Consider the following 57,671-nt stretch of genomic DNA (forward strand, 5'->3'; position numbering starts at 1 on the left):
TCCAGCAGTGACGTAGTCCCAGGCGCAGGCATGAAATGGGTAGCCTGCAAACGAAAGATTGTAGTCGCCTCTGACGGGCAGAAGTTGAAGGAAATAAGGATATCTGTCAGGGCGGGGTAATTATGCCTGTTCCTGCATTAATCGCAGCACAATCGTCATAAAGGCGTGAAATGACTTTGCTATGCTAAAAAACAGACCGTTTGTCAGGCAAATCAGGAGCAGATAATGAGTCAGAATCAAACCCGGCAGTTGGGTGACAGTGGTATTACGGTGCCGTTACTGACGTTTGGCGGCAACGTGTTTGGCTGGACAGTGGATCAAACCTCCTCCTTTTCTCTGCTGGATGCGCTGGTGGATCGAGGGCTGTGGTTTATTGATACTGCCGACGTCTATTCCCGCTGGGCACCGGGTAACAAGGGCGGTGAATCGGAAACGATTATTGGTGAGTGGCTGAAAAAAAGCGGCAAGCGCGATCGGATCGTGCTGGCAACTAAAGTCGGTATGGAACTGTCGCCGGAAAAAACCGGGCTGAAGCCGCAATATATCCGTCAGGCGGTCGAAGATTCACTGCGCAGGTTACAGACCGACTACATCGACCTCTATCAGGCGCACCGTGACGATCAGGACACGCCGCTGGCGGACACGCTGAGCACCTTTGACAGTCTGATTCGCGAGGGGAAAGTCCGGGCTATTGGCGCCTCGAACTACAGCGCGGCGCGGCTTGAGGAGGCATTGCAGATCAGTGAAACGGAGGGGCTGGCGCGTTATGAAACCCTGCAACCGGAATACAACCTTTATGACCGACAGCCCTATGAGTCGGAACTGGAGCCGGTGGTCAGGGCGCACGGTTTAGGCGTAATCAACTACTACTCCCTCGCCAGCGGTTTTCTCAGTGGCAAATATCGTGATGCAGCGGATGCCAGTAAAAGCGCACGGGGTCAGGGCGTGGTAGACAAATACCTCAACCCGCGCGGTTTGCGAATCCTTGACGCGCTGGATGCGATTAGCGATGCGCATCAGGTGACACCGACGCAGGTGGCGCTGGCCTGGCAGATTGCCCGGCCCGGTATCACCGCACCGATTGTCAGTGCTACCTCACTTAAACAGCTCGACGATCTGACTGGCGCAACGCAGCTCACGCTGACCCCGGAACAGATTGATCAACTGGACCAGGCCAGCCGCTAATTTCAGGGGCGCTAGCGCCCCTTTTTACTTTATGCCTGTTAAAAAGTGCGCACCCTGCCCGAAGAATAACCAATCAGCGATCCCGATCACAAATGCGTTAATAAACTGATGTTTCAGGAAATTATGCGCACGTATTTACAATAAATGAAGATTAGTCAGCATTATCCTCTGCCCGTCACTTTCCGTAACTTACATAAGAATAAGCAAGATGAAAAACAGACTCGCAGAACAGCGTTTTCCGCTGCGCCGTGTGGCAACCGGCACCCTGATCATGGCCATGTTTTCCGCACAGGCCATCGCCGCTGATGCTTTCAGCCCGGACTCTGAATGGATGTTTGGGGACTGGGGTGGTTACCGAACGCAGTTGCAGGACGACGGCATCAAGTTTGACGTCAACTACACCATGGAGAGTGCCGCTAATCTGGGCGGCGGCGCAAATACCAACACCACCATGCGCTACAGCGATCAGTGGACGTTCGGCACCAATTTCGATTTGCAGAAGCTGCTGGACTGGCAGGATGCCGAGTTTCAGATGACCGTCACCAGCCGTAACGGGCAGAATCTTTCCGATCAGGTCGCCGATCAACGCACCGGTATGCTCTCCTCGGTGCAGGAAGTTTATGGTCGCGGTCAGACCTGGCGTCTGACGCAGTTCTGGTTGCGCAAAGGCCTGTTTAACGATGTGGTCGATATCAAAGCCGGACGGGTAACGGTGGGTGAAGATTTCGACAACTTCGATGGCAATCTGTTCCAGAACCTGGCGCTGGGCAGCGGACAGGCGGGTAACTGGCGTGGCGATCGCTGGTTCAACTGGCCGGTGTCGCAGTGGGGCGGCCGGGTTAAGTTTAATATCACGCCGGATGTCTTCTTCCAGGTCGGTTTCTATAATCAGAACCGCGCTAACTACGATCGCGGCGATGGCTTCCGTCTGGATACCAGCAACTCCGAGGGGAATCTGGTGCCGGTGGAACTGGGCTGGAAACCGACGTTCGGGCCGGAGAAATTACCGGGTAACTATCGCATCGGTTATTACTATTCGTCAGTGGATGGCGATGTCTATGGCAGCTGGCGCAACGGCGGCTATCAGGATCAGGCGCATTCTTACGGCGGCTATCTGTTATTGCAGCAACAGCTGACCGCGCAGGATGGCGATGTGAACCGTGGTCTGGGCGTGCGTGTTCAGACGGTGATGAACGATCATAAGACCTCGAAGACCGATAACTATCAGTCTATCGCCTTTACCTGGACAGGGCCGTTCGATGCCCGTCCGCAGGATGAGATTGGTGTGGGCGCGTCGCGTATCCACGTGAACAGCGACTATACCCGCTCACTGCGTCAGCAGAATCAGGCCAATGGCGAGAGCCGCTTTGACAGCCCGACTTATCTGCCGATTCAGGAAGGTTCAGAGTACAACTATGAGGTTTACTACAACGCCAAAGTGACGAACTGGATGTCACTGCGACCTAACCTGCAGTATGTGGTGGCGCCGGGCGCGGTGAGCGAAGTGAAGGATGCGTTTATCGGCGGTATCAGCGCCAATATTGCCTTCTGATAGCGGGCTAAAAACGGCATCCTTAAAACCATTGCGGGGAGATCGTGCACAGGCTCAGGGAGCATACGCCTTCCGCAAAGACGCAAAAGACGCCATCCCTGGCAGGCTCAGCGCGGGCCATCCGTGGCCCGCGATGCTTTGCTACAGGCGTATGCTCCCATCGCTTTAAGATTCTGAGCTGTCTTTACGGAAAAGCGAGGAGCCTTTTTTACATCGATGCGCCGCATTAGCGGAACATCACTTCCGCCCAGCGGGCCAGGCCTGCGGTGACGGAGGCGAAATCATCGCCGCCCGCAATCGGCGTATCCGGCAGCGTCTGCTGCAGCGCTGCGCGCAGCAGTGGCGAACGCGCACTGCCGCCGGTCAGATAGATCACATCAGGCTTGATCTGGCTGGTGGCCAGCGCGAGCTGCACCTGTTCCTGGATTTTCTCCAGCGGCTGACTGATGGCGTCCTGCAGCTGACCCACCCCAATCTCTGTCTCTAATGCCGCGGCAATGAAGTCGAGGGAGGCGGTATGCGCCGGGCTGGCTGACAGCGCAATTTTGCTCTCTTCTGCCGCGCGCACCAGCCGGTAACTGAGCTTCTGCTGCCACACTTTCAGCAGGCGAGCCACGACGTCACCCTGTTCAGCATCCCGCACCAGATCCCGCAGCCACTTACCGCAGGCCGGACTGTAAAAGTCACTCTGCGCCGGAACATCATTGATGGCGATGGCGTTCCACCACGGCAGGGCAGGCAACGCGGTGCCTTTCAGGGTGTTACCGCCCAGGCCCAGCAATGGCATCAGGGTCTTAAACGTCAGCATAATATCCAGGTCGTTCCCGCCAACGCGGCAACCGCTGTGACCCAGCAGGCTTTCACGGCGGTCCGCCTTATCACGCCATTTTGGTCCCATCAGCAACATCGAGCAGTCGGTCGTACCGCCGCCGATATCCACCACCAGAACCGTCGTTTCCTGCTTCAGCGTCGCTTCGAAATCGAGTCCGGCGGCGACCGGTTCAAACTGAAACTCCACGTCACGGAAACCGGCGCGGTGAGCGGCGCGCAGCAGAATGCCTTCTGCCTGCTGGTTAGACTCTTCGCTGCCTAAGCCCTGAAAGTTGACCGGCCGCCCGATCACTGCCTGATCGATGGCCTGATCAAGCTGGCTTTCACCCTGCTGACGGATGTGCAGCATCATGGCGCAGACCAGATCTTCAAACAGGGCGATCTGCTGCGGCTTCAGGCCGCTGGCACCGAGGAACGATTTGGGGGATTTAACGAACCAGACATCTTCGGGGTCGACCATGTAATGCTGCAGCGCGGTGAGGCCGAACTGCACGCTGTTGGGCTGGACCTCGATATCCTCTTCGCGGTTATAACGCATGGCACGTTGCAGCAGCGCCGTGGTTTCGCTGTCCGGTGTCGCCACCTGATGATGACGATAAAGCCATTCGCTGATCGACTCGCGGGTCGGCGCACAGATCATTGACGGCAGCAGGCGCTGATCATTTTCCAGCGTTAACAGACGTGGCGTGCCATTTTCGCTGACTGCAATAGAGCAGTTAGCCGTGCCGTAATCGAATCCTATGAACATTTTCGCCCCCATGCCGGAAAAAAGGGGGCGACTTTAGCGCAGCTTCAGCAGGGTGGCAAGCAGGCAGCGCGGGAATTAACGGATAGCGAAGATGCGATCTTCAGCCAGAGAACGCAACGGCTGACGCTCGGCCACGGCACTGCCCCAGACGCCATCCACATCAAGGGTCGCCAGCGTGCTGAGTACTGCGGGTACTGAAATCGGACCGGCCAGCACCGAGATATTGCGCTGCGTTGCCTGGCCCTGAATGATGGTCAGCAGCATCTCATCCATCAGATTATTATGAACGTTAGCAACCAGTTCAGGGGCCAGCACCAGATAATCAACCACTTCGTCACTCAGCAGATTGAAGGCATCCAGGTTACGGCCAAAATGCTGCAACACGACACGACAGCCACACTGCCGCAGTTGCATCAGCGCGGCATAGAGCTGATCGCCTTTGCTCAGCACGCTGGCGGCAGGGAAAGCGAAACCACAGCGGCTGTCAGAGAGTCCCTCGGCAACAAAGCGCTGACAGAGTTGCTGCACGAAGACGGCATCGTTCAGTACCTGTGCATTGAGTGGCAGGATCACCGGAATGCCTTTGTTATTCAGCCTCTGCACATCGTGACGGAAAAAAGCATCCAGAATATTATTATCCAGCCGGCGACGCAGCGAATCGTCAGGCAGGTTATTGCGCAGCAGGGTTTCATCCACCAGCAGCCCGTCAGCCGTTAACAGCTGCACCTCAAGCAGCCAGATAAAGGCCGCCTGCGGTGTTTTAGGCGGCGCAACGGCCCAGGCCGGCAGTTCGATCTGCAGCGCATCAATCATTACTGCATCCATGCCCTGATGATTACCCGGCAGCGGTAAACGATGCTGTTCGTAGATGACCAGTCGTCCGCGCCCGCTGCGTTTGGCGTTGTAACAGGCGATATCCGCCTGCGAAAGCACGTCGCCGCTCTGGCAGTTATCCGCTGAAATCTGCGTGACGCCCGCGCTCGCACCCACATGATAAAGGCGGCCCAGCCACTGGAACCGGTAATCATTGACCGCGGCGACGATGCGCTGCACCACGTCATGCGCCTGAGCGACTTCGCAATCGGGCATCAGCAGCGCAAACTCGTCGCCACCCAGCCGGGCCAGGAAATCGCTGCTGCGCAGGTGGTACTGCATTAAATCGGAGAGCTCACGCAGTAACGCATCGCCTGCGGCATGTCCGGCGCTGTCATTCACCGCTTTAAACTTATCCAGGTCGATAAACACCAGCACATGCTGATGCTGATGTTCAGCCGCATCAAACAGCAGACGTTTAAGCTGAAGCTCGAAACTGGCACGGTTCGGCAGGCGGGTCAGGGTGTCATGCAGCGCGCTATAGCTCAGCCGCTTCATCAGTTTGCGCGACTCACTCACATCCTGAATAACCATTACGGCACCCTGTTCCAGGCCCGCCTCGGAGCGCAGCGGTGTGATGCTGTAGTGAATATCGATATGGCCGCCATCGGGCGTATGCAGCACCAGATCGTCCGCCAGACCGGGGGTGATTTTTTCCGCCGGTAGCTGGCATAACAGCAGATTCTCGACTTCGGGTCCGTTACGCCCCTGAGTGATATGCAGTAGTTCACTCAGCGGCTGACCGGCTGCCTGCTCCTGCGACAGGCCACTCATTTTCTCTGCTACCGGGTTCATAAAGGTGACGCGCATCTCTTTATCGGTGCTGATCACCGCTTCGCCGATGGAATCCAGGGTGATCGCCATGCGCTCTTTCTCCTGAAACAGCGCCTCATTAAGATTGCGCAGCGGCGTGATGTCCTGGCAGATGCCCAGCATGCGCTCAATGCGCCCCTCTTTGCTCAGTTGCCGGTTAGCCTGCGTGCGCACCCAGCGCTGTCCCTGGGCATCGACCACGCGGTACTCCATATGAAAAGCGCTGCGCAGCTCAATCGCCTGCTGCACCGTCAGCGCGGCGTACTCGCGATCGGCGGGATGGAGCAGATGGACCCAGAGGTCATAGCTGGGCGACTCATGCGGCGCAAGGCCAAACAGGGCGTACATGCGCTTGTCCCATAACATCTCGCCGGTCAGCAGGTTCCACTCCCATACGCCGATGCCGCCCGCCTCGTTGGCCAGCGTAATACGCTCCATCAGCCGGCGGTTCACCTGCTCACTCTGCTTCAGCTCTGAGATATCGATAATCTGCGCAATAAAGTAGAGCGGGGCATAGCTACTGTCGCGCACCAGCGAGACCGTCAGCCGCGCCCAGACAATTTCGCCATCTTTACGGAAATAGCGCTTCTCAAAAGTGTAGGTATCGATCTCACCCTCCAGCAACCGGGTCGCATGTTCCAGGTCGAGGCTGAGATCGTCGGGATGGGTAATCTGCTGAAAGGTCAGACGCTTCAGCTCTTCTGCCGGATAGCCCAGAATCTGACAGAGAGATCGATTCACCTGCAGCCAGTTGCCCTGTGGCGCGACGAGTGCCATACCGATGGCGGAATACTCCATGGCGTGACGAAAGCGGGTTTCGCTGTCGGTAATGTGAAGTTTTTCGCGCCGGAACGCGTCCATCACCAGCGACATAATGTGACTGGGGATTAACACCAGCAGAAACGGCAGCCAGCTGGAGACCGGGCCGAGGGCGCTGTTGTTATTGACCACGTTGACCAGATCAAAAGCCAGCAGCATCGAGATAAAACTGGCGTTCAGGAAGAACAGGACAAACGCCTGCAGCTTGGGCAGGCGAACCGCGCACCAGAACAGGATCACCACAATAAAGGTAAAGGGCCACGGCAGGAAACGCAGTGCCAGATAACTGGCACCGAGGGTAAGCACCAGCGTCAGCAGGGATTCGGCCAGCCGCAGATCGCTGAACTGCGCGCGCCGCAGCGGCCAGGGCAGCAGCAGCAGCATCGGGCCTAAAACCAGCATCCCGATGATCTCGGAGATGACCCAGGTATAGAAGAAGGGAAACGAGGCATGGCCGCTGACCTGCAGCGTCCAGATCGCCAGCACGCCGCCGAGCAGCGGGGTCATGATGCCGACTGACACCACCATCCTTGCCCAGTCATTCAGCGAATTCAGCGGCGCGCGCCGATCCAGCAGGGCGCGCAGCAGCATACCACCCACGCCGGCCTGAATAAGATTAAGCAGCGCAAATTTAATATTTGAGAGGGCAGGTCCGATGATGATGGCATTCGCCCCCGCGGTGCCCAGCACACAGGCAGTCAGCAGCAGCGGCAGCTGTCTTGACGGGCAGCGGAAAACCACGACGGTCATTAAGGTGGTCGGGAACCAGAGCGGGGAAATCTTCCCACTGACAACGATCAGTTCAAGACAGAACATCGTCAGGACAAACACCACGCAGCCAAGCACCAGGGCCGAGAGCCAGCGGTTTGGCGGGTTATTTTGCGGGGACAGGATCTCTATCGTCATGCGAACTTCCGGCAGGGTGCAGGGCTCCGCAACGGCGAATCAGGCACCAGTCATTCTCTGACTGCATGCTAGCACATTCGGCAAAGAAAAAAGGGGTGAAATCAATATTGCCCGTTATTCGGCGAATTGACGGGCAGGGTAAAATTGATTGCCAGCGTGTTGATTACTGGCGGAAAAGATCGGCGCGGGTATAAGGTTTCTCCAGGCCCGCGAGGCTGGCAGAGAAGCGCTCCAGAAACTGCTGCGTTGTTGCGACGCGACCGTGACTCATCAATACAAACGGCACTAACAGCGCGGCACCTACCTGCGGCCAGCTGAAGCCTTTTAATGAGGTGCGGCGCTGCGAAATCAGAAACGCGGTGCTCAGCGTAAAGCCCAGCAGCAGACCGGTAGCGACCTCACTTTTAGAGTGAGCGTGGATCACCAGACGTGAGAAACCGACCATCAGTGGGATCAGATAACCGACGCCAATCGCCGCGATACGCCATACGGCTTCCCAGCGCCCGGAAATCAGCCATAACATGACCGGCCATAGCGTCGCGGACATGGCGCTATGACCGCTGAAACCGGTGAAATTAAACCGGGCGCTGCCAATACCAAATCCCAGAAACAGAATTTTCGAGAGGCTGACGGCCAGGCCAGCCAGGCCAAAAGCCACAATCCAGTAAAAGACCGTAAGACGATTGTCACTCTTCCACGGCAAAATCAGCGCAATAATCACCGCTGTCGGAATCAACAGCATGCTGTCGCCAAAATAGGTCAAAGTCTTCCAGTGCATACCACTCCTGATGCATCATTCGGTCGAAACGTTTGCAGCGCGCATCGTCAGAACAGCGCGCCGCGCAGGCCATTTTATTTATAGTATGGTGTGACGTTAGTTTATCGGTGAAATGAGTGGCGTCCAAAGGAGAAAGTCTGAAAAGTCGCCGACGCCATTTTTGTGGCATCAAAAGGCCGAAATCCCTATACTTAGCGCGAACACACCCTCTCCATTTCGGCCCGTCCGCTGCCCGCGTAATGTGTGACCAGTGGCAGGCTCCAGTTATCAGGTCCTAAAATAGTATGACTGACAAGTCTCATCAGTGCGTGATTGTAGGCATTGCCGGCGCTTCCGCATCCGGTAAAAGTTTAATTGCCAGCACGCTCTATCGTGAAATCCGTGATCAGGTAGGTGACGAGCACATCGGGGTGATCCCGGAAGATGCTTATTACAAAGATCAAAGTCACCTCACCATGGAAGAGAGGGTTAAAACCAATTATGACCATCCGAGTGCGATGGATCATGATTTGCTGTTGCAGCATCTGCAGGCGGTGAAAGCCGGCCAGGATATTGAGCTGCCGGTTTACAGCTATGTTGAACACACCCGCACCCAGCAAACGCATCACCTGAAGGCCAAAAAGGTCATTATTCTTGAAGGCATTCTGCTGTTGACTGACGCCCGTCTGCGCCAGGAACTCAACTTCTCTATCTTCGTGGACACGCCGCTCGACATCTGTCTGATGCGCCGCATGAAACGTGACGTCAACGAGCGTGGCCGTTCAATGGATTCGGTAATGAGTCAGTATCAGAAGACCGTGCGTCCGATGTTCCTGCAGTTTATCGAGCCATCAAAACAGTACGCCGATATTATTGTGCCGCGCGGCGGAAAAAACCGTATCGCCATCGATATCCTTAAGGCGAAAATCAACCAGTTTTTTGAATAACGCACGTCCGTCCGGACGTGGTGCAGTCCGGCGGCAGGCACGCATGCCGGTTTGCTACACTTATGTTATGGAGTTACCGCAATGAGATTATGCGATCGCGATATCGAAGCCTGGCTGGACACTGGCAAACTGGCTATTGAGCCACGCCCGCCGGTCGAGCGCATTAATGGTGCCACTGTCGATGTGCGTCTGGGTAATCAGTTCCGTACTTTCAGCGGTCATACCGCGGCTTTTATCGACCTGAGCGGCCCGAAACAGGAAGTGAGTGCGGCACTGGACCGTGTGATGAGCGATGAGATCGTGCTGCCTGATGGCGAAGCCTTTTTCCTCCATCCGGGTGAACTGGCGCTGGCGGTGACGCTGGAGTCTGTAACACTGCCTGACGATCTGGTGGGCTGGCTGGATGGCCGCTCCTCGCTGGCGCGCCTCGGGCTGATGGTTCATGTGACGGCTCACCGCATTGATCCAGGCTGGCAGGGTCGTATCGTGCTGGAATTCTACAATTCAGGTAAACTGCCGCTGGCGCTGCGTCCCGGCATGTTAATTGGCGCGCTAAGTTTTGAACCGCTTTCAGGTCCGGCTGCACGTCCCTATAACCGGCGTGAAGATGCAAAATATCGCGGTCAGCAAGGCGCTGATGCCAGCCGTATCGATAAAGACTGATTTGAGGATGTAATGAAAAGAGTGATAACCACGCTGGCCATCCTGTTAGTGGTGGTCGTAACGGGAATGAGCGCGCTGGTGCTGCTGGTCAATCCCAACGACTTTCGTACCTATATGGTGCAACAGGTCGAACAACGCAGTGGTTATCGCCTTGAAGTCAGCAGCGATCTGCGCTGGCACGTCTGGCCACAGCTCAGTATCCTGGCAGGCCGGATGAGTCTCACCGCGCCGGGTGCCAGCCAGCCGCTGGTCTCGGCAGAAAACATGCGGCTTGATGTCGATCTCTTGCCACTCTTATCCCACCAGCTCAGCGTCAGTCAGGTGCTGCTGAAAAATGCGATCGTGCGTGTCACGCCGGAGAGCAACGCGCAGCGTGCTAAAAATGCGCCTCAGGGTCCGCGCGATGCGGAGCCAGCCCCGGCGTCCAGCGGCTGGTCATTTGATATTGCAAAGCTGCGGGTAGCCGACAGTCTGCTTATCTGGCAGCAGCCGGGCGGTGACGAATATAATTTCCGCGACCTCAACATCAATATGGATCAGGACGCGAACAAGCTGGCGACCCTGTCGCTGAGCACCAGCCTGATGCGCAATCAGCGCAACGCGACTCTGAATCTCAAAGGCCAGCTCGATGCCGCGCAATATCCCCACCGTCTCAGCGGCCAGCTGCAGCAGCTTGATTACACGCTTTCCGGTGCCGATATCCCGGTTCAGGGAATTAAAGGCTCACTGAGCCTGCAGGGTGAATGGAATGGCGACCGCCAGCAGTTCTCGTTCAGCAATCTGCAGCTCACCGCCAACGACAGTACGCTGACCGGGCAGGGCAGCGGACAGACTATTCCGCCACAGCAGCTGGCGCTGGATCTGAAAGCCAGCACGCTGAATCTGGATAATTTACTCACCAGCACGCCGGTCTCTGAAACGCCTGGCGTGCAGCATGCCACTGTGGCCCGTTCGCCGGTGATTGCGGCTCCACGGGAGCGCAGCAACGCCGACTCTCCGCTCAATGAACTGAACCTGGCGCTGAAATTACAGGCGGATAGTGTGGTATGGCGCGGCCTCTCCCTGACCAGCCTTGCGGTAAACGCCAGCAATCAGCAGGGACTGATGACGCTGAACACGCTCAGCGGCAAACTGGGCAATGGCAGCTTCTCGGTTCCCGGCAGCATCGATATTCGTCAGCCGGAAACACAGGTCAGCCTGAAACCTCAACTCCGGTTGATTGCCATTCAGCCACTGCTTAAAGCGTTTGAACTGCCGGAAAGCCTGCAGGGAAATCTGAGTCTCGACGGCGAGCTGTCGGGCAATACGCTGACGGTTGAGGCGGCGAAGCGCAGCTGGCAGGGCAGGGCAACGATCAGCGCCAGCAACCTGAAGCTGGCACAGCTCAATCTGCAGCAGATGGTGCAGCGTGCCGTGGCGCGGGTCAGCGACAAGGTCAGCAGCCAGGACGCCGTCGATGAAGGCATTGAGTCGATCAGTGGTCAGGTCGCGCTGAATAAAGGTGTACTCAGCTTCAGCGATATTAATGGCAACGGTCAGAATCTGGGCCTGCAGGGCGCGGGTAAAGTCGACATGGTGCAGCAGCAGCTGGACGTCACGCTGGGACTGAAAATCAGCGGCTGGCACGGCGATGATGCGCTGGTGAAGACACTCTCCAGTCAGCCGGTTCCGCTGCGTATGTATGGTGACTGGAACAGCCTGCAATATTCCCTGCCGGTGGATGCCGTGCTGCGTGACCGTCTCCAGAGTGAAGCGAAGTCCCGGCTGAATCAGTGGATCGATCGTCAGAAAGAGGGCGAGAATAAAGAGAACCTGAAGAAAATCATGCGCCCGTAGCGGGCGCATGCTGTCAAAGCGGGTGACGGGTTAAACCTCGTAATCGCTATCAGGCTGCAGCAGAATTTCGACTTTCTGAACCCGATGATTTTCCACCTGCAGGGTTCTCAGCCGGTAATCACCCAGCTGCAACACTTCTCCTTCCTGAGGGATATGCTGCAGCTTATCCATCAGTAAACCTGCCAGCGTATGATAGTCACGCTGCTCGTCCAGCGGCAGTTTCACATAGAGCGCCAGATCTTCCAGCGGCATATGGCCGTTAGCAATCCAGTGCCCCTCTCCCTGAATCTGAATATCGTAGCGGGCATCAATCTCTCCCGCCTCATTCGGCAGATTGCCCGCAATGGTTTCCATCACATCGCTCAGGGTCACCACGCCCTCCACTGAACCAAACTCATCCACCACAAAAGCAAAGTGAGTATGGGCCTGCCGGAACTGTTCCAGCGCCTGCAGCAGCGTCAGACGTTCAGGAAAGACCAGCGGCTGCCGAATCAGGGCGCGCAGATCGAGCGAATTATGGTGCAGCGACTGGTGCAGCAGATCGATAACGTGCACTACGCCCAGCGGTTCGCTGGAGTTGTCCGTTATCAGGATGCGCGTGTGCTGATTGCGGTCGAGGCGTGACATGATCTCTGCCGGATCGTCACTGAGGTCGATATGGTCGACGTCATGGCGCGAGGTCATGATGCTGTTGACGTGGCGCTGGCCCATGCCCAGCACCCGGGCAATCATCACCCGTTCCTGGCGGTTGAACAGCATGCTGGCATCGCTGTCAGCAATCAGGGACGAGGTTTTCGCATCCAGTTCCGCCGGTTCCGCTGCACCCCGCAGCATGCGTAACACCGCTTCCGCCGTGCGCTGGCGCAGCGGGCGACCCGCTGACAGCACACGCCGACGATTGAAGTGAGCCAGCTGGTTCAGTGCCTCAATGATGACCGAGAAACCGATAGCCGCATAGAGATAGCCTTTAGGAATGACAAAGCCAAAGCCTTCCGCCACCAGGCTGAAGCCAATCATCAGCAGGAAGCTTAAACAGAGGATGACAATCGTAGGGTGGTTATTCACAAAGCGGGTCAGTGGCTTGCTGGCAAGCAGCATCAGCAGAATGGCGATGGTGACCGCAATCATCATGACCGGCAATTCATTCACCATGCCGACGGCGGTAATCACTGCATCCAGCGAGAAGATGGCATCCAGCACCACGATTTGCGCCACCACCGGCCAGAATTTAGCGCCGCCTTTTTGTTGACCGGCATCTTCATCATGGCCTTCAAGGCGCGCATTCAACTCTGTTGTGGCTTTAAATAGCAGGAAAATCCCGCCTGACAGCAGCAGTAAGTCGCGCGCACTGAAGGGGTGGCCCCCCAGCGTAACCCAGGGTTCTTTCAGCGTAACCAGCCAGGAAAGCGAAGCCAGCAGCAATAAGCGGCACACTAACGCCAGCAGTAGTCCAATGACGCGCGCGCGGTCGCGAAGGGGGCCGGGAAGCTTCTCAACCAGGATGGCAATGAAGATCAGATTATCGATGCCTAAAACCAGTTCCAGAACGATTAGCGTTACTAATCCCGCCCATAGCGAGGGATCTGCAATAACCTCCAGCATGCCTTGTTCACCTGAATGTCTTGAATTGGGTTTTCTCTGATGATAGTGGAGTGCGAAGCCGCGTACAAATGGCAGGGCAGGGGGGTGATAACCGGCATAGCCCGATATATTGTGCAAAATCTGAACATAACAGTGTGACGCTTTGATTAAATTCGCAGGGTTCAGGGGAGACTATTCTGAGTCATTTTGTCACGGCAAAGCGATATTCACCTGCCGGGCTTATGCGATTTATCTTACCGCGAGTATGGCATTAATCCGAATTGTACAGAAAGGATTGCACTGCCTGTCAGGCATCAATACTAATTGCTGGTAGTCTTTTTCCTAAAATAGTCCAGGGATGGCGGGACCTGCTTGTAAACAAGCCAGTAATAACTAGTATAGCAACAAGTTAGCAAACTCTGCCCCAGAGTCGTAATTTGCGTACCGATTCTACATTAATCGCAATGTAAGGAATCAGTAATTCATCAATGAACACTTGTATGATGCGTTACGGTTACCTGTTACGGGGAGCAATATGAATGATGACAGCGATATTGGCAGCGACAGCCAAGGGCGGTAGCGTGCCTGAATCGCGTTTTTCGTTGATAAAATGAGCAATGCTGGCGGTGATTAAAGTCAGAGTAATCTGTTGGTATTCATCACAATATTATTGGTGTCATGGTTAAGATCACTGGCGTAAACGCCGCAGGAGCTCCCCTTAGAAACGGCTCAGTCTGGAAAGGTTTTATCGCTTAACGATTAAACGGGCGATAGCCGTTGCGGGTTTAAGGAAATAAAATAAAGAGTTAAATATGCGCGATACAGAATTTACGTTTAAAAGTCTTATTACCAAATTAATGCTGGCATGTTCAGATTTAATTTGTTTCAACGCAGCGTTATTTGTGGCGATGATGCTAATTAATGTTCAGTCAGGTTCGCCGCTGGCAGATATTTCTGAAAAAGAAATGAATTTAAAAATTGCCACACACATTTGTCTGTCGGTAATTTGTATTGGCTGGTTCTGGGTAAGGCTGCGTCACTACACATACCGCAAACCTTTCTGGTTCGAATTAAAAGAAGTTTTTCGTACCATTCTTATATTTTCTGTTATCGACCTGTCGATTACCGCACTGTCGCAGTGGCAGATGTCGCGTTTCGTCTGGTTACTGACCTGGGTACTGGCGCTGATTTTAATTCCGACCTGCCGCGCGCTGGCTAAACGTCTGCTGAATAAAAATGGCTTGTGGAAAAAACAGACCATTATTATCGGCAGCAGCAAAAATGCGCACGAAGCCTGGCAGGCGCTGCAAAGCGAAGAGGTTATGGGTTTTGACGTCATCGCCTTCTATGACGTTGACGGAACCTGTCCGCAGGAGATCATGAACGGTGTTCCGGTTCTGCGCGACGAGCAGGCGCTCTGGAGCCTGACTAACAGCGAAACCCAGTTTATCGTGGCAGTAGAATATGAGCAGAGCCAGTATCGTGATGTGTGGCTGAAATCGCTGGCGATGCACAACTGCCGTTCAGTCTCTGTCATCCCGACGCTGCGTGGTGTACCGCTTTACGGTACTGATATGGCCTATATCTTCAGCCACGAAGTGATGATCCTGCGGGTTCAGAATAACCTGGCAAAACGCACCTCGCGTTTCCTGAAGCGAGCCTTTGATATCGTCGGTGCGCTGTCGATTATTCTGATGCTGATGCCGGCGCTGCTGGTGCTGGGCTTCCTGGTTGGCCGTGATGGCGGACCACCGATTTATGGTCACGAACGTGTCGGCATGAATGGCCGTAAATTCAAATGTCTGAAATTCCGTTCGATGGTGATTAATTCAAAAGAAGTGCTGGAAGAAGTGCTTCGTACCGATCCGATTGCGCGTGCGGAATGGGATAAAGATTTCAAACTCAAAAATGATCCACGTATTACTAAAGTGGGCCACTTCATCCGTAAAACAAGCCTCGATGAGTTACCTCAGCTCTGGAACGTGGTGCGCGGTGATATGAGTCTGGTCGGGCCTCGTCCGGTCATTGAAGATGAACTCTGTCGTTATGCTGGTGATGTTGATTATTACCTGATGGCTAAACCAGGCATGACGGGATTGTGGCAGGTCAGCGGTCGTAATGATGTTGACTATGAAACCCGCGTCTATTTCGACTCGTGGTACGTGAAAAACTGGTCACTGTGGAATGACATCGCCATTCTGTTTAAAACAGTGGGCGTGGTGTTGAAACGCGACGGTGCCTATTAATCGTGAGTCGGAATGAGCGTGCTCACGCGCGCTCCGAGGTGTTGTGCCGTTGTCAGGCGTGTCGTTAATAGCGGCCATCATCAGGGATATCGCCGTGCATCTATAGTCCGCTATGATGCAAGGCGTTTCGGGTACACCCTGGTTGATGGCCACTACTTATAACAAGTGGAGCAAGGATAATGAACGACAGGTTCAGAGCTTAAGGCTTAAGTCAGCCAGGATTTACTTTTTGTTGGACGCTTACACAGCGGCGGTTTCGCCTCTATCAATAAATAACTGATAGCGAAGATCTAAATGATTACAATCAAAATGAAATTGATACCTTTGCTGGTATCCGCCACATTCCTTGTCGGGTGTACAGTCGAACCCGGTTCTCGTCTTTCTACATCAGGAAAAGATGTTATTGAGCAACAGGATAGCAACTTTGACATCGATAAATATGTCAACGTCTTCCCGTTAACGCCTTCACTGGTTGAGAAAATGCGTCCTAAGCCTCTGGTGGCTCAGGCGAACCCTTCACTGCAGAACGAAATTCAGAACTACGAATACCGTATCGGTGTGGGCGATGTCCTGACCGTGACGGTCTGGGATCACCCGGAACTGACGACCCCTGCGGGTCAGTACCGTAGCGCCAGCGACACCGGTAACTGGGTGCATTCTGACGGCACTATCTTCTATCCCTACATTGGCCGTGTGCGTGTAGCGGGCCGTACTGTTGGCGAAGTGCGTAACGAAGTGGCACGCCGCCTGGCACAGTACATTGAAAGCCCACAGGTTGATGTGAGCATCGCCTCGTTCAAATCACAGAAAACCTATGTCACCGGTTCGGTAACGACCTCAGGTCAGCAGCCAATCACTAACGTGCCATTGACGATTCTGGACGCAATTAACGCCGCTGGCGGCCTGGCCGCTGATGCTGACTGGCGTAACGTCGTGCTGACGCACAACGGTCGTGAACAGCGCGTCTCGCTACAGGCACTGATGCAGAATGGCGACCTGAGCCAGAACCACCTCCTCTATCCGGGCGATATCCTTTACGTTCCGCGTAACGATGATCTGAAAATCTTCGTGATGGGTGAAGTGAAGCAGCAGGCGACCCTGAAAATGGACCGTAGCGGCATGACGCTGGCGGAAGCCTTGGGCAACGCGGCCGGGATGGATCAAACCACCTCTGACGCCACCGGCGTCTTCGTTATCCGTCCACTGCGCGGCACCGATCGCAATAAGATTGCCAACATCTATCAGTTGAACACCAAAGATGCGGCATCCATGGTGATGGGAACCGAATTCCAGCTTCAGCCATATGACATTGTCTATGTCACCTCAACGCCGCTGACGCGCTGGAACCGTGTGATCTCGCAATTACTACCAACCATTGCGGGTATCAACGATGTGAGCGAGAGCGCACTGCGTATCCGCAACTGGTCGAACTAAGGTCTGACCATGATTACGTCCGTGTTAGTCGTTTGCGTTGGCAACATCTGCCGCTCTCCGACCGGAGAGCGCCTGTTTAAACGTGCGCTGCCCGATTTAGATGTTCGCTCTGCCGGCCTGGGGGCCCTTGTCGGCCACCCGGCCGACAAAATGGCATCTTCCGTTGCCGAAGCGCAGGGTCTGTCGCTGGAAGGCCATCAGGCACAGCAGTTGACGGCCGAAATGTGCCGCAACACTGACCTGATTCTGGTCATGGAGAAGCGGCATATTGAACAGGTGAATCGCATCGACCCCGCCGCACGTGGCAAAACCATGTTGCTTGGGCACTGGCTCAATCAGAAAGAAATTGCGGATCCGTACCGAAAAAGCCGTGAGGCCTTTGAAGAGATTTACGGATTACTGGAAAACGCTACCCAGAAATGGGTCAACGTATTAAGCCGATAGTTGGGATTATCCATGAATATAAAAAATAAGGTCAGAACCGCGCCGGGAGAGGAGTCGAATGGATGGGATCTGGCGCATCTTGTGGGACAGCTAATTGACCATCGCTGGATCATTGTTGCCGTTACCGCATTTTTCATGCTGGCGGGAACACTCTACACACTGTTTGCAACACCGATTTATAGCGCTGATGCGTTAGTTCAGGTTGAGCAGAAGAATGCCAGCACCGTTCTGAACGAAATCGACAGCATTCTGCCACCGACGCCTGCCTCTGATACGGAAATCGAGATTCTGGAATCCCGTATGGTCATCGGCAAAACCGTTGACGATCTGGGTCTGGATACCGTGGTTGAGCAGAACTACTTCCCGGTTATCGGCAAGGGTCTGTCGCGCCTGATGGGCAACAAACCGGCCAGTATCGCGATTTCGCGTCTGGAAATCCCACGCACTATCGACAAACGTAACGTTGAACTGGAAGTGACCGGTCCGGATAGCTACACCGTCTCGAAAGATGGCGATGAGCTGTTCAAAGGTAAAGTCGGCCAGCTGGAGTCGCACGGCGACATCAGCATGCTGGTGAGCGAGATTCACGCCGATGAAGGCACCAGCTTCACCGTGACCAAGCTGAATGACCTGCAGGCGATCCGTTCTGTGCTCTCTAACCTGACCGTGGCAGACAAAGGTAAAGATACCGGCGTGCTGGGTCTGGAATATCTGGGTGAAGATCCGGAGCAGATCAGCAAAGTGCTGAACCAGATCGTGAACAACTATCTGTTACAGAACGTTGAACGCAAGTCAGAGCAGGCCGAGAAAAGCCTGGAGTTCTTACGCACTCAGCTGCCTGCCGTTCGCAGCAAGCTGGATGAAGCGGAAAACAAGCTGAACACCTTCCGTCGTCAGAACGAATCTGTTGACCTGTCACTGGAAGCGAAATCTGCCCTGGACTCCTCTGTCAGCGTGCAGAGTCAGCTGAACGAACTGACCTTCCGTGAAGCAGAAGTCTCTCAGCTGTTCACCAAAGATCACCCGACTTACCGCGCGCTGCTGGAAAAACGCAAAACGCTGGAAGGTGAGCAGGCTCAGCTGAACAAGAAAATTTCTGGTATGCCACAGACTCAGCAGGAAATCCTGCGTCTGACCCGTGACGTTCAGTCTGGTCAGGAGATCTACATGCAGCTGCTGAATCGTCAGCAGGAACTGGGCATCAGTAAAGCCAGCACCGTAGGTGATGTCCGCATCATCGACAATGCGCAGACGGCTAACGCGCCGGTAGCACCGAAGAAGATGCTGATCATTGCCGCAAGCCTGATTCTGGGTCTGTTCGTGTCAGTGGGTCTGGTTCTGCTGAAAGCACTGCTGCATCACGGCATCGAGAACCCGGATCAGCTGGAAGAGCTGGGTATGAATGTCTATGCCAGCGTTCCCCTGTCTGACTGGCAGCGTAAGAAAGATACCGAAGCACTGGCGCGTCGTGGCAGCAAGGTGAAAACCGATCCGCACGAAACGCTGCTGGCGCTGGGTAACCCGACTGACCTCTCCATCGAAGCGATCCGTAGCCTGCGTACCAGCCTGCACTTCGCCATGATGGAAGCTAAAAACAACATCCTGATGATCACCGGTGCCAGCCCGGGTATTGGTAAAACCTTTATCTGTGCCAACCTGGCCACCCTGATTGCCAAAGCAGGCCAGCGTGTCCTGTTCATCGATGGTGACATGCGTCGTGGTTATACCCACGAACTGCTGGGCGCGGATAACAAATCTGGCCTGTCCAACGTGCTGTCCGGTAAAACCGAATTCAGCCCGGCGTTGATTCAGCAGGGCGTGTACGGTTTCGATTTCCTGCCACGTGGTCAGGTTCCGCCGAACCCGTCTGAGCTGCTGATGCATCGTCGCATGGGTGAGCTGCTGGATTGGGCGAGCAAGAACTACGACCTGGTGTTAATCGATACGCCGCCAATCCTGGCCGTCACCGATGCGTCAATTATCGGTAAGCTGGCCGGCACCTCACTGATGGTGGCGCGTTTCGAAGCCAACACCACCAAAGAAGTGGACGTCAGCTTCAAACGCTTTGCCCAGAACGGTATTGAGATTAAAGGTGTGATCCTCAACGCTGTGGTGCGCAAAGCCGCGAATGCCTACGGTTATGGCTATGACTACTACGCCTATGACTACGGTAAGACCAACAAAAGCTGATCATTGAGTAACAACGAGGGGGCGGTCTGACCGCCCCTTTTTATCGTCCCTTTGAATGACGACACGCATCAATTTACACAGGTTATTCTGTCCAAACCCACAAAAGCGATACCTCTATAAATCGCATGGCGAGCGTCACTCAACAGAATTCATGACCAGCAGGGTATCGCCTGCACGCATCGCCGCTGTCAGGCTCGCTGAAAAGCCAGCCGGGAAGCGAAGCGTCATTATTGCTGGCATGAGAACTTGTGGAATTAAGGAATCACACCATGGCTCCCTATTGGTATGTATCAGGCTTTTTGCTGCTGCTTTCGCTGTTTGAAATAGCGCTGAAAAAAGACGAACGCACAAATCATATTTTGACCTGGCTGCTCTGTTTTGCTGCCGTTTTGCTGATTATCTTCGGGGGAATACGCGGTCTCGGCACCGGCATGGATGATTTTCAGTACCGGAGCTTCTTTGAGGACTTTGTAAGACGCATTGAAATTAACGGCTTCTTTAAAACCGTTGCGTTTTTCCGTTACGAACCGCTGATTTTTGCGATGGCCTGGCTCACCAGTCTGGTTTCGCACAATGCCAGCATCTTCCTGTTTGTTTTCTGTGCCACGGCTGTTTCCATCAATACCTGGTTTTTCAGGAAGATGTCACCCTATCCGGTGCTGGCACTGGTGCTCTATTCGGCCCACATCTTTATCAACAAAGACATTAACCAGATTCGCTTTGGCCTCAGTTCGGCGCTGTTCCTGGGCGTCCTGTGGTCGATCTATCTCAAGCGCTACTGGTGGGCGTTTACTTTCTTCATTCTGTCGTTCACGAGTCACAACACCGGTGTCATGGTCGTCACGCTGATACCGTTCCTGTTTATTCGTGACTGGCGCTGGTGGCCGGTCATTATCATCGTTGCCAGTCTGCCGCTGTCCGTGGTGGGCGGTTCCAGCTTCATTGCTCTGATTGCCGGTCATCTGGGGTCGCTGGGGGAGAGGGCATCGGGCTATAACAATGACCCGTCCTATGCCATGGGTGGCAGCATCCTGGCCGTGTCGAACCTGAAGAACATTATGCTGGTGTTCGTCTTCTTCTACTTCATGCTGACCGACGAGCTGAAGCGCGAAAACTACGCCCAGTATCGCCTTAACTACCTGCTTATTCTGAGCTTTGCTATCGGCGGTGCGATCAGGATCTTCCTGTACAACTTCCCGTCAGGTTCACGCCTGTCCAACTATCTGCAACAGGTCGAGCCGATCATCCTGACCTCGCTGATTTACCAGGCCAGACGATCGTGGAAGCCCGCGCTTTACGCCATGCTGGTCTTCTTCCTGCTCTATTACCTTTACTACAACACCATTTCGACCAAGCAGGCGGTTACCGGCTATGAAGTGGCGCGTGAGTTTTGGCTGGTCCACTAATTAACCCATCGATCGCCCCTGCGTGAAGAGATTCACACAGGGGCGATCGACGGTAAGCACACCGGTTTTTTGTCGACCCTTGTCGATTGAACGGATTATTTTTGAACTATTTTAATGAGGTGCTGGCAATGAAGGACATTCGTTTCTCCATCGTAATTCCGGCTTATAACGCGTCAGAATCGATTGTCACGACGCTGGATTGCGTTAAAGCACAAACGTATCGCAATTTTGAAGTCATCATCGTGGATGATAAATCTGCGGATGCCGCCGCGCTGGCGGAGGTGGTTCGCAGCGACCGCTACCAGGATCTCGACATCAATCTGGTGCTCTCTGAGGTTAAGCTCAACGGGGCCGGTGCGCGTAACAAAGGCATTGAGCTGGCGACCGGTGACTATGTCAGCTTCCTTGACGCCGATGATGAGTGGGCGGCAGATAAACTGCAGCAGGTGAGTGAAAAAATTACTCAGCTGGAAGCCCAGGGCAAACAGAACTTCGTCATTTTCAGCCAGGTGAACATTTATCAGGACGGCACGTTCCTGAAAGTGATGCCAATGCAGCCACCGGGCAAAAATGAAACCGTCGCCGAGTATCTGTTCGGCTGCTACGGCTTTATCCAGACCAGCACCATTGTGCTGAAGCGCGAAGATGCGGCGAAGATTCAGTTCGATACCCGTTACATCCGTCATCAGGATTATGATTTTTGTATTCGTGCCGACCGCATGGGCTATGACTTTGTGATGATCGCCGCACCGCTGGCGAACTACCACCTGGTCACTAAGTTTGGCTCAAAACATAAAGGCGAATCGGTGAACTACTCGATGTTCTGGCTCGATAGCATGAAGCCGCATCTTACCCCGCGTGATATCCACACCTACAAAGCCTTTAAGCTGCCGCTGCGCTACAAAATGGATGGCAAGTCGCTGATGGCAAGCCTGAGCTTTGCGCGCTACTTCTTCCTCACCAACAAAGACAACCGTGCTTATTTTATGAACCGGGTTAAAGACAAGGTCAAAGCACGTTTCGGCGGTGAGAAAGCACTCTCCTGACGCGCGCCGCGCCTCGTTCTGCTCCTGACGCCAGGAGCACCTCTCTTTTCGTTTAATTCAGGGTTGAAGATGAATACTTCTGTTGGAACCGTTGGCATTGTCATGCCTATGTATAATGCACGTCAGACGGTATTACGCGCTGTGCAATCGGTTATCAATCAGCACTATACCGACTGGCACCTCTATCTGGTCAACGATAAGTCCACGGATGACTCGCTGGAATTTGTGCGTGAGCATTGTCAGGATCCGCGCATTACCATTCTGGATAATGCGGTCAATATGGGCGCAGCAGAGACCCGCAACGTCGGACTGCGCGCGGCGACTGAAGAGATTATCGCTTTTCTCGACAGCGACGATGAGTGGCATGCCGATAAGCTGAGCCAGCAGGTTGCGGCCATCGCGGCCGGTGATGATTTTGTGATTACCGAGTATCACTATAAAACCCGCAAAGCCGAGCACGACATTACCTACAGCAAACCGTACCTGCAGCAGGAAAACTTTGTGAAGAAGCAGTATCGCGTCTGCTTTTCTTCCGTCTGTTTCCGCCGTCCACCGCAAGGGCTTTTCTTCCAGCGCAAGGGCCACGAAGATTTCCTGTTTTTGTATGAATTATTCACCCGCTATAAGCAGGCACGCGTAATTCAGACGATTCTGGTCAACTATTACGAATTAGGCGATTCCCTTTCACGTAATAAGAACAAAGCTGCCCAGTGGCACCTTGAATTATTAAGAATTATCTATAAAAACAATCCTTTAAAAATCTATTACTATTACGCCTGGTATATGGTGAATGGTGTGCTGTTTACCCTTAAGCATCGTTAAGCCTGTCGGCAGGATTGTCTTTAAAATTTGAGGTGGATAGCGTTTCATGAAAAAAATTGTCCTGGTGATCAAAGATGCTTATTCGTATGCGGGCACCGAGAACATCTGTAACTTTATGTCAGAGTGTCTTGGCGAAACGCATGACGTCACCATCTACTCGCTGGAAGGCAGCGGTAAAACCTTTTATCCGTTTGAGCATGTCAGAGAGATCGTCAGCTTCGAAGGGCAGAGCAACCCGATTAAAAGCGCGGTTGCCCGCATCAACGAAGAGGGTTTCGATACCGTCTTTCTGATCAGCATGGGTCGCCTGAGCGTGATGTTCGCCTTCTGGAATCTGCTGGCCATGAAGAAGAAGCGGGGCAAAGCCTACGCCTGCGAACATATCGCCATTAACTCCTTCAGCAAACCAATCAAGTTCCTCAAGTTTCTGCTGCTGCGCTACTACGACCGCGTGATTGTTCTGACCGAAAAAGATCATCAGGTGTTCAGCCGCTGGCGCATTCCCAGCAAGTCAATCCCCAACCCGGTGGTATACAAAGGCTATCAGCGTCAGACCCGTCATCGTCAGGCGCTGGCGGTGGGCCGTCTGGATAACCAGAAGGGCTTTGATCTGCTGCTGGATATCTGGCGCGACTTCGCCCGTACTCATGCCGACTGGACGCTGGTGATTGCCGGTGACGGCGAACTGCGTCAGCAGCTGCATGATCAGGCGGCCGTGCTGGGCATTAACGACAGCGTCAAGTTTGTCGGCAAGGTCAGCAATATCAATGACTACTATCGCGACAGCGACATGGCGCTGATGACGTCGCGCTACGAGGGCTTGCCACTGGTGCTGCTGGAAGCAAAATCCTGGTCACTGCCGGTGGTGGCGTATGACTGCCCGACCGGGCCACAGGAGATCATTAACCACGGTGAAGATGGGTTCCTGGTGCCGATGAATGACAAAGCCACGTTTCTGGCCCGAATGGAGCAGCTTGCCAGCGATGACGCGCTGTTCTATGCCATGAGCGAAAAAACGAAACAAACCGCGCTGAAATTCGACGGTAACCAGATTAAGCAAAGCTGGCTGTCATTGGTTTAACCGGAGCTGGAAAAGCTCACTTGCGACGTGCCTCAGGGACACCGCCATGGCCAATGGCCTTATTGACTACGGGAATTGATGCATGAAAAGAAGAGAAGTTTTACAGACCGCCGCCTCCGCTCTGGTGGGGGCTCTCTCCGTGAGCACCTTTTCCAGCTACGCTGCAAAAAGTAACGGCATTGCCCTGAAGCCGGTTGATGCGGCGGCTATCCCTAAAGGCGACGTGCCTATCCTGACGCCTGAGAATGTCTACGCCATGCCTCCGCAGTTCTGGCAGGGCTTTGAGGGCAAACTCTGGATTGGTAAAGCGGGTGTGGATGCCAGCAAACCGGGTAACCAAATTCCGGTCTTCCTGCGTGATGCCAGCGGTAAAGTGTCTGAGATTGCTCAGCCTATCACGCTGAACAAGGGCAGCTTTGCCCAGTTTATTCAGGACAACGCTGCACTGATTGCCGATCCTTCGCATTCGATGACGGTCGAGGACAACAACGGTCAGACCCTGTTTAACATCGCCGATGTCAGCCGTCCGGGCGCCGCCGATTTCAGTCAGCGTCTGGCACAGCCGGCGGGTTATCAGCTGATTGGTGAGATCCCGTCCGTGGCGGAGTTACGCAAAACCCGCCCGCTGTTTGAAGGGGCCAAGGTTAAGCTGAAAAGCTGGCATGAAGGGCGGGAAGTAGGCGGCGGCGAGTTTGTCGGCAGCTTCCAGACCGTTCCGAATGATGGCGGCGTAAATTTTGCCGGTGAGGGTTTCTCCTGGCGTCGCGTTGTCGATGATTTTAACCGCCTGACGCTGTTTGATTTCGGTGCGATTGCCGATGGTCAGACCGATACGGCACCCGCCATTATGGCGATGTTCAACTGGTCGCAGCAGGCTAACCAGCAGATCTGCGTCCAGTTCCCGGCCGGTACCTTTATGGTTTCCGCCTGTAACCTGGGCGACAAGTATCTCAACTTCTTCCGCATGTCCGGTGCGATGGTGAACTTCGGCTACTTCCCGGCGACCACGATCGTCTCGGATGGTAAGTCAGCGTTCGTCTTTGAGATGAACGCCCGTCGTGTCGAGCTTTCCAACCTGAATTTCAACGGCAACAGTGATAAGAGTCCGAACCAGCAGGGCTTTTTCCATAACAATTGTCCTGGCGGACAATATTTCCGGGGTGCCTGCCTGCGCTTTAACGCCGTTGGCGGCACGGCCATCAGCCTGCAGGATACCCTCGATTGTAAAATCGACCAGTGGTACGCCTCACGCTGCAGCGGCGATGTGATTAAATCGGGCTGGTCAGGTCAGAAGCAGGGCAAATGGGACCACAGTACCGCGATTGAGCTGTCAAACTTCAATGCGCAGTACTGCCGTGGCGGCAAAGTGCTTAACCTGCCGCGCTGCGGCCAGTCAATTATCCATAATGGCTGGATTGAACACTGTGATAATCCGGGCGACCTCTCTAACGGTCAGTGGATCGTTGATGCACTGAGCCTGGAGGATTGTAAGAATCCGCTGATCGCGCACAACACCCGTCTGAATATGCGTCAGACCAGCCTGCAGTCGGGCAGCTGGATCGACAACTCCATGCAGGGCGACCGTCTGCTCAGCATCTGGGAGATGGGATCGACCCGCGTCGAGTCCTATGGTGTCGCGCTGGATGGCAGCCTGAAGTACAACTACATCACCTCGCGCTGGCGCTTAGAGAACAACACAAATCAGGAGACCTGGTTTGATCTCGGCAGCCTTTACTCACCGACGGTGGGTGATTCTTGGGAGATCGAAATCTTTGGTCAGTCGCAGTTCAGTAACGGCAGTGGTGACAAGCCACTGATGAACCTGATTGGTGACAAGACCACCGGCGGTCGCGCAGTGATCCACGTACAGCGTAAGAAAGACCTGTCGGAAGCGAGCTGGTCGGCCGAAGGCAGCAGCCCGATTGTGGATGTGCGCTATGTGGCCGAGCATGACACCGATGTCCATCTCTACGTCAAACTGGCGGGCTGGACGCCGTCAGCTGCTGTGCTGGTGAAAACTACCGGTAAAGATCGCTTTGTGACCGGTCGCTGTGCGCGGGTCAATGCGGTCATGGAGAAGGGCAATCCACCGTCAGGCGACGCGGCCAAACGCGCGCCGCAGCGTTTCAGCCTGCATAACGGCAAAGCGGGCGTGGGGGCCAACGAACAGGGCGATCTGCTGATGGCTTCCCGTCCGCTCTCCGCCGATCAGGTCGATACCAGTAAGCCGGAAGGCTTTGTTTCCGTGGTGATCAACGGTAAACAGGTTGCGCTGCCTTACTTCGCGATTAAGTCTTAACCCCTTGTTTCAGGGCCGCCACAATGGAGGCGGCCGGTTTAACAGGAGCAGTACCTTTGGGTGCGTTATCCCGTAAAGCATTACTTTAAACAGAGTTCATTTTGCCCATTTCGGATCTGGGCGGCTTACAGAATTAAAAAAAATTCATTCGGAGTTGTTATGAAAATTTTATTGGTGGGTAACCATACGTGTGGGAATCGCGGGGATGGCGCGATTCTTCGTGGACTGATCGATTCGATGAAGTCTGCACGCAGTGATTTAGACATTGATGTTATTAGCCGTTATCCAACCAGCTCCGGTTATCTGCTCCAGCAGGATATTCAGCAGGATGCGCTGTATCTGCACAACAGCAAATCAGGTAAAGGTCTGGTCGGTTCGTTTAAGCGTAAAGTGGCGAACCGTCTGATGCCCGATATCATGATGGCACATCTGGGCAAGGGCGGGATCTTTAAGTCATTCTCTGTGCCGCCGCACCTGCAGGCCTTTACCGAAAGCCTGGCAAAGTATGATGCGATTATTCAGGTTGGCGGATCCTTCTTCGTCGATCTCTATGGCGTGACTCAGTTTGACCATGCGCTCTGTGCGCTGATGGCGAAAAAGCCGATCTACCTGATCGGCCACTCAGTGGGACCTTTCCAGAACCCGCGTGTCAATGCGCTGGCGAATTTTGTCTTTGATCGGGTCGACAGCCTGGTACTGCGTGAATCAGTCAGCCTTGATCTGATGAAGCGCGACGGCGTGACCAGCTCTAAAGTGGCGTCCGGTGTGGATACTGCATTCCTGGTACGTGCGCGTGAAGTCGAAAATCCGAGCCACAACCTGCGCTACTGGCAGGGCATTATCGATGGCCGTAAAACCATCGCGATCACCGTGCGTGAACTGGCACCGTTTGATAAACGTCTGGGCGTGACGCAGAAAGAGTATGAAGCCGCCTTTGGCCGGGTAATCAATGCGATGATTGCTGAAGGCTATCAGGTTGTGGCGTTCTCCACCTGTACCGGCATCGACAGCTATGCCAAAGATGACCGCATGGTGGCGCTGACGCTGCGTGACCACGTGGCGCAGCCTGAACATTACCATGTCATCATGGACGAGTTTAACGACCTGGAACTGGGCATCCTGCTGAGTCACTGCCATCTGACCATCGGTACCCGCCTGCACTCGGCGATTATCTCCATGAACTTTGGCACCCCGGCTGTGGCGATCAACTACGAACACAAGTCGATGGGTGTGATGAACCAGCTTGGTCTGCCGCAGATGGCAACCGATGTAAAAAGCCTGATGGACGGCTCGCTGATCGACAAGGTGAAAACCGTTCTTGCCGACTACGACAACATCAAGCTTAAGGTCGACACGGCCGTTGCGAATGAAAGGGAAATTGGCAACCGGATCACTGAAGAGATTCTCAAAGTATTAGGGTAATGTGATGAAACTGACTTTTTTCACCATGCGTTTCCCGGTTGCCTCTGAGACATTCGTACTAAATCAGGTGACCCATTTTATTGATGCCGGTTACGAGGTGGAGATTATTTCAGTCTTTCCCGGCGATTTAGTGAACCGACATGCGGCGTTTGATGAGTATGGTCTGGCGGCGAAGACCCACTATCTGCTGCCGGAAGAGAAGATCTCAATTGTCGATAAGCTCAACCAGCGTATCAAGCTGGTGCTGCCAAAAGTGACGAAGCCGTCGCTGCTGCGTTCGCTGAATGTGCGCCGTTATGGCGCGCAGTCCAGCAAACTGCTGCTGCCGTCGATTGTGGCGAATGCTAAGCAGACCTTTACCGCAGATGTGTTTCTGGTGCATTTCGGCTATGCCGGTGCACTGGCAAACAAGCTGCGTGAACTGGGTGTGCTTAAGGGTAAACAGGCGACCGTGTTTCATGGCGCTGATATTTCCCGTCGTCACATTCTGGAAGAGCACAAACTCGACTACGTGAATCTGTTCCGCCAGAGTGAGCTGATGCTGCCTATCAGCCATCTGTGGGAGAACAAGCTGATTGAAATGGGCTGCCCGCCGGAGAAAATTCACGTGACGCGTATGGGCATTGAGCCGGAGAAGTTTAACTTCCAGCCGCGCCAGGCGTTCCATACGCCGCTGCGTATCGTTTCGGTAGCGCGTCTGACTGAGAAAAAAGGCCTCGATGTGGCGGTGAAAGCCAGCGCCATCCTGAAGCAGCGTGGCGGTCAGTTTCAGTACACCATTATCGGCAACGGCGATCAGGATGAGATGATGCGTGATTTCATCGCCCGCGAGGGGATGGAAGATTGTGTCAGCATGCCGGGCTTTAAGCCGCAGGAGGAGATCCGTCGTGCGCTGAGCGAGGCTGACATCTTCCTGCTGCCGTCCAAAACTGCCGCAGATGGCGATATGGAAGGGATCCCGGTCGCCCTGATGGAGGCGATGGCGGTCGGCCTGCCGGTGGTCTCTACATTCCACAGCGGCATTCCGGAGCTGATTGAGAATAATGTTTCTGGCTGGCTGGTGGAAGAGGACGATCCTGAAGCACTGGCGGAGACGCTGCTGAAACTGTCTCAGGGTGAAGTGGATGTGGCGCCGGTCGTCGCAGCCGCACGTCACAAAGTTGAGACTGAATTTAATCAGCATATCGCCTATGGCGAACTGGCACAGATTCTGGAGCGACTGGTGTGAGTGGATTTAAGTCACAGGCGATTTGGCTGTTTGGCAGTACCTGCTTTTCCGCGGTGCTGCAGGTTGCACAGCTGAGCTTTCTTGCCCGCAAACTGGAAACCCACGAGCTGGGGCTGTTAGCCATCATCAATGCCATCCTGGCGGTGGCGGGTGTGCTGCAGGATATGGGGATGAGCAGTTATCTGGTGCATCGCCAGAACATTACCCGTCGTGAGCAGAGCACCATCTACTGGGTGAACGTCTCTCTCAGCCTGTGTACCGGGTTGATCATGTTGCTGATCGCCTTCCCGGTCTCCTGGTTCTATCACCTGCCGGAGCTGACCGGGCTGATCATGCTGACCAGCCTGAACTTCCTGGTGCTGGGTCATCTGTCGCAGTATCAGGCGCACTACATCAAAACCAAGCGGATGGTCTCGCTGGCGAAGATTGAAATGGGTACCAAGCTGTTTGCCTTCCTCTGTGTGGTCGCGATGCTGGAGTTCACGTCGCTGACGGTGGCGGCAGCGATTCTGGGTCTGTTCATCAACGCTTTTACCCGCATCCTCTGCATGATTGCGCTGGGTGAGAAGTCATGGCGTCCGACCTGGGAGTTCGACAAAGCGACCTTCTTCGGGGCAATTCGGTATGGCAGCTATCAGCTCGGTTCGCAGACCATTAACCAGCTGCGTACCCAGGCCGATGCGCTGGTGGTCGGTAAAGTCATGGGCGCAGAGATGCTGGGCGTTTACTCACTGGCGAAAGAGCTGGTGCTGCAACCGCTGAAGCTGGTCACGCCGGTGATTAACCGTCTGGCACTGCCGCGCTTTGCTGAGAAACAGCACGATGCCGAGCAACTGAAAAAGCTGTTCCTGAAAGGTACGCTGGGGATCATGCTGTTCAGCAGCGCCATGTATCTGGCTATTGGTATCTTCTCGCCGGTTATCGTGCGTGTGCTTTATGGCGCGTCACATGAGCAGGTCTATCACCTGATCCCGCTGATGCTGCTGTTTGGCATGCTGCGGCCAATGGGCGGACTGACCGGGGCGATTTCGCAGGCCAACGGACGCACTAACGTGGAGTTCTACTGGAACATCGTGGCGAGTATTGTGGTTCTGGCGGTGCTGGCGACCACCTTTATCTGGCCAAACGTGCTCTACGTCGCACTGACGCTTTCTATCTCGCAGATCCTGATCTCGGCACTGGCGCATCCGTTCTTCATCAGGCCGGTGATTGGCATTCGGTTTATCCCGTATGCCCGGCAGTGGGTGGCAGTTTCGGTGGTATTTGTTGGCGTGATGATGCTGGTAAATCACTTTGATCTGTTCGTGATGCCAGAGTGGTTTGAAGGCTGGCTGTAATCACCACACAGATATATCAACGGGCGGCCTCAGGGTCGCCCGTTTTCATTTATGGCTGGTCTCAGCCCTGCAACGAAGAGTGCTTCAGATCACAGTGGCAATATTCGATTACCGATTGTCTTTGTTCAGTTTATGGTGTCGCTGGCAATGGGCAAAAGGCCGAATTTCCAAGTTATGACAGAGAGTTACTGTCCGCTTTTCAGATAAAGATTATACTTGCTCTTCCGGCCGATCCTGCATAATCGACCCACATCTTCATTTTATTAAACGGAATAAATATGACCAAGCTTAAAGCAGTAATCCCGGTTGCGGGCCTCGGTATGCATATGCTCCCTGCGACTAAAGCCATTCCGAAAGAGATGCTGCCTGTCGTCGACAAACCGATGATCCAGTACATCATTGACGAGTGTGTTGCCGCAGGTATTAAAGAGATTGTGCTGGTCACGCATGCATCGAAAAATGCCGTTGAAAATCACTTCGACACCACCTATGAGCTGGAAGCGCTGCTTGAAGCGCGCGTGAAGCGTCAGCTGCTGAGCGAAGTGCAGTCTATCTGCCCGCCAGGCGTCACCATCATGAACGTGCGTCAGGCGCAGCCGCTGGGTCTGGGCCACTCCATTCTCTGTGCCCGCCCGATGATCGGTGATAACCCGTTCGTGGTCGTACTGCCAGACGTCCTGCTGGATGACTCAACTGCTGACCACATGCGTTATAACCTCGCTGCGATGGTTGCCCGTTTTGAAGAGACCGGCCACAGCCAGGTCCTGGCCCAGCATATGCCAGCGTCCGATCTTTCTGAATACTCCGTGATCACCACGGAAGAGCCGATCGATCACCCTGGCGACATCAGCACCATCACCGATTTCGTTGAGAAGCCCGAAGATACAGCCGGACTGAGCTCTGACCTGGCTGCGGTAGGCCGCTATGTCCTTTCTGCGGATATCTGGGCAGAACTGGAGCGCACTGAGCCAGGCGCCTGGGGCCGTATCCAGCTGACCGATGCTATCGCCAGCCTGAGTAAACATAAAACGGTTGATGTCTCTCTGCTGACCGGTCACAGTTTCGACTGCGGTCGTAAACTCGGTTACATGCAGGCGTTCGTCTCTTACGGACTGCGCAACAATGCGCAGGGTCGCGATTTCCGCGAAGCTATCCAGACGATTCTCGCAAAACAAAAGTAATTAAATCGCCGCGTCCTGCGCGGCAGATTGAAAGGAGCTCACATGGCAATTTTAGTAACGGGCGGAGCAGGCTATATCGGCTCCCATACGGTACTGGCGCTGTTGCAGCGCGGTGATGATGTTGTGGTTCTGGATAACCTCTGCAACGCCTCACGCGAAGCGATTAACCGCGTAGAGAAACTGGCGGGTAAAAAAGCGACCTTCGTTGAAGGCGATATCCGTGACCGTGCCTGTCTGCGTGACCTGTTTGCTGCTAACAGCATTTCAGCGGTGATCCACTTTGCAGCGCTTAAAGCGGTGGGTGAGTCGACCCGCATGCCGCTGGAGTACTACGAGAACAACGTCGCGGGCACCGTGGTGCTGCTGGAAGAGATGCGTAATGCCGGCGTCTGGAACTTTATCTTCAGCTCATCAGCGACCGTCTATGGCGCAGATGCACCGGTTCCTTACGTTGAGAGTACGCCAATTGGCGGCACAACCAGTCCGTACGGCACCTCAAAGCTGATGACCGAATTCGTCATGCGCGACTTCGCCAAAGCAGAACCGAAGTTTAAGGCGATTGCCCTGCGTTACTTCAATCCGGTTGGCGCGCACGAGTCTGGCGAAATCGGTGAAGACCCGACCGGCATCCCGAATAACCTGCTGCCCTACATCGCGCAGGTCGCGATTGGCCGTCTGGAGAAGCTCGGTGTGTTTGGCGGCGATTACGATACGCCAGACGGTACCTGTCTGCGTGATTACATCCATGTGGTAGACCTGGCGGAAGGCCACCTGAAAGCGCTGGACCACCTGAATAAAGTTGAAGGCTACACCGCCTTTAACCTGGGCGGCGGCAAAGGCTTCTCTGTGCTGGAAATGATCAAAGCGTTTGAGAAAGCGTCCGGCAAGGCGATTCCGTTTGAAATCAAGCCACGCCGTGATGGCGACCTGCCTGCGTTCTGGGCCGATGCATCACTCGCAAACAGTGAGCTCGACTGGCGCGTGACGCGCGGCATCGATGAGATGATGCGCGATACGTGGAACTGGCAGAGTAAGAACCCGGATGGGTTTCGGTAGTTGAAAAAATCTGCAATCACCCGGCTTTAGCCGGGTTTTTTTTTGCCTGCGATAAGAGGAATTGTATATTCCTGCCTCCCATCCTCACCTCAATGCCAGTTTGTGACCGGATAATGACTGAATACGGAATTATCCTGGTCTGACTTCAGTAGCGATTAATCACAATAACAGGTAATCCGACTCTGTGAAGAGGCGCAAAGCGCGATTGTCCTCAGGCTACTATGCTGTTTTGTCAGTGATTACACTCTTGATGCAATATGAGATCAATGTTTAGTCATTCTTAAGTTTTGTCACGGGCAATGAAAGATTAGGCATATTATTTTTGCCGCACAAAATGTACTATTTGGAGTTATCCCGGAACCCGTATGCGATTGAATAAAATATAATCAGCGCATCGACAAGCTAACCTGTGAGGGGAGGATTCCCGTCACACAGCGCATTGGTTGCTGCAAGCCAGGGGCGGTAGCGTGGCTGTTTATTCATAATGAATAAAAATTGACCCGCTTATATGCATAGCATGTTTGAATTTGTTAGAGGATATGGAATGTTACTTCCCGTAATCATGGCCGGAGGAACCGGCAGCCGTTTATGGCCCCTTTCCCGCGAACTTTACCCTAAGCAGTTTATCTGTTTGCATGGTGAGCACTCTATGCTGCAGGAGACAGTTAATCGTCTGAGCGGCGTCGAAGCACGCGCACCGATGGTAATCTGCAACGAGGAGCATCGTTTCCTGGTTGCCGAGCAATTGCGACAAATTAACAAGCTATCTCATAACATTATTCTCGAACCGGTAGGCCGCAACACGGCTCCGGCCATTGCCCTGGCTGCACTAAACGCCGTAGAGCAGGGTGATGATCCGGTCCTGCTAGTGCTGGCCGCCGATCACGTAATTGAAGACCGTGCTGCGTTTCATCAGGCTATTAAAGTGGCCACCGCCTATGCCAAACAGGGCAAGCTGGTGACTTTCGGTATCGTGCCAACCGGTCCGGAAACTGGCTACGGTTACATTCAGCGTGGCGAAGCGCTGCCTGGTGCAGAAAACGGTCCTTATCAGGTTCAGCGTTTTGTCGAAAAACCCAATCAGAGCACAGCTGAGCAGTATCTGGAATCCGGTGAGTATTACTGGAACAGCGGCATGTTCATGTTCCGGGCTAAACGCTATCTGCAGGAGCTGGAGAAATTCCGACCGGATATTCTGGAAGCCTGCCGTCGCGCCATGGCTAACGTCAAAGAAGGCAATGACTTCATCAGCATCGATAAGGATGATTTTATCGCTTGTCCGGACGAGTCAGTCGATTACGCCGTCATGGAACAGACCGATGCCGCAGTGGTAGTCCCGCTGGCGGCCGGATGGAGTGATGTGGGCTCCTGGTCTGCGTTGTGGGAAGTGAATGATAAAGATGATCATGGCAATTCCCTGAAGGGCGATACTTTCCTGCACAATACCAAAAACTGTTACATCAACAGTGAAGATCAGCTGGTTGCTGCTATTGGCGTTGAAAATCTGGTGATTGTGAACACCAAAGATGCCGTATTGGTCGCGCGTAAAGATCAGGTTCAGGATGTTAAGCGCGTGGTTGAATTCCTGAAGAGTGAGTGCCGAAGCGAATATCGCCGTCATCGTGAAACCTACTGGCCGTGGGGACGTTGCGATCTGGTGGTCAATACGGGTCGCTTTAACGTGAACCGCATTACGGTTAAGCCGGGTGAAGCCTTCCAGTTGCAGATGCATTATCACCGTACCGAACACTGGGTGATCCTGTCAGGCACAGCCCAGGTTACCATTCAGGATAAAACCCTGTTGCTGACAGAAAACCAGTCAACCTTTATTCCCATCGGCCACCCGCATACGTTAGAAAATCCAGGCAAGATTCCACTGGAACTGCTGGAGATTCAGTCGGGCTCTTACCTTGGTGACGACGACCTCATTTTGATTAAACAACAGTTTGCAAGTAAGTAAGGACAGACACGATCATGGCAGCACTGACCTGTTTTAAAGCTTATGACATCCGCGGCGAGTTAGGCACTGAACTGAATGAAGACATCGCTTACCGCATTGGCCGCGCCTATGGCGAATTTATCCGGCCAAAAACGATCGTGGTGGGCGGTGATGTCCGACTGACCAGCGAGTCGTTAAAGCTGGCACTGGCTAATGGACTGCGGGATGCGGGCACCGATGTGCTCGACATTGGTATGAGCGGAACAGAAGAGATCTATTTCGCCACGTTTCATTTAGGGATTGATGGTGGCATTGAAGTGACTGCCAGCCATAACCCGATGAACTACAACGGCATGAAACTGGTACGGGAAGGTGCTCGCCCGGTCAGCGGCGACACCGGTCTGCGCGACGTTCAGCGACTCGCTGAAGCTAATGATTTTGCCCCGGTAGAAGAGAGCAAACGCGGCAGCTACAAACAGATTTCTGTACTGGATGCCTATGTTGATCATCTGATGGGCTACATCGACCTGAATAATTTCACTAAACCGATGAAGCTGGTGATCAATTCAGGTAACGGTGCTGCGGGTCATATCATCGATGAGATTGAAAAACGCTTTGAGCAGGCCAAAGCGCCTGTGTCGTTTATCAAAGTGCATCATGAAGCTGACGGCAACTTCCCGAATGGTATCCCAAACCCGCTGCTGCCGGAGTGCCGAAAAGACACCTCTGATGCGGTGCGTGAGCACCAGGCGGATATGGGTATCGCCTTTGACGGTGATTTTGACCGCTGTTTCCTGTTCGATGAGAATGCTGAGTTCATTGAAGGCTATTACATAGTTGGGCTGTTGGCCGAAGCGTTCCTGAAAAAAGAAGCGGGTGCGAAAATCATTCACGATCCGCGTCTGACCTGGAACACCATTGATGTGGTGACCAAAGCAGGTGGTATTCCGGTGATGTCTAAAACCGGTCATGCGTTTATCAAAGAGCGCATGCGTGAAGAAGACGCGGTTTACGGCGGTGAGATGAGTGCGCACCACTATTTCCGTGATTTCGCTTACTGCGACAGCGGTATGATTCCATGGCTACTGGTGGCAGAACTACTGGCAGTGAAAGGGGAGACACTTTCCGGACTGGTGTCTGAAAGAATGAAGGCGTTCCCTTGCAGTGGTGAGATTAACTTTAAAGTAGAAAACACTCAGAAAGTTATTGAAAATATTAAAGCCAAATATTTAAAAGACTGCATCAATGAAAACTATATTGATGGAGTAAGTATTGAATTTGAAAGCTGGAGAGTTAACGTAAGGAACTCAAACACCGAACCTTTATTAAGAATCAATGTAGAGAGTCGAGGCTGCTTACGTGAAATGGAATTAAATACAAAGAAATTGATTGATGTTATTCAAGGAAATAATAAATGATAAAGTCATTAGTGGCTGCGGCCGGATACCGTGATTTTATATTAAACAGTATAATACGTGATTTTAAAAGCCGATATCAGACAAGTATATTTGGCGCTGCATGGTTAGTGCTTCAGCCCTTAGCGATGATTACCGTCTACACTGTCATCTTTTCGGAAGTGATGAAGGCGAGGATGCCAGATAACAGTGGTCCATTTGCCTACAGCATCTATCTTTGTGCCGGATTACTGACGTGGGGTCTTTTCTCAGAATTAGTGGCGCGGTTGATAAATGTGTTTGTTGATAGTGGAAACTATCTTAAAAAACTTAATTTCCCCAGAATCTGTTTACCTATTATTTCAATAGGTGTTTCCTTTACAAACTTTTTAATAATTTTCTCTCTCTATGTGATATTTCTGATTTTGTCAGGTAATTTTCCAGGTTTCGAAATCCTTTATATTATTCCCCTGCTGGCTATTCAGATACTATTTGCAACCGGTTTAGGAATTACACTAGGTGTTTTGAATGTTTTCTTCAGAGATGTAGGGCAATTTATGAATATTGTCCTTCAGTTCTGGTTCTGGTTTACGCCGGTCATTTATCTGATCAAAATTCTGCCTGAGTGGGCCAGACACTGGCTATTAATGAATCCTATGACTGGCATCATAATGGGATATCAAAATATATTTGTTAATCATCAAGCACCTGAATGGAGCCATGTAACTTTAGCAATGATACTTGCTGTATTTTTCAATATCACTGCATTTTATCTTTACCGTAAACATGCTGGCGAAATGGTAGATGAACTCTGATGAATATAATTTCTGTAAATAACGTCACAAAGAGCTACAAAAACTATCCTAAAAAAAATCATCGCCTTATTGAATGGGCATCCTTGGGATATAAGAAATGCCATACGTCCATTGATATATTAAAAGGTATTAACTTTAATGTTGGTGCTGGAGAGTCAGTTGGTATCATTGGTATGAATGGCGCTGGCAAAAGTACGCTCTTAAAAATCATTACGGGTACAACAGTTGCAACTACCGGAAGCGTGTCAGTAACAGGAAGAGTGGCAGCGTTACTGGAATTAGGAATGGGATTTCATCCTGACTTTTCTGGCCGGGATAATGTGTATATGTCTGGCCAGTTAATGGGACTGAATAGCGCTCAGATCAAAGATCTGATGCCAGCGATAGAAGCATTCGCGGAAATAAACGAATATATTGATCAACCTGTCAGAACCTATTCAAGTGGTATGCAGGTCAGGCTGGCTTTTGCTGTTGCGACTGCCGTCAGACCAGAGTTGCTCATTGTGGATGAAGCACTGTCAGTCGGGGATGCTTATTTTCAGGCCAAATGCTTTAACAGAATCAGAGAGTTTAAAGCACAGGGTACAACTTTGCTCATTGTCTCCCATGATCAGGCTGCGATAGCTAATATCTGTACCCGAGCGATTCTACTGGATAAAGGTAAAGTTCTGGCCGATGGCGCTCCTACAGATGTGATGAATTTATATAATGCTAAGCTTTCCAAGAGTTCCGAACAGAATGCTATCAATGCAGAAAATGGGAAATCTGAATCTGGCAATAAAAAAGCAGTTATTACAGAGTTCTTTCTTGAAAATTCAGCAGGTCAAAAAACTGAAGTCGTTAACGTTGCTGAAAACAGTTCTTTATGTTTTGCGATCGATAACAGAGAAGTTCGTTCAGGTCTCACTCTTGGTTTTCATATCAGAGACCGGCTTGGCAACATCGTCTTCGGGACTAACACCCTCGCTCACAATATCGACATGAATGAACCAGGTAAAAAAATTATTAGATTTAAATTTAATATGAATATAGGCGTTGGCGAATACAGTATTTCAGCAGCCTTACACAAAGAAAGAGATCATTACGAGGAATGCTTCCACTGGAAGGATGGTTTAGGGCAATTTAATGTAATTGCGCCTGGAAAGATATTTGTCGGGAGCGCCTGGCTTGAAAACACCTGCACCGTAACAACAATTTAGGAAAATCATGTTGAATATTATAAATGAAATTAAAAATAAATATAATAATATTATTGACATCATTAATCGACTTGATAACAAAGCAACAAGTCTTGATGAAAAATTAATCACTGTTGATGCCAGAGTTGAAAATTTAAATCATAAAATTGCATCTATGGACGATAAGTTTGATGCGTTAAATGAGTTAAATAATAATTTTGATGCGTTAAATAAAGAAAAGAGCCAGCTAATTCAGGCAGGTGTTAATCAGACGGCTGAAAAAAGCGCCGTTATTGAACAACTTGTGCACAATATTCAGGACAGACTCGAATTTGTTCGTGAGGAATTTATGTTCGAATTACGTCTGAAAACGGGAACGCTGACAGACAGAGATAACAAAAAAGAAATTGAATCAAAGATATTATCCTCAGATAAATTTGATAATCTTGGCTGGAGAAAGATCAATATCGGTTGTGGCCACGTTCAACCTGAGGGTTATATAAACGTCGATGCTAGGGAATTACCTGGCGTTGATGTCATCTGTAGCGCGAGTGATTTAGTATTTGATGATGAAGTATTGGAAGAAATTTATGCTGCACATCTTATTGAACATTTTACAGAATTAGAACTCACCAGAGTTATTTTTCCACACTGGCACAAGAAGCTCAAAACTGGTGGAGTGCTTAAATTAGTAACGCCTGACGCAGATAGTATGATTAAGGATTACGTCAGTGGAACCATGAGTTTTGACGATCTGCGGAAAGTGACTTATGGAGCACAAGATTATGAAGGTGACTTCCATTACATCATGTTCTCAGTTGACTCGTTGAAAAAGATGCTTACTGATGCAGGTTTTACTACTGTAACGTTAGTTGAAGACAACAGAAAGAATGGCCTTTGCAGAGAAATGGAAGTTCTCGCTATTAAATAATGGAGTTTATATGAACAAAGATAAAATTGTCTCCGCAAATAAAAGCATTTTAGAGACAATCGACGATGCCCGTTCAGAAAGGAGACAAACTGAAAGAACGGGTATTAATATTTTACCTAAAGAATTGAGGTTTCTTTTTAAAACAACTCAATTTGAAATTAATGAATTAATTACTTTGTGCAAAGATGACTATCGGAAAACAATAGTGGTCTTGATTACAAAGGTTTCACCTGAAAATGTTGAAGGCTACTCTTTTATTGATAAATTCAGGTCAAGTCCTTTTATATTTATTAACCTTCTGGCTTTACATCCAAAATCAAAAGTAAAGGTCAAAGGCAGCTTTAAATATGCCGCAGTGAAAATATTGCGCAGGAATAAAACTCTTTTCGATCTTGCAAGAAAAATTTATATTAAGGTCAGAGGCTGAATATGTACGAACATTTCTCGGGACGTTTTATCCAGGTAATCGAATCTCTGGATATGTATGATGCATGTTCAAATCATGTGGTCAAAATTGATGAGTATGTCAAAAACACTTATAGTTTAAACTCAGAGATCTATGTCCGGCATTATCATCCTGAAAGAGAGTCAATGATAAAGTTTATTGATCATTTACAGGCAACTGATGATGATATTATACTTTTTCATTTCTCTGCTTATTCTGAACATTGCGCTGAGAAAGTTATTTCCTCAAAAGGGTTCAAAGTACTGCATTATCACAATATTACACCACATTACTTTTTTGAGAAGAAATCATTTCTTTATGATCTCTGTAAAAAAGGCAGAGACCAGTTAAGTTCGATCATTGATAAATTTAATTTTGTAACAGGCGACAGTTTATACAATATTCAGGAAATAATTAAACTTGGTTTTCCTGAGAGCAGAACACTGAAGTTACCTATCATTATTGATGATCGTAAACTTGATCAACTTCGAAAAGTAGATGAAGTAGAAAAGAATATCTTATTTGTTGGCAGGATTTGTGAAAATAAATGTCAACATAAATTAATTGATTTTTTCAATCAATACAGAAAGAAAAACGCAGTTAATAAACTGTTCTTAGTCGGTAAGTCCGATACTTCTTCAACCTACTATAAGAAAGTCGTCCAGCTTATTGATGACCTGGACCTGAAAAATCATGTTGTTTTGACTGGTTCTGTATCTGAAGAAGAACTGGATAATTATTATAAAAATTCATCCTGTTTCATTTCTTTCAGTGAACATGAAGGATTCGGTGTTCCATTACTTGAAGCCTCACAACATCAATTGCCGGTCCTGGCTTTGAATAAGGCGGCGGTATATGAGACCTTGTCAGGCTCTCCTGGCATATTTAACGATACAAATGAACTGGATGAGCTATTAACAAAATCGTTAAATGATAATCTATTCCGAAAAACGTTAATAGACTACCAGAATGATGTTCTGACCAAGAATAACTATAGTTCATGGAAGGAATATGCAGATAATTTCCTGTCAACAATTCTGCCAGATAAAGATCAATTTAAAACTGTTTCTGTTGTTATTTGTACCCTTAATCGGGGTGATCATTTAGACAGATGCCTGGATTACCTTGAAAAAAGTTACAGTAACAATTTCGAGGTTATTGTTGTAAATGGTCCATCTACTGATAATACGTCAGAAGTTATAAAGAAATGGTCTCATCTGATAAAAGTATTTGATAATCCAATTAAAAACCTGTCTATATCCCGAAATATAGGTATTAAAGCTGCTTCAGGTGATCTCGTTGCTTTTATTGACGATGATGCCATACCGTTTTTTGATTGGTTTGATACACTGGTAAAATACTTTAACAGCACGCACTCATTCGTTGCGGGTGCCGGTGGTCCAACTTATTATGCCGGGACACTGAATTTCCAGGCAAGAGATATTTTTGTCGATCATTTTGGTAGTGGAATTGTCGATCCTAACGATAATATCAAAAACGATCCCGAATATAACAGAACGCTTCTTGGTACTAATTCTGTTTTCAGACGTGATTATTTAATTCAGTGCGGTGGGTTTGACGAAGAATACGACTACTTCCTGGACGAAACTGATCTCTGTTTCAGATTAATTAAAAATGGATTCTCAATTAATCACTGCGAAGATGCTTTTCTAAGACATGAATTCGCGCAGAGTGAGAACAGGACCAATAAGTATGGCTATAACTGGTATTCTATTGTAAAAAATACTGTTTATTTTGCGCTGACTTATGCCAAAGTAAATAAGGATTTTTTGATTGAAGAACTTGAATCTATCGTTAAACGCGAAAGAGTTGACTACATACAGAGTGGCTTTAACAAGAAAGAAATCATTAAAGAAGAGTGTGATAAGTATCTGGCTGAAATCTGGCGTGGATTTGATGCTGGATTAAGCGCTGCTAATAATCCTGCAAAATTGTTAAGCCAGGAAACATTGGTGCCTGGGGAATTTCTCCCTTTCAAATCTCAGCTTACAGATTTTAAACAACTTCACATTGTGGTCGTCAGTAAAGAGTTTCCTCCTTTTACTCGTTCTGGGGGGATCGGCACACTTTATTATCATCTGGTAAGTGAGTTGTTGCTGGCTGGACACTTTGTCACTGTAATTATCGAAAGTGATGAAGCTAATGTTCTGGAACGAGGCCGCTTTAAACTTATAGCGCTTGAAAAACAGTCAATCAATCACGTTTATATTGATGATTCGAACCTTGCTAACTCTATTCTTGGCTGGTCTGCAAGAGTGGCTGTAGAAATTGATAGCCTCAACGAGATTCATCCTGTTTCAGTTGTTGATTCCTGTCTTTGGGATTCTGAAGTTTATGCATTCAGTCTGATCAATAAAAAGCTTCAAATTCCTTTAGTGGTGAGATTAGTTACGCCGTTGAAGGTCGCCAATGAAAAAAATGAATGGAATATGAAGGCTGAAGATGTTGACTATCTATCCTTCTTTGAAACGGAAATTGTGAACAGTGCCGATGCCGTTATCCCGATTAGCGAATCCATTAAGAACACTTTCATTCAAAAATATTCACCTTCTGAGAATGTTAAATATCAAAAAATTCATGCAGGTATTGCTTACTGGCCATCTTATGAAGTTTCTCAGGGCTATGCTAAGTTAGATAACTTCCCTGAGTTAAATAATGTGAAATTAAAGAATAAGAAAAAATTTCTATTCTTAGGGCGACTTGAATTAAGAAAAGGCATTGATGTATTATTAGACGCGATTGAAAAATTCAACCTGAAGCATTTAAACGACAACAGTGCATGTTTCATCATTGCGGGTAGCTCTTCAATTGATATCAGATCTATTCTCAATAATCGCTTCAAAGATCACGATAATATCGTATATCTCGGAGAAGTTAATGACTTTGATCGCGAGAAAATCTATGCATTAAGTGATGTCGTGATTTTCCCTTCAAGGTATGAGTCTTTCGGATTAGTGCCCCTTGAAGCGTTTGTGCATGGCAAACCTGTTATCGCAAGCAACTCAGGCGCAATTCCTGAAGTTGTTATTGATAACTATTGCGGATTGCTTTTTGAAGATGGCAACTCACAAGCCCTTGCTGATAAAATCGCATTGTTAAACAGCGATGACCGCGAGGTTGCAAGACTTAGCGAAGGTGCATTTCTACGCGTCAGACAATTGTCATCGTACAACTCCGCTAAAGAATCTATCGATCTCTATAACACCCTGGTTTAAGGTAATATTTTATGAAATCTGCAGTTATTACAGGCATCACTGGTCAGGATGGCGCTTATTTAGCCGAATTGTTACTCGAGAAAGGCTACACTGTTTTTGGCACCTATCGTCGTACAAGTTCAGTAAACTTCTGGCGCATTGAAGAGTTAGGAATTAAACAAAACCCTAATCTTCATCTGGTCGAATATGATCTGACTGACCTGTCATCAAGCATTCGTTTACTTCAGCAAAGCAAAGCGACCGAAGTTTACAACCTTGCGGCTCAGAGCTTTGTCGGTGTTTCGTTTGACCAGCCGCTAACTACAGCTGAAATCACAGGTATTGGTCCGGTAAATCTGTTAGAAGCTATTCGCATTGTTAACCCTAAAATTCGTTTCTATCAGGCGTCTACTTCAGAGATGTTTGGTAAAGTGCAGGCTATTCCGCAGAAAGAGGACACACCTTTCTATCCGCGTAGCCCATATGGCGTTGCAAAACTGTATGCCCACTGGATGACCATTAACTACCGTGAGAGCTACAACATTTTCGCATCAAGTGGCATTCTGTTTAACCACGAATCGCCACTGCGTGGACAAGAGTTTGTGACCCGTAAGATCACCGATTCAGTAGCGAAAATTAAGCTCGGCAAAATGGATGTGCTTGAGTTAGGTAACATGGACGCCAAGCGTGACTGGGGCTTTGCTAAAGAATATGTTGAAGGCATGTGGCGTATGCTGCAGGCTGATGAGCCAGATACCTTTGTCCTGGCAACCAACCGCACTGAAACAGTCCGTGACTTCGTTTCAATGGCGTTCAAAGCTGCTGGCATTGAATTGCGCTTCGAAGGCAAAGATGATCAGGAAGTTGCCATTGATGTAGCTACTAATAAAGTGGTAGTCAAGGTCAATCCTAAGTTCTACCGTCCTGCAGAAGTTGAACTGCTGATTGGTAACCCACAGCGTGCCAAAGACATTCTGGGCTGGGAACCAAAGACCACGCTCGAAGAGTTGTGTGCGATGATGGTAGAAGAAGATCTGCGCCGCAATAAACAAGGGTTCTCCTTCTGATATGACTAATGGCAAAAAAGCATTGATCACTGGGATCAAGGGCTTTACCGGCCAATATATGGCAGCGGATTTATCCGCTGCCGGATATGAAGTTTATGGTTTCGGTTCAACTCCCGCCCAGAATTCCTCACGCTATTTTCAGGTTGATCTTACGAATGCAGCACAGGTAAAAAATGCTGTAGACAGTATTCAGCCTGACGTCGTTGTTCATCTTGCAGCCATCGCTTTTGTTGGTCATGCTGACCCAAATGCGTTCTATAGTGTTAACCTTTGCGGTACGCGTAATCTGTTACAGGCTCTTAGCGAATCAGCAAAAATGCCGGATGCAATTTTGGTCGCCAGCAGTGCTAATGTTTACGGTAATAACACACCGGGAAAATTAGCAGAGTCGGTTCCTGCCAGACCTGCAAATGATTATGCGGTAAGCAAGCTGGCCATGGAATACATGACCAGTCTGTTTTATGAAAAATTGCCGATTATTATTACCCGGCCATTCAATTACACCGGTGCCGGTCAGGCAGAAAATTTCCTGATCCCGAAAATCGTCAAACATTTTCGTGAGAGAAAAGATGTCATTGAGCTGGGCAACATAGATGTTTGGCGTGATTTTTCCGACGTGCGTGACGTCGTTAAAAGCTATTCAGCGTTACTTTGTTCCCGCTCATCTGGTCAGACTGTTAATGTTGCTTCAGGTAAAATGCATTCATTGAGGGAAGTCGTCGATCTCTGCCAATCCCTTACAGGCCATGATATTAAGATTGAAGTTAATCCAGATTTTGTACGGCCTAATGAAATTAAAGAACTTTGTGGCGATATCACTTTGCTCAATAGCTTAGTCAGTCAGACCTCGTCTAAAATTCCTCTTAGAGATACCCTGAAATGGATGCTGGAAGCAAAGCAATAAACGTCGTTTACTCTACGGACTGTATTAAATATCCTTTAACCGGTATTGGCCGTTATGCGTTTGAGCTTGCTAAACAGCTTCAGGAAAGAAAAAACGTCTCACTGACGTTTCTTCATGGCACGAAGACTCGCGACTCACTGGCAGTCGCGAGTGAGTCTGCTCAATCGGTTCAATCTCTGAAGCGTAAGTTACAAAGAAGCAAAACAGTAAGTGAAATATATCGCCTGACTTTTCCGGTAATGAAAATGATAGCGCTGAGGGATTTTAAGAATCATATATTTCATAGTCCTAACTACTATCTACCGCCTCGCGTGAAACATTGTGTTGCTACCTTTCACGACTTATCAGTATTTCATTGGCCTCAATTTCATCCGGCTGGCCGCGTTCACCTGATGCAAAAAGAGCTAAGGAATACTGTTTCGCGTGCGTCGATGTTGATTACTGACTCTTATTACACAAAGAATGAGTTAATGGATTTCTTTGGTATTGAAGATAATAAAATTGCCGTAGCACCTCTGGCCTGCAATGAACATTTTCATCCCCGTGATGAAGCAGAAACACAACAGGTTCTTGAAAAATATAATCTTAAGTGGCGACGTTTCTTTCTTTATACCGGCACGATTGAACCAAGAAAGAATATACTGACGCTACTTCAGGCGTATGATCGTCTGCCCGCTCAGGAAAAATCTACCTTCCCGTTAGTCATTAGTGGTTATAAGGGTTGGGAAAATGAGCAACTCTTTAAGCTCTTTGACAAGGGCGAGAGAGAAGGGTGGCTAAAATATTTAGGTTTTGTGCCCGGTAAAGATCTGCCGTTTTTATTCAGTGCTGCAACGAGCTTTGTTTTCCCATCAATCTATGAAGGTTTCGGCCTGCCGGTTCTTGAAGCGATGGCATCAGGAACACCCGTGATCTGCTCAAATGCAACATCACTTCCGGAAGTCGCTGCAGATGCAGCATTAATGCATGAACCTCAGGACGTTCACGCTTTGACAAATTACATTCAGATGATGATTGAAAACGCTGATGAAAAGCGCCGAATGATTGATACGGGGTTAGCGCGTGCCCGCGAATTTTCATGGTCACTGTGTGCGGATAAAACCATTGAAGCTTATGAGCAGGTCGCAAAATATATATGATTAAAGTTCTACACTGTTACAAAACCTACTACCCTGATACTTTTGGCGGCATCGAGCAGGTTATTTATCAGCTCGCAGAAGGTGGTTTTAAATCAGGTATCGAATCTGTTGTTTTTACTCATAGTCCCCAGTTTGAAAACAAAAAAAACAGCCTGGATAATCATCAGATTCATCGGGTCAAAACGCAGTGTGAGTTTGCCTCGACGCCATTCTCTTATTCAGCCATAAAAGAGTTCAGAGAACTGGCTCAGTATGCGGATATTATCCATTATCATTTCCCGTATCCCTTTATGGACTTTATGCATTTTGCCGCGGGCATCAATAAGCCATCTGTAGTTAGTTATCATTCTGATATCGTTAAGCAGAAGGTGCTGTTAAAGCTCTATACGCCATTAATGAATCGCTTTCTTTCAAGTGTCGATCGCATCGTTGCCGCGTCGCCAAACTATGTTGAAAGCAGCCCGGTACTGCAGCAGTTCAAAGATAAAGTTGAAGTTATTCCCTACGGTCTTGATAAACAGTTTTATCAGAATAATGATCCTGCCGTTCTGCAAAAATGGCAGGCAAGATTTCCGGATGGCTTCTTCCTGTTCATCGGAACGTTTCGATATTACAAAGGCCTGCATATTTTAATCGAGGCGGCAAAAAACAGCCGTTACCCAATCGTTGTGGTTGGAGCAGGTCCGATTGAGGCTGAGCTGAAAGCGCAGGCGCAGCAGTTAGGCGTGAATAATATCCACTTCCTGGGTGCGCTGGAAGATAGTGAAAAATCTGCCTTGCTTCAGTTATGTACCTGTCTGGTTTTCCCGTCGCATTTACGATCAGAAGCTTTCGGCATCTCTTTACTTGAGGGTGCGCTCTATTCAAAACCGCTGATCTCCAGTGAGATTGGAACCGGAACGACCTTTATCAATATTGATCGCGTTACCGGATTAGTCGTCCCTCCCTCCGATTCTGCAGCATTGAGGGAGGCGATGGATGAAATCTGGCACAACCCCGAACTGGCAATGACCTATGGTGCCGCTGCGCTGGTGCGCTTTGAATCACTTTTCACGGCAGATAGAATGATTCAAAGCTATACAAAGCTTTATAAATCCTTGTTAAGTGTGTAAATTTTTTTCAGATAATTTCATCCGCGCGACCGCACCATTCATTACCTTTAATCCGCTATCCTGAGTTAACATACTGATCACTTACAAAATGGTGTTACGGGTAACACCATGCGAGACCACAGACAGGAGTATGTAATGTCCAAGCAACAGATCGGCGTTGTAGGTATGGCAGTGATGGGCCGCAACCTGGCTCTTAACATTGAGAGCCGCGGTTACACTGTTTCAATCTTCAACCGTTCACGCGAAAAGACTGACGAAGTCATCGCCGAGAACCAGGGCAAGAAGCTTGCTCCTTTTTACACCGTTGAAGAGTTTGTTGAATCGCTGGAAAAACCTCGTCGTATCCTGCTGATGGTTCAGGCAGGTGAAGCGACTGACAAGACTATCGCCTCACTGACACCACACCTGGATAAAGGCGACATCCTGATCGATGGCGGTAACACCTTCTACAAAGATACCATCCGTCGTAACAAAGAACTGTCTGACCAGGGCTTCAACTTCATCGGTACCGGCGTTTCCGGTGGTGAAGAGGGCGCACTGAAAGGCCCATCGATCATGCCTGGCGGTCAGAAAGAAGCTTACGAACTGGTTGCACCGATTCTGGATAAGATTGCTGCTCGTGCGGAAGATGGCGAAGCCTGTGTGGCCTATATCGGTCCGGACGGCGCGGGCCACTATGTGAAGATGGTTCACAACGGCATCGAATATGGCGACATGCAGCTGATCGCAGAAGCCTATGCTCTGCTGAAAGGCGCGCTGGGCCTGAACAACGAAGAGCTGGCTGAAACCTTCACCGACTGGAACAACGGCGAGCTGAGCAGCTACCTGATCGACATCACCAAAGATATCTTCACCAAGAAAGACGAAGACGGTAAATACCTGGTTGATGTGATTCTGGATGAAGCGGCTAACAAAGGCACCGGTAAATGGACCAGCCAGAGCTCGCTGGATCTGGGTGAACCGCTGTCACTGATCACTGAGTCTGTCTTCGCTCGTTACCTGTCCTCACTGAAAACGCAGCGTGTTGCGGCCTCTAAAGTACTGAGCGGCCCACAGGCTAAAGCTTTCACTGGTGATAAAGCAGAGTTCATCGAGAAAGTCCGTCGCGCGCTGTACCTGGGTAAAATAGTCTCTTATGCGCAGGGCTTCTCACAGCTGCGTGCAGCGTCAGAAGAGAACAATTGGGATCTGCACTACGGTGAAATCGCGAAGATCTTCCGCGCTGGCTGCATCATCCGTGCCCAGTTCCTGCAGAAGATCACCGATGCTTATGAAGCCGATGCAGGCATCGCTAACCTGTTGCTGGCTCCGTACTTCAAAGATATCGCTGATCAGTATCAGCAGGCGCTGCGTGATGTCGTTTCTTACGCGATTCAGAACGGTATCCCGACGCCAACCTTCTCTGCGGCGATCGCTTACTATGACAGCTATCGTTCAGAAGTGTTGCCTGCTAACCTGATTCAGGCGCAGCGTGATTACTTCGGTGCGCATACGTATAAGCGTATTGATAAAGACGGTGTGTTCCACACCGAGTGGTTAGATTAATCACTAAAAAGGGCTTCCCTCGGGAAGCCCTTTTTTACCCGACCAGCAAATCCCCGCTCCGAATCTCCCGCTCTCCCGCCAGCCGCACAACCAGCATGCCTGCCGTCGCAAACCTTACCCAGTGTCTCGCATAGAGAATGCCGCCATACTCCGCCACCAGTGGGGTGATGTGGTCCGTAATTGGATCAATAATCTCAGCCACCACTTCTCCCGGGCGAATCTGCGCACCGAGCGGTTTGCGGTGCAGGATCAGCCCTGACACCGGCGAATGAATATATTCACAGCCCGCTAACGGCGTAGGAGGATTTTTCAGGGCAGGAGAGGCCGCCGCCGAACCCTCGCTGTGACGCTCTTTGATAACGCTACCTTCTCCCGGTGCTTCAGCGAGGTCAGGCACGTTTAAACCAATCGGACCGTCATTGATGGCCACGATATCGTCACCGCCCGCGCTCGCCGGGACCAGCTCATCGCCGCCAATGACGGGCGCGGCCACTTCCACGGAAATCGAAGGCTCGCTGTAGCCGATATAACCGCCTTCCTGCAGCGCAGAAATAATCGCATCTGCATCTTTCTCCGCCTGTTCAGGCGACACATCACGCATGCCACGCAACTCCAGCGTCACCGGCAATAAGCCACGAGGCATCGGGTAATCTTTGCCGAACCGCTCTGCCAGCGTCAGCCAGGGTTCGCAACAGGCTTCATCAAACGGCTCACCGCCAGAGATCTGGGCCAGCAACTGCACTTCACTGCCTAACCAGCGTGCCAGCGGTTCGATATCCGGCCATGCATGCGGCGTGGTATAGAGATGCGGCACGGCTTCCCAGTCACAGTGCAGGTCAATCATCAGATCGGCCTGACTGGCCATCCGCATCAGCGTATAGCGCTGCGCATCCAGCTCGGTCTTTGGCACGGTATCGCGATAATGACGATCGATCGCATCGCGAATAAGGTTCCTGTTCTGTGATTCACTCTGGGTCAGACTCTCAGCCAGCCCGGCCGCCAGAGTATTGCCCAGTGACGGAAAACGGCGGTTGAAGTCCTGACCGGAAAGGGTATGAAAGCGGCCCAGATGGGTGCCGTGCCAGTGCTGTCCCAGTGCCAGCGGATTAGCCACCGGCACCAGGGTAAAGGCAGCTTTAAGCTGTCCGGCGGACTCCAGCGCCTGCAGCCGCTGCTTTAAATACCACCCCACCGCCATACCGGGCAGTTCGTCGCCATGCAGCGCAGCCTGGATATAAACCTGACGTTCATTGTCCTCAGCAAAATGGAAACTGATGATTTCACGCTGGGTGCCTAAAGAGGCGCTTAACAGTGGATGATGTTGTTGATGCATACCGTGTTAATGTCCTTTAATCGGCAAAGGACGACAGCGCGCCGTCCCGAAAAAGTTAGAGTATAGTGCCGGATCGCGGTGAGGACGAAAAAGGGCGACCGCGAGGTTACTGCTGGATAGAGATATCCGTGGCGAAGTAGCGCTTCTGAATCTGATCGAAGGTGCCATTCTTTTTAATTTCGGCAAAGGCGTTATCCAGCGCCGTTTTCAGTTCGGTATCGCCTTTGCGCAGGCCAATTGCCGTGCCGGGGCCGATAATCGGATCCTGAATAATCGGGCCAGCCAGTTCAAAATCTTTGCCCTGTGGATGCTTCAGGAAGCCAATCGCCGCCTGTGCCGCGTCGGTAAAGACGGCATCCAGTCGGCCTGAAACCAGATCGCTTTCAACCTGTGCCTGATCGCCATAAGGCACCACGGTCACACCATAGGGCTGCCATTTCGCCAGCGCATAACGCTCCTGAACCGTTCCCTGTTCCACTCCAACCGTTTTACCTTTCAGAGACTCGACGGTGGGCAGGATGCCGGCGCCTTTACGCGCAATCAGCTGGGTGTGGGTGTCATACAGCGGCACGGTAAAGTCGATCTGCTTCAGGCGCTCTTCTGTAATGCCCATGTCAGACAGAATGGCATCAAACTTACGTGCTTTCAGCGCCGGGATCATGCCGTCAAACTGGCTTTCAACCCAGACACATTTCGCCTGCATCTGCGTGCAGAGCGCATTACCCAGATCGATATCAAAGCCGACCAGCTTACCCTGCGGGGTTTTCGATTCAAACGGCGGATAGGTCGGATCGACTGCAAAACGCACCTGTTCGATTTTCGCCTGAGCTGCAAACGCGCAGCCTGCCATAACCGCCACAGCCAGCGTCTGACGCAGGCATTGAGTGAAAATGTTCATGATTTTGCTCTTATTCTGTCGTGATGAGTGATTATGCAGAGTATCGCCGGGCTGCCGGGATGGCAATTACTGCGTTATCTCTATCACGTCAGCCTTGCACAGCGCCCGGTAGTCTTCGGTGTTCAGGATCACCGAGCGCTCCAGCAGACCGGCGTTAAATGCGATCTCCGGATAACGTTCAAACAGCGCGGGGTCCACAATCAGTCGGAGGTCGGGATGAAAGCTGAACGGCGGGATCGCTCCGAATACGCAGCCGGTCAGCAGATCGGTCTCCGCCGGGCTGGCGAGTGAGGCGCGTCGTCCACCGACCGCCGCGGCGACTTTGCCCAGATCGGCCTGCCGATCGGCCGGTAACACCGCCAGCACATGCTGCTTTATGCCGTTGCCCTTTACATGGCAGACCAGCGCTTTCGCGCCCTGACCGATTTCGGTGCCGCGTATTGCCGCGACGGCTTCACATTTACCGGTCGCCTCATGCTCCATCAGGCGATAGCGCGCCTGGTGCTGGTCGAGCAGGGCGATTAATTTTTCATGGGTGGTCACGGTTCTCTCCCTGAGGTTTGAGTCGCCGTTACTGTGCGGGATTGAGATGAAGATTGAGAAGGATTCTGCTCAGAATCTTCATAAAAACGAAATTCTGAGCAGGTTATTGCACAATTACTTGTGGCGGGCGCGCAGGTTATTAATCACGGCGCTGAAGTCGAGATCCTGATCCTGCAACAGCACCATCAGGTGATAGACCAGGTCTGACGCTTCATTGGTCAGCTCATCCCGATCGTTGACGGTCGCCGCCAGCGCAGTCTCAACGCCTTCTTCGCCCACTTTCTGTGCGATGCGCTTGGTGCCGCTGGCGTAGAGCCGTGCCGTGTAAGAGCTTTCAGGGTCAGCTGATTTGCGTGACGCCAGCAGCTCTTCCAGCTGATAAAGGAAGGTCCACTCAGGTACGGCCGGCGAGAAGCAGCTGGTGGTGCCCAGATGGCAGGTCGGGCCAATCGGATTCGCCAGCACCAGCAGCGTGTCATTGTCGCAATCAGGCGTAATGCTCACTACCTGCAGAAAGTTGCCGGACGTTTCGCCTTTGGTCCACAGACGGTTTTTAGTGCGCGAGAAAAAGGTGACATTGCCTTCTGCCAGCGTTTTTTCCAGCGCCTCCGGGTTCATGTAGCCATGCATCAGCACTTCGCCTGAGACGTTGTGCTGAACGATGACCGGCATCATGCCCTCTGTTTTGTCCCAGTCGAGAAGAGCCTGTTGTTGTTGAGTTAGCACGCGCGAATCTCCACTCCGTTGTCGATCAGAAAGCTCTTCAGCTCACCAATATTAATAATCTGCTTATGGAATACCGAGGCGGCTAAGGCGCCATCGACGTTAGCCTCAGTAAACGCCTCCAGGAAGTGCTGCATGGTGCCTGCGCCGCCCGAGGCGATCAGGGGCACCTTGCAGACTTCACGCATTTTCTTCAGCTGCACCAGGTCATAGCCGTTACGCACGCCATCCTGATTCATCATGTTCAGCACGATCTCGCCTGCGCCCAGCTTCTGCACTTCCTGTACCCATTCCAGCGTTTCCCACTGTGTTACGCGGGTACGCGCTTCGTCGCCGGTATACTGATTCACCTGATATTTGCCGCTGGCTTCGTCAAACCAGGTATCGATGCCGACGACAATACACTGCACGCCAAACCGGTCCGCGAGGCGGGTGATGAGCGTGGGATCGGCCAGCGCTGGCGAATTAATTGAAATCTTGTCTGCGCCAAACTCCAGAATGCGTGCCGCGTCTTCCAAGGTTTTAATGCCGCCCGCGACGCAGAACGGAATATCGATCACTTCCGCAACGCGTGACACCCAGCTTTTGTCAACGACCCGGCCATCGGATGAGGCGGTGATGTCATAGAACACCAGTTCGTCGGCACCTTCAGCGGCGTAGCGCTGCGCCAGCGGCACGATGTCGCCGATGATCTCGTGATTACGAAACTGTACGCCTTTGACGACCTGGCCGTCACGTACGTCCAGGCAGGGAATTATCCGTTTTGCCAGCATGAGATCGCCTCCGAAACTGTGAATTTATCTTCCAGCAGCGCACGTCCGACAATCACGCCCTGAACACCGCTGCCGCGCAGTGCGGCGATATCATTCAGGTCGCCAATGCCACCCGAGGACTGGAAAGAAATTGTCGGGAAGCGCGCCGTCACTTCCTGATAGAGCGCGACGTTGGAACCGCTCAGGGTGCCGTCGCGGGAAATGTCGGTACAGAGCACGTGTTTCAGGCCCACCTGCTGAAAATCGGTAATTACCTCTTCCAGGGTGACGCCCGCCGCTTCCTGCCAGCCACTGATCGCCACTTCTTTGCGGTTACTGGCATCAATGCGCACATCTAACGCGAGCACAATCGCCTCTGCGCCAAACTCCGCGAACCACCGTTTGACCTCTTCAGGCTCTTTCACAGCAGTGGAACCGACCACCACACGACTCGCACCCGCTTCAAGCAGCGCGTACACATCGTTACGGCTGCGAATGCCGCCACCGACCTGCACCGTGACCTCAACGCCGTCGAGCAGGGTTTTCAGCAGCGCGATCTGGCGTTTCGCCGGATCTTTCGCACCGGTTAAATCCACCAGATGCAGCACGGTCGCGCCCTGGCTGACGTAATCCTGCAGACGTGGCAGCGGATCGCTGCCGTAATCACGCTGCTGGCCATAATCGCCCTGATGCAGACGAACCACTTTGCCGTCAATTAAATCTAACGCGGGGATAATCATTACATCTCCAGGAAGTTTTTCAGCAACTGCGCGCCCGCTTTGCCCGAGCGTTCCGGATGGAACTGGACGCCGAAAAAGTTATCTTTCTGCACCGCGGCGGTGAAGGCTTCACCGTAATGACACTGAGCGATGGTGCTGGCGTTGACCGGCATGGCATAGCTGTGGACGAAGTAGAAATAAGAACCTTCATCAATGCCGCGGAACAGATGATTGCCCGCCTGCGCGGTAATCTGGTTCCAGCCCATATGCGGCAGCGGCAGGCCGTGGGTGTCCATCAACGACACTGGCTCATCAATAATGCCCAGCGTCGGTACGCCGCCGTTTTCATCGCTACCGCGTCCCAGCAACTGCATACCCAGACAGATGCCCAGCACCGGCTGGGTACAGGCTTTCACCAGGTCGATCAGGTCACGCTCTTCCAGCTGATTCATTGCCGCCTGCGCTGTACCTACGCCTGGCAGAAACAGTTTATCGGCGCGCAGCACCACATCAGAATCGCGGCTCACTTCCGGGGTATAGCCCAGACGTTCAATCGCCCATTTCACTGAGGAAAGGTTGGCGCAACCGGTATCCATGATCACCACGTTCATCACAGCACTCCCTTCGAGCTCGGCAGGGTATTACCCTCAACGCGGATCGCCTGGCGCAGCGTACGACCAAAGGCTTTAAACAGGCTCTCGACACGATGATGATCGTTCTTGCCTTTGGTTTTCAGATGCAGGGTGCTCATCATGGCGTAGGAGAGCGAGCTGAAGAAGTGCTCGACCATCTCAGTACTGAGGTCGCCCACGCGCTGATAGTTGAATTCGGCTTTGAACTCGATGTGCGGACGGCCGGAGATATCCAGCGCGCAGCGTGCCAGGCATTCGTCCATCGGCAGCACAAAGCCAAAGCGGCCAATACCGCGTTTGTCGCCCAGCGCTTTCAGCAATGCTTCGCCCAGCGCCAGACCGGTATCTTCCACCGTGTGGTGATCGTCTATGTAGAGATCGCCTTTCACTTCAATGTTCATGCGGAAGCCGCCGTGCACCGCAATCTGGTCCAGCATATGGTCGAAGAAACCCACGCCGGTATTAATCTTGCTGCCGCCTTCGCGGTCCAGCCACAGTTCGACCCGAACCTGCGTCTCTTTGGTATCACGCTGCACCAGCGCATGGCGGTCACGCTGAGTCAGACGCTGCTGGATGGTCTGCCAGTTCTCGCCGTCAGCACCGTAGCGGATAGGCTGAATGCCCATGTTCTCCGCCAGCTGCACGTCGGTCAGACGATCGCCAATCACATAACTGTTGGCGGTATCCAGCGCGCCTTCGGCCAGCCAGGCTTCTACCATTCTGGTTTTCGGCTTGCGGCAGTCGCAGTGATCGTCCGGCATGTGCGGGCAAATCAGCACATCGTCAAACGCAATGCCCTGTGAGGTCAGGACCTGCATCATCAGATTGTGTGGACCATCGAAATCTGCCTGCGGGAAACTGGCGGTGCCAAGACCATCCTGGTTGGTGATCATCACCAGGCGATAACCGGCGGCCTGCAGCGCCAGCAGCGCCGGGATGACGTCTGGCTCAAACGCCAGCTTATCCATACGGTCGACCTGATAATCCTCAGGCGGCTCAGAGATTAACGTCCCGTCGCGGTCAATAAAAAGGGTCTTCTGACTCATGCTTGCTCCAGAGAAAAGGCTTGCAGCGCGGCGATCGCTCGTTCGCACTCTTCACGCGTGCCGATGGAGATGCGCAGGCATCCCGACAGGCCCGGATTTTTGTTCTGATCACGCAGGATAATGCCCTGATCCCATAAGGTTTTGAAGACTTTTGGGGAATCGGTAAAGCGCGCCAGCACATAGTTGGTTTCGCTGGGGAACACCTGCTCAACGCAGGCCAGCTGCGCCAGTTCAGCCAGCAGCCAGCTACGATTGTCGTTCAGCTGGACCACATGCTCACGCATCAATGCAATGCCTTGCTCACTCAGCGCCTGTCCGGCGACGTCGGCTACCGGCGTCGCCAGCGGGTAGGGCGCAATCACCTTCATCAGCAGGTCGATCACTTGCGGGTTCGCCAGCGCAAAGCCACAACGCAGGCCCGCGAGCGCAAAAGCTTTTGAAAGGGTACGCAGGATCACCAGATGCGGATAATCCTTCAGCCAGCCGGTCAGCGTCGCCTGCGGGCAAAACTCAATGTAGGCCTCATCGGCCACCACCAGCGCTTTACCGGCGGTCATCGCCAGCAGCTGACGGATGTCATCCTGATTAATCAGGTTGCCGGTCGGGTTGTTCGGGCTGCAAAGATAAACGACTTTGACGCCATCCAGCTGTTCCGCGATAGCAGGCAGGTTCAGCTGCCAGTCGGTCAGCGCCGGCGCGGTACGGTATTCAATGCCGATAGTTTCGGCGCTGACGCTGTACATACCATAGGTCGGCGGGCAGAACAGAATGGCATCCTGCCCCGGCTCACAGAAGGCGCGCATGATCAGTTCGATGGCTTCATCCGCGCCACGGCTGACCAGCACCTGTTCTGGCGTTAAACCCGCGTAAGCCGCGTAGCGCTCAATCACTACTTTAGGCTGACACTCCGGATAGCGGTTCAGCGTCTGCTGCGACAGCTCAAACGGCACCGGCAGCGGGAATTCGTTGGCATTGAGCCAGACATCTCCGTTGCCACCCAGACGACGCGCCGACATATAGGGCGTCAGGGCACGCACATTCGCGCGCGCCAGCTGCTCAATATTCTGACTCATGCTTGCTCCTTCAGTGCGGCAACGCGCAGGGTGACGGCATTTTTGTGGGCATCCAGCTGCTCGGCGGCGGCCAGGGTTTCAATCGTGGCGGCCAGATTCAGGAAGCCCTGCGGCGTCAGCTCCTGCACCGTCATACGTTTCTGGAAATCGGCCAGGCCCAGGCTGGAACAGGTCGAGGTATAACCGTAGGTCGGTAACACGTGATTGGTGCCCGAGGCGTAATCGCCCGCAGACTCCGGAGACCAGTCACCTAAGAATACCGAACCGGCGCTGGTGATCGACTCCACCAGATCGCGCGGCTGACGGGTCTGCAGAATCAGGTGCTCCGGGCCGTAGAGATTGGAAATCTCAACGCATTGCTCAAGGTCGCGCGCCACGATCAGGCGGCTGCTCTCCAGCGCCTGACGCGCCGTGGCCGCACGCGGCAACTGATCCAGCTGCTGTTCAACCGCAACCGCAACCGCCTCTGCCAGCGTCAGTGAAGGCGTCAGCAGAATGACCTGCGAGTCGGGGCCGTGCTCTGCCTGTGAAAGCAGATCGGAGGCGACAAACGCGGGCGTGGCACCTTCATCGGCAATCACCAGCACTTCGGACGGCCCGGCAGGCATATCAATGGCTGCGCCATCGAGTCGCTGACTCACCTGACGTTTCGCTTCGGTCACCCAGGCGTTGCCCGGCCCAAAAATCTTATCCACGCGCGGCACGGTTTCAGTGCCGAAGGCCAGCGCGGCAATAGCCTGCGCGCCGCCCACCTGGAACACTTCTTCTACGCCACACAGCTGCGCAGCATAAAGGATCTCATCGGCAATCGGCGGGGGTGAACAGAGCACCACGCGGCCACAACCGGCGATGCGGGCAGGCGTCGCCAGCATCAGCACGGTAGAGAAGAGCGGGGCGGAACCGCCAGGAATGTAGAGCCCGACCGACTTCACCGGGCGAGTGATCTGCTGGCAGCGCACGCCAGGCTGCGTTTCCACATCTACCGGCGGCAGAATCTGCGCGTTGTGGAAGGTTTCAATATTCCCCACCGCGACGGCCATCGCCTGCTTCAGCTCGTCACTCAGACGGGCGCTGGCTTCTGCAATCTGCTGCGGCGTCACGCGCAGGTTTTGCACCTGCGCTTTGTCGAAGCGGGCGCTGAACTCGCGCAGCGCGTCATCACCGTTCAGCTTTACCTGCTCCAGCACGTTACGCACCGTCAGCGTGACGTTTTCAGAGGCGGCGATGGCAGGACGTAACAGTAACGCCTGCTGCTGTTCGGGGGTGCACTGCTGCCACTCAATCGGGGTAGAAAAGGCCATGGCTTACTCCATCATCTTCTCAATAGGCAGCACCAGAATTGAACTGGCACCCAACTCTTTCAGTTTTTCCATGGTTTCCCAGAACAGGGTTTCACTGCTGACCATGTGCATCGCCACGCGGCTGACATCGCCTGCCAGCGGCAGAACGGTCGGACGCTCAGCGCCAGGCAGCAGGCTGATTACCTCTTCCAGCCGTTCACTCGGCGCGTGCAGCATGATGTACTTCGATTCACGCGCTTTAATCACGCCCTGAATACGGGTCAT

General features: G+C 51.9%; 46 protein-coding genes (1 of these 46 only partly in view). 31 read left to right on the plus strand and 15 right to left on the minus strand.

What is annotated here, in order from left to right:
* The first annotated feature begins 225 nt into the window (after nucleotides 1-225).
* Together IBT54_RS14425 and IBT54_RS14430 are read left to right on the plus strand one after the other, a co-directional pair.
* Nucleotides 226-1,185: an aldo/keto reductase gene (locus tag IBT54_RS14425; protein WP_201252347.1), complete on the plus strand. Its 960-nt coding sequence runs from the start codon at nucleotides 226-228 to the stop codon at nucleotides 1,183-1,185.
* A gap of 208 nt (nucleotides 1,186-1,393) precedes the next feature.
* Complete coding sequence (locus IBT54_RS14430) at nucleotides 1,394-2,737, plus strand: carbohydrate porin (RefSeq protein ID WP_201252348.1); 1,344 nt, start codon at nucleotides 1,394-1,396, stop codon at nucleotides 2,735-2,737.
* A gap of 226 nt (nucleotides 2,738-2,963) precedes the next feature.
* Here the strand turns inward: IBT54_RS14430 and yegD are convergent, their stop codons facing one another.
* From yegD to IBT54_RS14445, 3 genes are all read right to left on the minus strand, one after another.
* Nucleotides 2,964-4,316, minus strand: coding sequence for a molecular chaperone (gene yegD / locus IBT54_RS14435; protein WP_201252349.1), 1,353 nt, complete (start codon nucleotides 4,314-4,316; stop codon nucleotides 2,964-2,966).
* A 75-nt stretch (nucleotides 4,317-4,391) separates the two neighbouring features.
* A complete protein-coding gene (locus tag IBT54_RS14440) occupies nucleotides 4,392-7,727 on the minus strand; it encodes a diguanylate cyclase (RefSeq protein ID WP_201252350.1) in 3,336 nt (1,111 codons plus the stop codon).
* A 163-nt stretch (nucleotides 7,728-7,890) separates the two neighbouring features.
* On the minus strand, nucleotides 7,891-8,505 hold the full coding sequence (locus IBT54_RS14445) for a phosphatase PAP2 family protein (protein ID WP_013358472.1): 615 nt from the start codon (nucleotides 8,503-8,505) through the stop codon (nucleotides 7,891-7,893).
* A gap of 284 nt (nucleotides 8,506-8,789) precedes the next feature.
* Here IBT54_RS14445 and udk point away from each other — a divergent pair, with 284 nt between their 5' ends.
* From udk to asmA, 3 genes are all read left to right on the plus strand, one after another.
* Entirely contained in the window at nucleotides 8,790-9,431 is a 642-nt protein-coding gene (gene udk / locus IBT54_RS14450; protein ID WP_013358471.1) for a uridine kinase, read from the plus strand.
* Nucleotides 9,432-9,512: 81 nt separating this feature from the next.
* Nucleotides 9,513-10,094, plus strand: coding sequence for a dCTP deaminase (gene dcd, locus IBT54_RS14455; RefSeq protein WP_013358470.1), 582 nt, complete (start codon nucleotides 9,513-9,515; stop codon nucleotides 10,092-10,094).
* Nucleotides 10,095-10,106: 12 nt separating this feature from the next.
* Nucleotides 10,107-11,930, plus strand: coding sequence for an outer membrane assembly protein AsmA (gene asmA / locus IBT54_RS14460; protein WP_201252351.1), 1,824 nt, complete (start codon nucleotides 10,107-10,109; stop codon nucleotides 11,928-11,930).
* Between the two features lie 30 nt (nucleotides 11,931-11,960).
* On the opposite strand, the gene IBT54_RS14465 is transcribed toward asmA, so the two are convergent.
* Nucleotides 11,961-13,532, minus strand: coding sequence for a TerC family protein (locus IBT54_RS14465; protein WP_013358468.1), 1,572 nt, complete (start codon nucleotides 13,530-13,532; stop codon nucleotides 11,961-11,963).
* Nucleotides 13,533-14,323: 791 nt separating this feature from the next.
* Between IBT54_RS14465 and wbaP the strand changes: the two genes are divergently transcribed.
* The 26 genes from wbaP to gndA all read left to right on the plus strand — a co-directional run bounded on the left by wbaP (nucleotide 14,324) and on the right by gndA (nucleotide 48,387).
* On the plus strand, nucleotides 14,324-15,757 hold the full coding sequence (gene wbaP / locus IBT54_RS14470; protein ID WP_013358467.1) for an undecaprenyl-phosphate galactose phosphotransferase WbaP: 1,434 nt from the start codon (nucleotides 14,324-14,326) through the stop codon (nucleotides 15,755-15,757).
* A 294-nt stretch (nucleotides 15,758-16,051) separates the two neighbouring features.
* On the plus strand, nucleotides 16,052-17,191 hold the full coding sequence (locus IBT54_RS14475; protein WP_013358466.1) for a polysaccharide export protein: 1,140 nt from the start codon (nucleotides 16,052-16,054) through the stop codon (nucleotides 17,189-17,191).
* A gap of 9 nt (nucleotides 17,192-17,200) precedes the next feature.
* A complete protein-coding gene (locus IBT54_RS14480; protein WP_013358465.1) occupies nucleotides 17,201-17,635 on the plus strand; it encodes a protein-tyrosine-phosphatase in 435 nt (144 codons plus the stop codon).
* A gap of 12 nt (nucleotides 17,636-17,647) precedes the next feature.
* Nucleotides 17,648-19,825, plus strand: coding sequence for a tyrosine-protein kinase Wzc (gene wzc, locus IBT54_RS14485; RefSeq protein WP_013358464.1), 2,178 nt, complete (start codon nucleotides 17,648-17,650; stop codon nucleotides 19,823-19,825).
* A 269-nt stretch (nucleotides 19,826-20,094) separates the two neighbouring features.
* Nucleotides 20,095-21,231 (plus strand): EpsG family protein, encoded by a 1,137-nt coding sequence (locus tag IBT54_RS14490; RefSeq protein ID WP_013358463.1) that lies wholly within the window; start codon nucleotides 20,095-20,097, stop codon nucleotides 21,229-21,231.
* Nucleotides 21,232-21,359: 128 nt separating this feature from the next.
* A complete protein-coding gene (locus IBT54_RS14495; RefSeq protein ID WP_033784642.1) occupies nucleotides 21,360-22,277 on the plus strand; it encodes a glycosyltransferase in 918 nt (305 codons plus the stop codon).
* A 69-nt stretch (nucleotides 22,278-22,346) separates the two neighbouring features.
* Nucleotides 22,347-23,099: a glycosyltransferase family 2 protein gene (locus IBT54_RS14500; protein WP_013358461.1), complete on the plus strand. Its 753-nt coding sequence runs from the start codon at nucleotides 22,347-22,349 to the stop codon at nucleotides 23,097-23,099.
* Nucleotides 23,100-23,145: 46 nt separating this feature from the next.
* Complete coding sequence (locus IBT54_RS14505; protein ID WP_201252352.1) at nucleotides 23,146-24,180, plus strand: glycosyltransferase; 1,035 nt, start codon at nucleotides 23,146-23,148, stop codon at nucleotides 24,178-24,180.
* A gap of 82 nt (nucleotides 24,181-24,262) precedes the next feature.
* Nucleotides 24,263-26,479, plus strand: coding sequence for a phage tailspike protein (locus IBT54_RS14510; protein WP_201252353.1), 2,217 nt, complete (start codon nucleotides 24,263-24,265; stop codon nucleotides 26,477-26,479).
* Between the two features lie 159 nt (nucleotides 26,480-26,638).
* The gene (wcaK, locus tag IBT54_RS14515) at nucleotides 26,639-27,901 is read left to right on the plus strand and encodes a colanic acid biosynthesis pyruvyl transferase WcaK (RefSeq protein WP_095706907.1); all 1,263 of its coding nucleotides are present in this window, start codon (nucleotides 26,639-26,641) and stop codon (nucleotides 27,899-27,901) included.
* A 4-nt stretch (nucleotides 27,902-27,905) separates the two neighbouring features.
* The gene (locus IBT54_RS14520; RefSeq protein ID WP_013358457.1) at nucleotides 27,906-29,129 is read left to right on the plus strand and encodes a glycosyltransferase; all 1,224 of its coding nucleotides are present in this window, start codon (nucleotides 27,906-27,908) and stop codon (nucleotides 29,127-29,129) included.
* A complete protein-coding gene (locus IBT54_RS14525) occupies nucleotides 29,126-30,466 on the plus strand; it encodes a lipopolysaccharide biosynthesis protein (RefSeq protein WP_201252354.1) in 1,341 nt (446 codons plus the stop codon). The genes IBT54_RS14520 and IBT54_RS14525 overlap by 4 nt, the downstream gene beginning before the upstream one ends.
* A 278-nt stretch (nucleotides 30,467-30,744) precedes the next feature.
* Entirely contained in the window at nucleotides 30,745-31,647 is a 903-nt protein-coding gene (gene galF / locus IBT54_RS14530; protein WP_013358455.1) for a UTP--glucose-1-phosphate uridylyltransferase GalF, read from the plus strand.
* Between the two features lie 42 nt (nucleotides 31,648-31,689).
* Entirely contained in the window at nucleotides 31,690-32,703 is a 1,014-nt protein-coding gene (gene galE / locus IBT54_RS14535; RefSeq protein ID WP_201252355.1) for a UDP-glucose 4-epimerase GalE, read from the plus strand.
* A 544-nt stretch (nucleotides 32,704-33,247) separates the two neighbouring features.
* Nucleotides 33,248-34,663 (plus strand): mannose-1-phosphate guanylyltransferase/mannose-6-phosphate isomerase, encoded by a 1,416-nt coding sequence (locus IBT54_RS14540; RefSeq protein WP_201252356.1) that lies wholly within the window; start codon nucleotides 33,248-33,250, stop codon nucleotides 34,661-34,663.
* A 14-nt stretch (nucleotides 34,664-34,677) separates the two neighbouring features.
* Nucleotides 34,678-36,060 carry a phosphomannomutase CpsG gene (cpsG, locus tag IBT54_RS14545; RefSeq protein WP_201252357.1) on the plus strand — a complete coding sequence of 461 codons (1,383 nt, stop codon included), beginning with the start codon at nucleotides 34,678-34,680 and terminating at the stop codon, nucleotides 36,058-36,060.
* Nucleotides 36,057-36,851, plus strand: a complete 795-nt coding sequence (locus IBT54_RS14550; protein WP_201252358.1) for an ABC transporter permease — start codon at nucleotides 36,057-36,059, stop codon at nucleotides 36,849-36,851. The genes cpsG and IBT54_RS14550 overlap by 4 nt, the downstream gene beginning before the upstream one ends.
* On the plus strand, nucleotides 36,851-38,050 hold the full coding sequence (locus tag IBT54_RS14555; RefSeq protein ID WP_201252359.1) for an ABC transporter ATP-binding protein: 1,200 nt from the start codon (nucleotides 36,851-36,853) through the stop codon (nucleotides 38,048-38,050). Before IBT54_RS14550 ends, IBT54_RS14555 begins: the two co-directional genes overlap by 1 nt.
* A gap of 7 nt (nucleotides 38,051-38,057) precedes the next feature.
* On the plus strand, nucleotides 38,058-38,960 hold the full coding sequence (locus tag IBT54_RS14560) for a hypothetical protein (RefSeq protein ID WP_201252360.1): 903 nt from the start codon (nucleotides 38,058-38,060) through the stop codon (nucleotides 38,958-38,960).
* 10 nt (nucleotides 38,961-38,970) lie between these two features.
* Nucleotides 38,971-39,387, plus strand: coding sequence for a hypothetical protein (locus IBT54_RS14565; RefSeq protein ID WP_201252361.1), 417 nt, complete (start codon nucleotides 38,971-38,973; stop codon nucleotides 39,385-39,387).
* A gap of 2 nt (nucleotides 39,388-39,389) precedes the next feature.
* Nucleotides 39,390-42,641, plus strand: coding sequence for a glycosyltransferase (locus tag IBT54_RS14570; protein WP_201252362.1), 3,252 nt, complete (start codon nucleotides 39,390-39,392; stop codon nucleotides 42,639-42,641).
* Nucleotides 42,642-42,652: 11 nt separating this feature from the next.
* Complete coding sequence (gene gmd / locus IBT54_RS14575; RefSeq protein ID WP_201252363.1) at nucleotides 42,653-43,687, plus strand: GDP-mannose 4,6-dehydratase; 1,035 nt, start codon at nucleotides 42,653-42,655, stop codon at nucleotides 43,685-43,687.
* A 1-nt stretch (nucleotide 43,688) separates the two neighbouring features.
* Nucleotides 43,689-44,591, plus strand: coding sequence for a GDP-mannose 4,6-dehydratase (locus IBT54_RS14580; RefSeq protein ID WP_201252364.1), 903 nt, complete (start codon nucleotides 43,689-43,691; stop codon nucleotides 44,589-44,591).
* Nucleotides 44,567-45,730, plus strand: coding sequence for a glycosyltransferase family 1 protein (locus IBT54_RS14585; protein WP_201252365.1), 1,164 nt, complete (start codon nucleotides 44,567-44,569; stop codon nucleotides 45,728-45,730). The genes IBT54_RS14580 and IBT54_RS14585 overlap by 25 nt, the downstream gene beginning before the upstream one ends.
* Complete coding sequence (locus tag IBT54_RS14590) at nucleotides 45,727-46,842, plus strand: glycosyltransferase family 4 protein (protein WP_236263204.1); 1,116 nt, start codon at nucleotides 45,727-45,729, stop codon at nucleotides 46,840-46,842. The genes IBT54_RS14585 and IBT54_RS14590 overlap by 4 nt, the downstream gene beginning before the upstream one ends.
* 135 nt (nucleotides 46,843-46,977) lie before the next feature.
* On the plus strand, nucleotides 46,978-48,387 hold the full coding sequence (gndA, locus tag IBT54_RS14595; protein ID WP_033733220.1) for an NADP-dependent phosphogluconate dehydrogenase: 1,410 nt from the start codon (nucleotides 46,978-46,980) through the stop codon (nucleotides 48,385-48,387).
* A gap of 34 nt (nucleotides 48,388-48,421) precedes the next feature.
* On the opposite strand, the gene IBT54_RS14600 is transcribed toward gndA, so the two are convergent.
* From IBT54_RS14600 to hisG, 11 genes are all read right to left on the minus strand, one after another.
* Nucleotides 48,422-49,720, minus strand: coding sequence for a succinylglutamate desuccinylase/aspartoacylase family protein (locus tag IBT54_RS14600; protein WP_201252366.1), 1,299 nt, complete (start codon nucleotides 49,718-49,720; stop codon nucleotides 48,422-48,424).
* Between the two features lie 106 nt (nucleotides 49,721-49,826).
* Nucleotides 49,827-50,618, minus strand: a complete 792-nt coding sequence (locus IBT54_RS14605; protein ID WP_095706915.1) for an ABC transporter substrate-binding protein — start codon at nucleotides 50,616-50,618, stop codon at nucleotides 49,827-49,829.
* Between the two features lie 66 nt (nucleotides 50,619-50,684).
* Nucleotides 50,685-51,161 carry a YbaK/prolyl-tRNA synthetase associated domain-containing protein gene (locus IBT54_RS14610; RefSeq protein ID WP_201252367.1) on the minus strand — a complete coding sequence of 159 codons (477 nt, stop codon included), beginning with the start codon at nucleotides 51,159-51,161 and terminating at the stop codon, nucleotides 50,685-50,687.
* A gap of 114 nt (nucleotides 51,162-51,275) precedes the next feature.
* Nucleotides 51,276-51,887, minus strand: a complete 612-nt coding sequence (gene hisIE / locus IBT54_RS14615; protein WP_033783633.1) for a bifunctional phosphoribosyl-AMP cyclohydrolase/phosphoribosyl-ATP diphosphatase HisIE — start codon at nucleotides 51,885-51,887, stop codon at nucleotides 51,276-51,278.
* Complete coding sequence (hisF, locus tag IBT54_RS14620; RefSeq protein WP_201252368.1) at nucleotides 51,881-52,657, minus strand: imidazole glycerol phosphate synthase subunit HisF; 777 nt, start codon at nucleotides 52,655-52,657, stop codon at nucleotides 51,881-51,883. The genes hisIE and hisF overlap by 7 nt, the downstream gene beginning before the upstream one ends.
* Complete coding sequence (hisA, locus tag IBT54_RS14625) at nucleotides 52,639-53,376, minus strand: 1-(5-phosphoribosyl)-5-[(5-phosphoribosylamino)methylideneamino]imidazole-4-carboxamide isomerase (RefSeq protein ID WP_107319920.1); 738 nt, start codon at nucleotides 53,374-53,376, stop codon at nucleotides 52,639-52,641. Before hisA ends, hisF begins: the two co-directional genes overlap by 19 nt.
* Nucleotides 53,376-53,966 (minus strand): imidazole glycerol phosphate synthase subunit HisH, encoded by a 591-nt coding sequence (gene hisH / locus IBT54_RS14630; RefSeq protein WP_033733213.1) that lies wholly within the window; start codon nucleotides 53,964-53,966, stop codon nucleotides 53,376-53,378. The genes hisA and hisH overlap by 1 nt, the downstream gene beginning before the upstream one ends.
* Complete coding sequence (hisB, locus tag IBT54_RS14635) at nucleotides 53,966-55,033, minus strand: bifunctional histidinol-phosphatase/imidazoleglycerol-phosphate dehydratase HisB (RefSeq protein ID WP_147789751.1); 1,068 nt, start codon at nucleotides 55,031-55,033, stop codon at nucleotides 53,966-53,968. The genes hisH and hisB overlap by 1 nt, the downstream gene beginning before the upstream one ends.
* Nucleotides 55,030-56,106 carry a histidinol-phosphate transaminase gene (gene hisC, locus IBT54_RS14640; RefSeq protein WP_201252369.1) on the minus strand — a complete coding sequence of 359 codons (1,077 nt, stop codon included), beginning with the start codon at nucleotides 56,104-56,106 and terminating at the stop codon, nucleotides 55,030-55,032. The genes hisB and hisC overlap by 4 nt, the downstream gene beginning before the upstream one ends.
* The gene (gene hisD, locus IBT54_RS14645; protein ID WP_147789749.1) at nucleotides 56,103-57,407 is read right to left on the minus strand and encodes a histidinol dehydrogenase; all 1,305 of its coding nucleotides are present in this window, start codon (nucleotides 57,405-57,407) and stop codon (nucleotides 56,103-56,105) included. Before hisD ends, hisC begins: the two co-directional genes overlap by 4 nt.
* Before the next feature lie 3 nt (nucleotides 57,408-57,410).
* Nucleotides 57,411-57,671 carry the final stretch of an ATP phosphoribosyltransferase gene (gene hisG, locus IBT54_RS14650; protein ID WP_095706921.1) on the minus strand. 639 nt of this gene lie beyond the right edge of the window, so only the last 261 of its 900 coding nucleotides appear in the window; the start codon falls outside the window, past its right edge — the gene reads right to left on this strand; its stop codon occupies nucleotides 57,411-57,413.

Source organism: Pantoea sp. S62 (assembly GCF_016658625.1).
Taxonomy (GTDB): Bacteria; Pseudomonadota; Gammaproteobacteria; order Enterobacterales; family Enterobacteriaceae; genus Pantoea; species Pantoea vagans.

What these genes read in the sequence shown, in the direction of transcription:
- IBT54_RS14425 (WP_201252347.1), top strand. Translation starts at nt 226, where the DNA reads ATGAGTCAGAATCAAACCCGGCAGTTGGGTGACAGTGGTATTACGGTG.
- IBT54_RS14430 (WP_201252348.1), top strand. Translation starts at nt 1,394, where the DNA reads ATGAAAAACAGACTCGCAGAACAGCGTTTTCCGCTGCGCCGTGTGGCA.
- yegD (WP_201252349.1), bottom strand. Translation starts at nt 4,316, where the DNA reads ATGTTCATAGGATTCGATTACGGCACGGCTAACTGCTCTATTGCAGTC.
- IBT54_RS14440 (WP_201252350.1), bottom strand. Translation starts at nt 7,727, where the DNA reads ATGACGATAGAGATCCTGTCCCCGCAAAATAACCCGCCAAACCGCTGG.
- IBT54_RS14445 (WP_013358472.1), bottom strand. Translation starts at nt 8,505, where the DNA reads ATGCACTGGAAGACTTTGACCTATTTTGGCGACAGCATGCTGTTGATT.
- udk (WP_013358471.1), top strand. Translation starts at nt 8,790, where the DNA reads ATGACTGACAAGTCTCATCAGTGCGTGATTGTAGGCATTGCCGGCGCT.
- dcd (WP_013358470.1), top strand. Translation starts at nt 9,513, where the DNA reads ATGAGATTATGCGATCGCGATATCGAAGCCTGGCTGGACACTGGCAAA.
- asmA (WP_201252351.1), top strand. Translation starts at nt 10,107, where the DNA reads ATGAAAAGAGTGATAACCACGCTGGCCATCCTGTTAGTGGTGGTCGTA.
- IBT54_RS14465 (WP_013358468.1), bottom strand. Translation starts at nt 13,532, where the DNA reads ATGCTGGAGGTTATTGCAGATCCCTCGCTATGGGCGGGATTAGTAACG.
- wbaP (WP_013358467.1), top strand. Translation starts at nt 14,324, where the DNA reads ATGCGCGATACAGAATTTACGTTTAAAAGTCTTATTACCAAATTAATG.
- IBT54_RS14475 (WP_013358466.1), top strand. Translation starts at nt 16,052, where the DNA reads ATGATTACAATCAAAATGAAATTGATACCTTTGCTGGTATCCGCCACA.
- IBT54_RS14480 (WP_013358465.1), top strand. Translation starts at nt 17,201, where the DNA reads ATGATTACGTCCGTGTTAGTCGTTTGCGTTGGCAACATCTGCCGCTCT.
- wzc (WP_013358464.1), top strand. Translation starts at nt 17,648, where the DNA reads ATGAATATAAAAAATAAGGTCAGAACCGCGCCGGGAGAGGAGTCGAAT.
- IBT54_RS14490 (WP_013358463.1), top strand. Translation starts at nt 20,095, where the DNA reads ATGGCTCCCTATTGGTATGTATCAGGCTTTTTGCTGCTGCTTTCGCTG.
- IBT54_RS14495 (WP_033784642.1), top strand. Translation starts at nt 21,360, where the DNA reads ATGAAGGACATTCGTTTCTCCATCGTAATTCCGGCTTATAACGCGTCA.
- IBT54_RS14500 (WP_013358461.1), top strand. Translation starts at nt 22,347, where the DNA reads ATGAATACTTCTGTTGGAACCGTTGGCATTGTCATGCCTATGTATAAT.
- IBT54_RS14505 (WP_201252352.1), top strand. Translation starts at nt 23,146, where the DNA reads ATGAAAAAAATTGTCCTGGTGATCAAAGATGCTTATTCGTATGCGGGC.
- IBT54_RS14510 (WP_201252353.1), top strand. Translation starts at nt 24,263, where the DNA reads ATGAAAAGAAGAGAAGTTTTACAGACCGCCGCCTCCGCTCTGGTGGGG.
- wcaK (WP_095706907.1), top strand. Translation starts at nt 26,639, where the DNA reads ATGAAAATTTTATTGGTGGGTAACCATACGTGTGGGAATCGCGGGGAT.
- IBT54_RS14520 (WP_013358457.1), top strand. Translation starts at nt 27,906, where the DNA reads ATGAAACTGACTTTTTTCACCATGCGTTTCCCGGTTGCCTCTGAGACA.
- galF (WP_013358455.1), top strand. Translation starts at nt 30,745, where the DNA reads ATGACCAAGCTTAAAGCAGTAATCCCGGTTGCGGGCCTCGGTATGCAT.
- galE (WP_201252355.1), top strand. Translation starts at nt 31,690, where the DNA reads ATGGCAATTTTAGTAACGGGCGGAGCAGGCTATATCGGCTCCCATACG.
- IBT54_RS14540 (WP_201252356.1), top strand. Translation starts at nt 33,248, where the DNA reads ATGTTACTTCCCGTAATCATGGCCGGAGGAACCGGCAGCCGTTTATGG.
- cpsG (WP_201252357.1), top strand. Translation starts at nt 34,678, where the DNA reads ATGGCAGCACTGACCTGTTTTAAAGCTTATGACATCCGCGGCGAGTTA.
- IBT54_RS14550 (WP_201252358.1), top strand. Translation starts at nt 36,057, where the DNA reads ATGATAAAGTCATTAGTGGCTGCGGCCGGATACCGTGATTTTATATTA.
- IBT54_RS14555 (WP_201252359.1), top strand. Translation starts at nt 36,851, where the DNA reads ATGAATATAATTTCTGTAAATAACGTCACAAAGAGCTACAAAAACTAT.
- IBT54_RS14560 (WP_201252360.1), top strand. Translation starts at nt 38,058, where the DNA reads ATGTTGAATATTATAAATGAAATTAAAAATAAATATAATAATATTATT.
- IBT54_RS14565 (WP_201252361.1), top strand. Translation starts at nt 38,971, where the DNA reads ATGAACAAAGATAAAATTGTCTCCGCAAATAAAAGCATTTTAGAGACA.
- IBT54_RS14570 (WP_201252362.1), top strand. Translation starts at nt 39,390, where the DNA reads ATGTACGAACATTTCTCGGGACGTTTTATCCAGGTAATCGAATCTCTG.
- gmd (WP_201252363.1), top strand. Translation starts at nt 42,653, where the DNA reads ATGAAATCTGCAGTTATTACAGGCATCACTGGTCAGGATGGCGCTTAT.
- IBT54_RS14580 (WP_201252364.1), top strand. Translation starts at nt 43,689, where the DNA reads ATGACTAATGGCAAAAAAGCATTGATCACTGGGATCAAGGGCTTTACC.
- IBT54_RS14585 (WP_201252365.1), top strand. Translation starts at nt 44,567, where the DNA reads ATGGATGCTGGAAGCAAAGCAATAAACGTCGTTTACTCTACGGACTGT.
- IBT54_RS14590 (WP_236263204.1), top strand. Translation starts at nt 45,727, where the DNA reads ATGATTAAAGTTCTACACTGTTACAAAACCTACTACCCTGATACTTTT.
- gndA (WP_033733220.1), top strand. Translation starts at nt 46,978, where the DNA reads ATGTCCAAGCAACAGATCGGCGTTGTAGGTATGGCAGTGATGGGCCGC.
- IBT54_RS14600 (WP_201252366.1), bottom strand. Translation starts at nt 49,720, where the DNA reads ATGCATCAACAACATCATCCACTGTTAAGCGCCTCTTTAGGCACCCAG.
- IBT54_RS14605 (WP_095706915.1), bottom strand. Translation starts at nt 50,618, where the DNA reads ATGAACATTTTCACTCAATGCCTGCGTCAGACGCTGGCTGTGGCGGTT.
- hisF (WP_201252368.1), bottom strand. Translation starts at nt 52,657, where the DNA reads ATGCTGGCAAAACGGATAATTCCCTGCCTGGACGTACGTGACGGCCAG.
- hisA (WP_107319920.1), bottom strand. Translation starts at nt 53,376, where the DNA reads ATGATTATCCCCGCGTTAGATTTAATTGACGGCAAAGTGGTTCGTCTG.
- hisH (WP_033733213.1), bottom strand. Translation starts at nt 53,966, where the DNA reads ATGAACGTGGTGATCATGGATACCGGTTGCGCCAACCTTTCCTCAGTG.
- hisB (WP_147789751.1), bottom strand. Translation starts at nt 55,033, where the DNA reads ATGAGTCAGAAGACCCTTTTTATTGACCGCGACGGGACGTTAATCTCT.
- hisC (WP_201252369.1), bottom strand. Translation starts at nt 56,106, where the DNA reads ATGAGTCAGAATATTGAGCAGCTGGCGCGCGCGAATGTGCGTGCCCTG.
- hisD (WP_147789749.1), bottom strand. Translation starts at nt 57,407, where the DNA reads ATGGCCTTTTCTACCCCGATTGAGTGGCAGCAGTGCACCCCCGAACAG.